The sequence below is a fragment of the Vicinamibacterales bacterium genome (assembly GCA_036496585.1).
In the GTDB taxonomy this organism is placed as follows: Bacteria; Acidobacteriota; Vicinamibacteria; order Vicinamibacterales; family 2-12-FULL-66-21; genus JAICSD01.
In genome coordinates this window covers 1-57,671 of record DASXLB010000029.1, presented here as the reverse complement: position 1 = coordinate 57,671, position 57,671 = coordinate 1, and the positions used below count along the sequence as shown (strand labels likewise).

General features: G+C 68.0%; 53 protein-coding genes and 1 tRNA gene (1 of these 54 running past the window's edge). 28 read left to right on the top strand and 26 right to left on the bottom strand.

Going from position 1 to position 57,671, the window contains the following annotated elements:
- The 4 genes in view from VGI12_09730 to murA are tightly spaced (at most 58 nt apart) and all read left to right on the top strand, a layout consistent with a single transcriptional unit that may run on beyond the window.
- Positions 1–923 carry the 3' portion of a biotin-dependent carboxyltransferase family protein gene (locus tag VGI12_09730; protein HEY2432938.1) on the top strand. The gene continues 4 nt to the left of window position 1, outside the view, so the window shows 923 of its 927 coding nt (coding positions 5–927); its start codon lies beyond the left edge, outside the window; the stop codon is at positions 921–923.
- Positions 920–3,316 carry an ABC transporter permease gene (locus tag VGI12_09725; protein ID HEY2432937.1) on the top strand — a complete coding sequence of 799 codons (2,397 nt, stop codon included), beginning with the start codon at positions 920–922 and terminating at the stop codon, positions 3,314–3,316. The genes VGI12_09730 and VGI12_09725 overlap by 4 nt, the downstream gene beginning before the upstream one ends.
- Positions 3,317–3,340: 24 nt before the next feature.
- Positions 3,341–4,279 (top strand): UDP-N-acetylmuramate dehydrogenase, encoded by a 939-nt coding sequence (gene murB, locus VGI12_09720; protein ID HEY2432936.1) that lies wholly within the window; start codon positions 3,341–3,343, stop codon positions 4,277–4,279.
- Positions 4,280–4,337: 58 nt separating this feature from the next.
- A complete protein-coding gene (gene murA, locus VGI12_09715) occupies positions 4,338–5,597 on the top strand; it encodes a UDP-N-acetylglucosamine 1-carboxyvinyltransferase (protein ID HEY2432935.1) in 1,260 nt (419 codons plus the stop codon).
- An 84-nt stretch (positions 5,598–5,681) separates the two neighbouring features.
- Here the strand turns inward: murA and VGI12_09710 are convergent, their stop codons facing one another.
- From VGI12_09710 to VGI12_09695, 4 genes are all read right to left on the bottom strand, one after another.
- The gene (locus VGI12_09710) at positions 5,682–7,592 is read right to left on the bottom strand and encodes a secretin N-terminal domain-containing protein (protein HEY2432934.1); all 1,911 of its coding nucleotides are present in this window, start codon (positions 7,590–7,592) and stop codon (positions 5,682–5,684) included.
- The gene (lolA, locus tag VGI12_09705; protein HEY2432933.1) at positions 7,567–8,214 is read right to left on the bottom strand and encodes an outer membrane lipoprotein chaperone LolA; all 648 of its coding nucleotides are present in this window, start codon (positions 8,212–8,214) and stop codon (positions 7,567–7,569) included. The genes VGI12_09710 and lolA overlap by 26 nt, the downstream gene beginning before the upstream one ends.
- Before the next feature lie 109 nt (positions 8,215–8,323).
- Positions 8,324–9,730, bottom strand: coding sequence for a PHP domain-containing protein (locus tag VGI12_09700; GenBank protein ID HEY2432932.1), 1,407 nt, complete (start codon positions 9,728–9,730; stop codon positions 8,324–8,326).
- Positions 9,731–9,755: 25 nt separating this feature from the next.
- Entirely contained in the window at positions 9,756–12,230 is a 2,475-nt protein-coding gene (locus VGI12_09695; protein ID HEY2432931.1) for a PEGA domain-containing protein, read from the bottom strand.
- Between the two features lie 24 nt (positions 12,231–12,254).
- Between VGI12_09695 and VGI12_09690 the strand changes: the two genes are divergently transcribed.
- Positions 12,255–12,758, top strand: a complete 504-nt coding sequence (locus VGI12_09690; GenBank protein ID HEY2432930.1) for a hypothetical protein — start codon at positions 12,255–12,257, stop codon at positions 12,756–12,758.
- A 66-nt stretch (positions 12,759–12,824) separates the two neighbouring features.
- Positions 12,825–13,097: a hypothetical protein gene (locus VGI12_09685; protein ID HEY2432929.1), complete on the top strand. Its 273-nt coding sequence runs from the start codon at positions 12,825–12,827 to the stop codon at positions 13,095–13,097.
- Between the two features lie 59 nt (positions 13,098–13,156).
- Here VGI12_09685 and VGI12_09680 read toward each other — a convergent pair whose 3' ends face one another.
- The 6 genes from VGI12_09680 to VGI12_09655 all read right to left on the bottom strand — a co-directional run bounded on the left by VGI12_09680 (position 13,157) and on the right by VGI12_09655 (position 16,494).
- A complete protein-coding gene (locus VGI12_09680) occupies positions 13,157–13,738 on the bottom strand; it encodes a DinB family protein (GenBank protein HEY2432928.1) in 582 nt (193 codons plus the stop codon).
- A 44-nt stretch (positions 13,739–13,782) separates the two neighbouring features.
- Positions 13,783–13,917, bottom strand: coding sequence for a hypothetical protein (locus VGI12_09675; GenBank protein ID HEY2432927.1), 135 nt, complete (start codon positions 13,915–13,917; stop codon positions 13,783–13,785).
- Positions 13,908–14,822: an LptF/LptG family permease gene (locus tag VGI12_09670; protein HEY2432926.1), complete on the bottom strand. Its 915-nt coding sequence runs from the start codon at positions 14,820–14,822 to the stop codon at positions 13,908–13,910. The genes VGI12_09675 and VGI12_09670 overlap by 10 nt, the downstream gene beginning before the upstream one ends.
- A 53-nt stretch (positions 14,823–14,875) precedes the next feature.
- Entirely contained in the window at positions 14,876–15,190 is a 315-nt protein-coding gene (locus VGI12_09665) for a PadR family transcriptional regulator (protein HEY2432925.1), read from the bottom strand.
- 266 nt (positions 15,191–15,456) lie between these two features.
- A tRNA-Ala gene (locus VGI12_09660) sits at positions 15,457–15,532 on the bottom strand.
- 92 nt (positions 15,533–15,624) lie between these two features.
- Positions 15,625–16,494 (bottom strand): TIM barrel protein, encoded by an 870-nt coding sequence (locus VGI12_09655; protein ID HEY2432924.1) that lies wholly within the window; start codon positions 16,492–16,494, stop codon positions 15,625–15,627.
- Between the two features lie 40 nt (positions 16,495–16,534).
- Here VGI12_09655 and VGI12_09650 point away from each other — a divergent pair, with 40 nt between their 5' ends.
- Together VGI12_09650 and VGI12_09645 are read left to right on the top strand one after the other, a co-directional pair.
- Positions 16,535–17,653, top strand: a complete 1,119-nt coding sequence (locus VGI12_09650; protein ID HEY2432923.1) for a hypothetical protein — start codon at positions 16,535–16,537, stop codon at positions 17,651–17,653.
- Positions 17,650–19,197, top strand: coding sequence for an acido-empty-quinoprotein group A (locus VGI12_09645; GenBank protein ID HEY2432922.1), 1,548 nt, complete (start codon positions 17,650–17,652; stop codon positions 19,195–19,197). Before VGI12_09650 ends, VGI12_09645 begins: the two co-directional genes overlap by 4 nt.
- A 31-nt stretch (positions 19,198–19,228) precedes the next feature.
- On the opposite strand, the gene VGI12_09640 is transcribed toward VGI12_09645, so the two are convergent.
- The 7 genes from VGI12_09640 to rplM form a co-directional block, all read right to left on the bottom strand.
- On the bottom strand, positions 19,229–20,404 hold the full coding sequence (locus VGI12_09640; GenBank protein ID HEY2432921.1) for a threonine synthase: 1,176 nt from the start codon (positions 20,402–20,404) through the stop codon (positions 19,229–19,231).
- A 33-nt stretch (positions 20,405–20,437) separates the two neighbouring features.
- Positions 20,438–21,007 (bottom strand): ribosome recycling factor, encoded by a 570-nt coding sequence (frr, locus tag VGI12_09635; protein ID HEY2432920.1) that lies wholly within the window; start codon positions 21,005–21,007, stop codon positions 20,438–20,440.
- 6 nt (positions 21,008–21,013) lie between these two features.
- Positions 21,014–21,730, bottom strand: a complete 717-nt coding sequence (gene pyrH / locus VGI12_09630; GenBank protein ID HEY2432919.1) for a UMP kinase — start codon at positions 21,728–21,730, stop codon at positions 21,014–21,016.
- 58 nt (positions 21,731–21,788) lie between these two features.
- On the bottom strand, positions 21,789–22,385 hold the full coding sequence (gene tsf, locus VGI12_09625; protein HEY2432918.1) for a translation elongation factor Ts: 597 nt from the start codon (positions 22,383–22,385) through the stop codon (positions 21,789–21,791).
- A gap of 107 nt (positions 22,386–22,492) precedes the next feature.
- Positions 22,493–23,287: a 30S ribosomal protein S2 gene (gene rpsB, locus VGI12_09620; protein HEY2432917.1), complete on the bottom strand. Its 795-nt coding sequence runs from the start codon at positions 23,285–23,287 to the stop codon at positions 22,493–22,495.
- 35 nt (positions 23,288–23,322) lie between these two features.
- The gene (rpsI, locus tag VGI12_09615; GenBank protein ID HEY2432916.1) at positions 23,323–23,706 is read right to left on the bottom strand and encodes a 30S ribosomal protein S9; all 384 of its coding nucleotides are present in this window, start codon (positions 23,704–23,706) and stop codon (positions 23,323–23,325) included.
- Between the two features lie 15 nt (positions 23,707–23,721).
- Entirely contained in the window at positions 23,722–24,183 is a 462-nt protein-coding gene (gene rplM, locus VGI12_09610) for a 50S ribosomal protein L13 (GenBank protein HEY2432915.1), read from the bottom strand.
- 255 nt (positions 24,184–24,438) lie between these two features.
- Here rplM and pilM point away from each other — a divergent pair, with 255 nt between their 5' ends.
- The 16 genes from pilM (at position 24,439) to coaE (ending at position 40,665) form a co-directional block, all read left to right on the top strand.
- A complete protein-coding gene (gene pilM, locus VGI12_09605) occupies positions 24,439–25,497 on the top strand; it encodes a type IV pilus assembly protein PilM (protein HEY2432914.1) in 1,059 nt (352 codons plus the stop codon).
- Complete coding sequence (locus VGI12_09600) at positions 25,494–26,123, top strand: PilN domain-containing protein (GenBank protein HEY2432913.1); 630 nt, start codon at positions 25,494–25,496, stop codon at positions 26,121–26,123. The genes pilM and VGI12_09600 overlap by 4 nt, the downstream gene beginning before the upstream one ends.
- 38 nt (positions 26,124–26,161) lie before the next feature.
- Complete coding sequence (pilO, locus tag VGI12_09595; GenBank protein HEY2432912.1) at positions 26,162–26,761, top strand: type 4a pilus biogenesis protein PilO; 600 nt, start codon at positions 26,162–26,164, stop codon at positions 26,759–26,761.
- A 5-nt stretch (positions 26,762–26,766) separates the two neighbouring features.
- Positions 26,767–27,408: a hypothetical protein gene (locus VGI12_09590; protein HEY2432911.1), complete on the top strand. Its 642-nt coding sequence runs from the start codon at positions 26,767–26,769 to the stop codon at positions 27,406–27,408.
- A gap of 17 nt (positions 27,409–27,425) precedes the next feature.
- Positions 27,426–29,894, top strand: a complete 2,469-nt coding sequence (pilQ, locus tag VGI12_09585; GenBank protein ID HEY2432910.1) for a type IV pilus secretin PilQ — start codon at positions 27,426–27,428, stop codon at positions 29,892–29,894.
- A 4-nt stretch (positions 29,895–29,898) separates the two neighbouring features.
- On the top strand, positions 29,899–30,546 hold the full coding sequence (locus VGI12_09580) for a hypothetical protein (GenBank protein HEY2432909.1): 648 nt from the start codon (positions 29,899–29,901) through the stop codon (positions 30,544–30,546).
- 13 nt (positions 30,547–30,559) lie between these two features.
- Positions 30,560–31,843: a PKD domain-containing protein gene (locus VGI12_09575; GenBank protein HEY2432908.1), complete on the top strand. Its 1,284-nt coding sequence runs from the start codon at positions 30,560–30,562 to the stop codon at positions 31,841–31,843.
- Positions 31,844–31,894: 51 nt separating this feature from the next.
- Entirely contained in the window at positions 31,895–32,617 is a 723-nt protein-coding gene (locus VGI12_09570; protein HEY2432907.1) for a tetratricopeptide repeat protein, read from the top strand.
- Entirely contained in the window at positions 32,614–33,741 is a 1,128-nt protein-coding gene (locus tag VGI12_09565) for a Xaa-Pro peptidase family protein (protein ID HEY2432906.1), read from the top strand. The genes VGI12_09570 and VGI12_09565 overlap by 4 nt, the downstream gene beginning before the upstream one ends.
- A gap of 74 nt (positions 33,742–33,815) precedes the next feature.
- Positions 33,816–34,328: an acetyl-CoA carboxylase biotin carboxyl carrier protein gene (accB, locus tag VGI12_09560; protein HEY2432905.1), complete on the top strand. Its 513-nt coding sequence runs from the start codon at positions 33,816–33,818 to the stop codon at positions 34,326–34,328.
- 28 nt (positions 34,329–34,356) lie between these two features.
- A complete protein-coding gene (gene accC / locus VGI12_09555) occupies positions 34,357–35,733 on the top strand; it encodes an acetyl-CoA carboxylase biotin carboxylase subunit (GenBank protein HEY2432904.1) in 1,377 nt (458 codons plus the stop codon).
- A 201-nt stretch (positions 35,734–35,934) separates the two neighbouring features.
- The gene (gene thiE, locus VGI12_09550) at positions 35,935–36,588 is read left to right on the top strand and encodes a thiamine phosphate synthase (GenBank protein ID HEY2432903.1); all 654 of its coding nucleotides are present in this window, start codon (positions 35,935–35,937) and stop codon (positions 36,586–36,588) included.
- A gap of 51 nt (positions 36,589–36,639) precedes the next feature.
- Positions 36,640–38,115: an amino acid permease gene (locus tag VGI12_09545; GenBank protein ID HEY2432902.1), complete on the top strand. Its 1,476-nt coding sequence runs from the start codon at positions 36,640–36,642 to the stop codon at positions 38,113–38,115.
- Between the two features lie 9 nt (positions 38,116–38,124).
- The gene (locus VGI12_09540; protein HEY2432901.1) at positions 38,125–39,168 is read left to right on the top strand and encodes an NAD-binding protein; all 1,044 of its coding nucleotides are present in this window, start codon (positions 38,125–38,127) and stop codon (positions 39,166–39,168) included.
- On the top strand, positions 39,149–40,084 hold the full coding sequence (locus VGI12_09535; protein HEY2432900.1) for a bifunctional 5,10-methylenetetrahydrofolate dehydrogenase/5,10-methenyltetrahydrofolate cyclohydrolase: 936 nt from the start codon (positions 39,149–39,151) through the stop codon (positions 40,082–40,084). Before VGI12_09540 ends, VGI12_09535 begins: the two co-directional genes overlap by 20 nt.
- A complete protein-coding gene (gene coaE / locus VGI12_09530; GenBank protein HEY2432899.1) occupies positions 40,066–40,665 on the top strand; it encodes a dephospho-CoA kinase in 600 nt (199 codons plus the stop codon). Before VGI12_09535 ends, coaE begins: the two co-directional genes overlap by 19 nt.
- Before the next feature lie 295 nt (positions 40,666–40,960).
- Here the strand turns inward: coaE and VGI12_09525 are convergent, their stop codons facing one another.
- Genes VGI12_09525 through kdsB form a run of 6 tightly spaced genes read right to left on the bottom strand, consistent with a single transcriptional unit; the run spans position 40,961 to position 46,980 of the window.
- Complete coding sequence (locus tag VGI12_09525; protein ID HEY2432898.1) at positions 40,961–42,193, bottom strand: tetratricopeptide repeat protein; 1,233 nt, start codon at positions 42,191–42,193, stop codon at positions 40,961–40,963.
- Positions 42,193–42,699 (bottom strand): HAD hydrolase family protein, encoded by a 507-nt coding sequence (locus VGI12_09520; GenBank protein ID HEY2432897.1) that lies wholly within the window; start codon positions 42,697–42,699, stop codon positions 42,193–42,195. The genes VGI12_09525 and VGI12_09520 overlap by 1 nt, the downstream gene beginning before the upstream one ends.
- Before the next feature lie 22 nt (positions 42,700–42,721).
- On the bottom strand, positions 42,722–43,732 hold the full coding sequence (locus tag VGI12_09515) for a KpsF/GutQ family sugar-phosphate isomerase (GenBank protein HEY2432896.1): 1,011 nt from the start codon (positions 43,730–43,732) through the stop codon (positions 42,722–42,724).
- Positions 43,729–44,565 carry a 3-deoxy-8-phosphooctulonate synthase gene (gene kdsA / locus VGI12_09510; protein ID HEY2432895.1) on the bottom strand — a complete coding sequence of 279 codons (837 nt, stop codon included), beginning with the start codon at positions 44,563–44,565 and terminating at the stop codon, positions 43,729–43,731. The genes VGI12_09515 and kdsA overlap by 4 nt, the downstream gene beginning before the upstream one ends.
- A gap of 4 nt (positions 44,566–44,569) precedes the next feature.
- Positions 44,570–46,222: a CTP synthase gene (locus VGI12_09505; protein ID HEY2432894.1), complete on the bottom strand. Its 1,653-nt coding sequence runs from the start codon at positions 46,220–46,222 to the stop codon at positions 44,570–44,572.
- Positions 46,223–46,236: 14 nt separating this feature from the next.
- Positions 46,237–46,980, bottom strand: a complete 744-nt coding sequence (kdsB, locus tag VGI12_09500) for a 3-deoxy-manno-octulosonate cytidylyltransferase (protein HEY2432893.1) — start codon at positions 46,978–46,980, stop codon at positions 46,237–46,239.
- A gap of 102 nt (positions 46,981–47,082) precedes the next feature.
- Between kdsB and VGI12_09495 the strand changes: the two genes are divergently transcribed.
- Positions 47,083–47,604 (top strand): hypothetical protein, encoded by a 522-nt coding sequence (locus tag VGI12_09495; GenBank protein ID HEY2432892.1) that lies wholly within the window; start codon positions 47,083–47,085, stop codon positions 47,602–47,604.
- Here the strand turns inward: VGI12_09495 and serA are convergent.
- Positions 47,601–49,172: a phosphoglycerate dehydrogenase gene (serA, locus tag VGI12_09490; protein HEY2432891.1), complete on the bottom strand. Its 1,572-nt coding sequence runs from the start codon at positions 49,170–49,172 to the stop codon at positions 47,601–47,603. The two genes, VGI12_09495 and serA, sit on opposite strands and share 4 nt — an antisense overlap.
- 167 nt (positions 49,173–49,339) lie before the next feature.
- Between serA and icd the strand changes: the two genes are divergently transcribed.
- From icd to VGI12_09475, 3 genes are all read left to right on the top strand, one after another.
- Positions 49,340–50,671, top strand: coding sequence for an isocitrate dehydrogenase (NADP(+)) (gene icd / locus VGI12_09485; GenBank protein HEY2432890.1), 1,332 nt, complete (start codon positions 49,340–49,342; stop codon positions 50,669–50,671).
- A gap of 50 nt (positions 50,672–50,721) precedes the next feature.
- Positions 50,722–51,666: a malate dehydrogenase gene (gene mdh, locus VGI12_09480; protein HEY2432889.1), complete on the top strand. Its 945-nt coding sequence runs from the start codon at positions 50,722–50,724 to the stop codon at positions 51,664–51,666.
- Positions 51,667–52,058: 392 nt separating this feature from the next.
- Positions 52,059–54,953, top strand: coding sequence for an Ig-like domain-containing protein (locus VGI12_09475; protein HEY2432888.1), 2,895 nt, complete (start codon positions 52,059–52,061; stop codon positions 54,951–54,953).
- A gap of 30 nt (positions 54,954–54,983) precedes the next feature.
- Here the strand turns inward: VGI12_09475 and VGI12_09470 are convergent, their stop codons facing one another.
- The gene (locus VGI12_09470; GenBank protein HEY2432887.1) at positions 54,984–55,733 is read right to left on the bottom strand and encodes a succinate dehydrogenase/fumarate reductase iron-sulfur subunit; all 750 of its coding nucleotides are present in this window, start codon (positions 55,731–55,733) and stop codon (positions 54,984–54,986) included.
- 3 nt (positions 55,734–55,736) lie between these two features.
- Positions 55,737–57,671, bottom strand: a 1,935-nt coding sequence (locus VGI12_09465) for a fumarate reductase/succinate dehydrogenase flavoprotein subunit (GenBank protein ID HEY2432886.1), incomplete at its 5' end; no start/stop codon positions are given.

Genomic DNA, 57,671 nt, shown 5'->3' with positions numbered 1-57,671 from the left:
ACCTCACGGTGATCAAGCCCGGGATGCTGACGAGCGTCCAGGACCTTGGACGCCGCGGCTACCAGAACGTCGGCGTGCCGGTGTCGGGGCCGATGGACGTCTGCTCACACCGTCTCGCCAATGCCGTTCTCGGCAACGATCCGATGGCGGCAGCGCTGGAGATTACGCTGCTCGGTCCGGAACTCGTCGCCGGCGGCAGCGTGACGTGCGCGGTCGCGGGGGCCGACATCGACGTGACCGTCGATGGTGTGCCGGTCGAAAGAAACCGCCCGTTCGACGTGCCGCAAGGCTCGCGCATCCGCTTCGGTGCCCGCCGCCGCGGCGCGCGCATGACCCTGGCCGTCCGCGGTGGCTTCGACGTCCCCCTGACTCTCGGCAGCCGCGCCACTCACCTGGCCAGCGGCATGGGCCCTTTCGGAGGCCGCGCGCTGAAGGCCGACGACATCCTCCCGGTCGCCGCTCCCTCGCGTCCTTCGCCACCTTCGCGTCCTTCGCCTCCTTCGTGCGCTTCCTTCAGCAATGTGATTCGGATCCTTCCTGCCGTGCATCGCGATCGCTTCGTCGGCGCCGCCTGGGATCTGCTGATCCAGTCTCGGTTCACCGTGACGCCGCAGTCCAACCGCATGGGCTACCGGCTCAAGGGGCCGCCATTGGTGCACGCCGGCGCCGGCGAAATCCTCTCAGAGGGGATGCCGGTCGGCGCGATTCAGGTACCCCCGTCGGGGCAGCCGATTCTGCTCATGGCCGAGTGCGCGACCACGGGCGGCTATCCGACCATCGCCAACGTCATCAGTGCCGATTTGCCGATCGCCGGCCAGCTCGCGCCTGGCGACTGGCTCCAGTTCGTCCCATGTAGCAGAGACGAGGCAATCGCGGCGCTTCGCGCCAGGGAGAAGTGGTTTCGCGATACGCTCGGCGCATGACGATCGAATCGCTCGGACAGGATCTGGGCTATGCCCTCCGGGTGCTGCGCAGGTCTCCGGCCTTCACTGCGGTCGTCCTGCTGACCGTGGCGCTCGGCGTCGGTGCCAACACGGCGGTGTTCGCGGTGGTCGACGCCGCTCTCCTGAAGCCGCTGCCGTATCCGTCGGCGGATCGCATCGTCACGGCCGCCGACCTCGCGCCGGGGACGTTTCTCGACTGGCGTAACCAGGCGGCGAGCTTCACTGCGCTCGCGACGCTCCGCGAAGCGGACTTCGATCTCAGTGGCGGCGATCGACCGGAGCGGCTGACCGGCGCGATCGTCACCGGCAGCTTCTTCGACGTGATGGGCGTGGCGCCGGCGCTCGGGCGGACGCTCGTGCCCGCCGACGACGACAGCGGGCAGCGGCCGGTCGTCTTGTCCAACGCGACCTGGCGCCGGCGGTTCGGCGCCGACGCGGGTATCGTTGGCCGCTCGATCGTGCTGAACGGCGCGGCGCACGTGGTCGTCGGCGTGATGCCGGCGGCGTTTCTGTTTCCGCCGGGCGCCGCCGAGCTCTGGGTTGCACCGCGGCACGTGGTTCCCGAGTACCCGCTGGCGCCGACCGTCGATCAGACACAGAACCGCGGCGGCCACTATCTTGGCGCCTACGGCCGACTCAAACCCGGCGTCACGCTGGGCGCGGCGCAGCGCGAACAGCGGGCGATCTTCACGCGTCTCCTGCAGCAATACCCGAACGACGTGACGCAGGACGACGTCGACCTCGTGCTGGTGCCGCTCCGCGAATGGCTGGTCGGCGACATCACGCCGGCCTTGATGGTGCTGCTTGCCGTCGCCGGTCTCGTGCTGCTGATTGCGTGTGCGAACATCGCGAATCTGATGCTCGCGAGGGCGAGCGGACGCGCGCAGGAAATCGGCATCCGGACGGCGCTCGGCGCCGGACGCGGCCGGATCGCGCGTCAGCTGCTGACCGAGAGCGTGGTGCTGGCCGTGCTGGGAGGCGGGCTCGGCGTGTTGACCGCCTGGTGGATCCTGCCGGTGCTGCTCGCGATGTCGCCCGAAGACGTGCAGGGGGTGAACACCGCGATGAACAGGACGGTCGTGCTGTTCGCGCTTGGCGTCTCGGTCGTGACGGGGACGATCTTCGGGTGCGTGCCGGCCCTCCAGGCTGCGCGCGGAGCGGTTGCGTCGACGCTGCGCTCGGTCGGCCGCACGACCGGCGGCTCGGGCGAACGCGTCCGCCAGGCGTTGATCGTCGCCGAATGCGCCGCCTCCGTGGTTCTGCTCGTCGGTGCCGGGCTGTTGCTGCGTAGTTTCGTGTCGCTTCGTCACGTCGACCCCGGGTTCACGTCGGCGGGCCTCGTCACGACACGCATCGCCCTCCCGGCCGAGCGCTACGGTACGCCGGCGCGGCAGGCGCAATTCTTCGACCGGCTGCTCGAACGGGTCGGGTCGGCGCCAGGCGTGTCGTCGGCGGCACTGGCCGGCCGCCTGCCGTTCGTCAGCGGCAACAGCACCCGCAGCTTTGATCTGGAGACGCCGGCCGGCAGCGACACCCCTGTTGCCGGCTTTCGCGTCGTCAGTCCGTCGTATTTCGACGTCCTGGGCCAGCCGCTCCGTAGCGGACGTGGCTTCAACGAACGCGATACCGCCGAGGCGCCGCTGGTCGCGGTGATCAACGAGATCATGGCGCGCAAGTACTGGCCGAACGCCGATCCGATCGGAAAGCGCTTCCGCATCGGCGGCGGGACGCGTTGGACGGAGATCGTCGGCATCGTCGGCAACGTCAAGCATGGCAGTCTTCGCGAACCGCTCGCGCCCGAGTTCTACGTGCCGTATCGACAGCTGCCGTGGTCGGCCATGTCGCTGGTGGTTCGAACGCCGCTGGCCGCACCGGCTGCCGCCGCCACGATCGAACACGAACTGGCGGCCGTCGATCCGGCGCTGCCGGCGATGCGGGTGCGTGCGATGAACTCGCTGATCTCGACGTCGTTCTCGATGGACCGCTTCGAGATGGTCGGCCTCGGCGTCTTTGCCGCGGTGGCGCTGGCCCTGGCCGTCGGCGGTCTCTACGGCGTAATGTCCTACGTCGTCAGCCGCCGGACCCGCGAGATCGGCGTCCGTATCGCGCTCGGCGCGACACCGGCGTCGATTCTGCGGCTGGTCATGCGCGACGGGCTGCGCCTGACGGCGGTCGGGATCGCGCTCGGCCTGGCGGGTTCGTTCGTTGCGGCGCGGGCCATCCGCAGCTGGCTCTACGGCATCGGCGCGGCCGATCCGCTGACGTTCGTCGCCGTGACAGCGGTGCTCGCTGCAGTCGCAGCGCTCGCCTGTTACCTGCCGGCTCGGCGGGCGATGGCGACTGAGCCGACGCAGGCCCTGCGCGCGGACTAGCGTGCCTGTGACACGATTGACGCCGTGAGCTTCGATGGCCGCCCGCCGGCGATCGCCGGGGTGCCGGCCGAACGCCTGCGGCAGAACGCACCGCTGGCGCCGTTCTCCACGTTCAAAGTCGGCGGTCCAGCCGACTGGCTGCTGCTGGCGCGCGATGCGCGTGAGGTGCGTGCTGGAATCGAGGCGGCGAGAGCCGCCGGCGCGCCGTTCACGATCCTCGGCGGTGGCTCGAACGTGCTCATCGCCGATGCCGGGGTCCGCGGCCTCGTCATTCGTGTGCACGGCGGGGAAGCCAACACGATCGGTGACGGGCTGGTCCGCGCGGATGCCGGGCTGACGATCAACGGGCTCGTGCGATGGACGATCAACCGGGGCGTGGCCGGACTGGAAGCCTGGGCCGGCACGCCGGGCACGGTCGGGGGCGCGATCTACGGCAACGCACACTTCAGGGGGCGCCTCATCGGCGATCTTGTCGACGGCGTCGAGCTGCTCGCGGCCGAGGGCCAGGTGATTCGGCTGTCGACTGCGGCGATGGAATTCGGCTACGACCGCAGCCGGCTGCAGCGGACCCGCGAGGTCGTGCTATCCGCCGATTTCCGCGTGGGCGCTGGCGATCCCGCCGCGCTACGGCTGGTGGCGCGGGAATCGCTTGCCTATCGCAAGCGAACGCAGCCGCTCGAGGCGGCGAGCGCAGGGTGCATTTTCCAGAACCCGGATCCCGCCGTGGACTGCGTGCCGGACGGCGTGCCGCCGTCAGCCGGAGCGCTCGTCGATCGGGCGGGACTGAAGGGGGCTCGCCACGATGGGGCGCAGGTCTCGCAGACGCATGCCAATTTCATCGTCAACGAAGGGAACGCGACCGCCGCCGCGATCCGGCGGCTCATCGAGCGCTGTCGCGACGGCGTTCGCGCGAGATTCGGTGTCGAACTCAGAGACGAGATCGTTTATCTGGGAGAATTCTGAGGAGGGTGGAGCGTGGAGGTCGAGGAGTTGAGCTTGGCGCTGGGGCGGAGGGTGGTGAATGGCTAGTCTGAAAGTCATCGGCGGGCGGGCGTTGTCGGGACGTGTCGCGGTCGAAGGCAACAAGAACTCGGCGCTGCCGCTGATCGCCGCCTGCATGCTGACCGAGCAGACGTGCGAGCTCTCGAACGTGCCGCGCATTCGTGATGTCGATGTCCTGCTCGACCTCATGGCGTCGCTCGGCGCGCAGGTCGAGGGACGCGGCACCAACACGCTGCGAATCACTTGCGCGCAGGTGACCGGCGACCGGCCCGACCCTACGCTGGTCGGGCGGCTGCGCGGCTCGGTGCTCCTCCTCGGGCCGCTACTCGCGCGGCGCGGGGCGGCGCGGCTCGCCCCTCCGGGCGGCGATTTTCCGACGCGCCGGACGATCTCCACCCACCTCGCCGCGCTGATCGCGCTGGGCGCCCGCCCGCTCGATGAGCCGGGCCACGCGATCGAGTGCCCCGATGGCCTGACCGGAGCGTCTTTTTATCTCGACGAAGCGTCGGTGACCGGCACAGAGACGGCGCTCCTGGCCGCGGTCGCCGCGAAAGGCCCCTCAGAGATCCGGCATGCCGCCATGGAGCCGCACGTCGTCGAGTTGTGCCGGTTCCTCGCGGCGATGGGTGCCGGGATCGAAGGGGGAGGGACGTCAACCATCCGCGTCGAGCCGCCGGCGCGCCTGCGCGGCGCCTCACAGCGGCTGTGGGGCGACTATATCGAAGCGGGAAGCTGGGGCGTCGTCGCCGCGATCACCAACGGCCACATCGAGGTCACCGGGGCGCGCTCGCAGGATCTCGAAGTCATCTCGGCGCCGCTGCTGCGGATGGGCCTCGACTGCTCGTATCGAGACGACACCCTGCGGGTCGCGCCGTCGTCGCTCGTCGCGGTTCGCCGCATCACGACCGGCGTGTGGCCGGGGTTTCCGAGCGACCTCGTCAGCCTGGTGACGGTGCTGGCGACCCAGGCGGAGGGCCGAACGCTCGTGCACGACTGGCTGTACGAACTGCGCCTGTTCGCGCTCGAGCAGATGAGCGCGATGCGCGCCGACCTTTTCCTGTGCGATCCCCACCGCATCATCGTGAGCGGGCCGGCGAAGCTCCGCGGGCGCGCGCTCGACAGCCGCGACCTGCGATCGGGAATGGCGCTCATCGCCGCGGCGCTCGCCGCCGAAGGAGAGAGCCAGATCACGCCGCTCGAGACGGTTGAACGGGGATACGCCTCGTTGATTGAGCGACTGCGGAGCCTCGGGGCGCAAGTGGAGAGAGTGGGCGGTTAGCAGTCAGCCAGTCAGCAACTGGCCTCGCGCAGGCGAGATCGACCGTTGGAATGCTGAGCGCGAACTGGCCCGGCCCGCTGCCGATTAATACGAGCTTCCGCCTCCCGGCTTTTTGGGCGCGGGGGGGGTCGACACCGGTTGCGGAATACCGGGGAGCGGCCCCTGCAGTGGCTGTGGGAACGGTGGCTGGGCCGGAGCCGTCTCGGGCGGCGCAGGGGGCGGTGCCGCGGCCGGTAGAGGTGTCCGCGGGCCGGGGATTGCCGGGGACTGCACCTCCAGGTCGTCGCGCGGCGCGCCGCCGCCGACCGCGTCGCCCGCCGTCATCTGCGACTCGTGCCCGAGGCGGAACGGGCGCAGATCCGTCTCCGAGAGGTCCAGGACCCGGACGATGTGAGGGGTCAGCGTCAGGATGATGTCGGTCTGCTGCGCTTCCTTGTGGTTGTTGGCGAAGAGATGCCCGATGAGCGGCAGGTCCGACAACCCGGGCACGCCGGCGAGCACCGTTCGCTCGTCGTCCCGGATCAGCCCCGCCAGCATGTTGGTTTCTCCGTCCTTCAGCCGGATCGTCGTCGAGATCTCGCGGTTGCCGAACGTCGGGAGTCCCGCGTAGCCGGTGCCGGAGATGTTCGAGACCGACACCTTCAGCGCCAGCGATACCTCGTCGTCATGGTGCATACGCGGGGTGATGTCGATGTTGACGCCGATGTTCTCGTAGGCGTACGACACGATCGGCTGGGTGTTGACGCCGCCGGCGGCGATTGGCGCGAACGTCGTGATCGGCACCGGCACGCGATCGCCGAACCGCGCCGTGGCCGCGACTCCCTCGATGGCTCGGAGCTGGGGGTTGGCCAGCGCGCGCGTATTGGTGTCGTTCTTGAGCAGGCGGTAGTAGAGGCCGGGAATGCCCGACAGGAACACGTCGGCGGCGGTCAGGTTCTGCAGGTCCGCCAGAGTGAAACCCGTGCGGTTGATGTCGGCGGATCCGCTGATGCCGTCGGATCCTGGCGACGCGACCTGGAGTCCGTACTCCTTGAGCTTCGTCCGATCGACTTCGAGCAGCTCGACGTCGATGATGACCTCCGGCCGCGCCTTGTCGATCGCCTCGATCAGCTTGACGGCCGCGGCGACCCGCTCGGGCGTGTCCTTGATGGAAATCGAGTTGGTGCCGCTGACCGGCGAGATCTGGCGGATGTCGACGACGACACGCAGCAGATCGATCGCCTCCTTGACGTCGGCGTTGCTCAGGTAGATCGTGCGGATCACCGACTCCTCGTACTCGCGCCGCTTGGCCGGCGTGTCGGGGATGATGGTGACGGTGCGCTGCGCGGTGACGCGGTAGAAGGTGTGCGTGCTGGTGGTCAGCGAGCCGAGCGCGTCGGAGAGCGTCGAGTTGCGCAGATCGATGCTGAGCGGCTGATCGCGGAACGTCGGGTCGAAGATGACGCTCATGTTGGCGAAGCGGCCGACGGCCAGGAACACCGCGCGCGCCGTCGCGCCGTTGCCGAACACGAGCGATCCTGGGAGCTTGACGTCCTGCGGCAGGTCGAGGCCGGGCGCCGGCAGGTCACGGGTGCGATCGATCAGGTTCTCGAGTTCGGTCTTGCCGCCGCGCGTCACGCTGACTTTGGCGCGCAGCTTCTGCCGCGCGTCGCGCAGCGCATCGTCGACGCGCGAATCGGTCGGGTTGAGCTCGGCGGCGAGCTGATACTCCACCACCGCCTCCTCCCAGCGCTCGAGGCCAGCCAGCCGTCGGGCGCGGTTGGCGTGCTCCTGGGCGGCCCGCTGCTTTACCCGTTCGAGCGAGGCGCGCGCTTCGCCGTTGTCCGGGCTCGCCCGCACCGCCTTGGTGTACTCGACGACCGCGCGGTCGTAGTCCTGCGTCTGCTCGGCCTGGCGCCCGAGGTGCAGATTATTGGCTGAGGCACATCCCGCCGCCAGTGGCAGCAGCAGGATCAGCGTCCGACACAGTTCAGCGGTCGCCTGCCGTGATGACATCGACACCCTTCGGAATCTTGAACGCGAACGCCGTGTCGGCCACGCCGGTGTTCTCGTGGTAGTTGGTGAACGCGAACGTGGACCGGCCGCCCTGCTTGTCGGCTGCGGTCAGCGACCGGATCTGCAGCGTCTGCCGATCGACGACGACGACCAGCCAATCGTAGTCGCGCTGCGGGCGCCGGGGGTCGAGCCGGAGCGCCCAGCTGTCGGACGCATCCGACGGCGCATAGGTGACGTCGAAATCGCGAGTCAGGTTGCCCTTGCCCGCCAGGAACAGCACCGCGGTCGTCGCCGTGTCATCCGACGGCATGTCTCCGACGATCACCTGCTTGTCGGCGGGAATGTACGAATAGATCTTGCGGCCGTCTGAGACGAACAGCTTCTTGTCGGGCGACGTGTAGTCCCACCGCATTCGACCGGGCTTTTTGATCGTCACCGTCCCCTGTTCGACCGACTTCTTCTTGAGTACGCCGCCTTCGTAGGTGTGCGTGAAATCCGCGGTGAAGTCGCGGACACGGTCATACTTCTGCTGCAGGGCGCGCGCGGTGTCCGTTGCGTCGGGACGCGCCTGCCGGGCCGGACCGGCCGCTAAGAGAAACGTCAGCAAAGCAAGAAGCAGCAAGCACGTTCGAGTGTAGCACCCGCCTTCCCCTTCGGCTATGGCGCGCCAGGCGCTTTGCTCTCGGCTGCGGCGGCGGACGGGGGGTTATTGCACGGAATTGCCCGGCCCGTCACCGGCCGCGCTTGCGCGCGACGAAGGCGACGACCTCGTCGACCGGCCGCGTATTCAGGACATGCCTCGATTCGACCCATCCCCGGCGGGCGGTCCCGACACCCATCCACATCTGGCGGTCGAGCGCGTGGGCCCGGTGACAGTCGCTGTCGACGACCAGCGTCACTCCGGCGCGGACCGCCTCGCGCGCCCGCGCCCCGTCGAGGTCGAGATGGGACGGCGCTCCGTCGATCTCGAGCGCCGTGCCGGTCTCGGCGGCGGCCGCGTAGATGGCGTCGTAGTCCATGTCGTAGGGCGGGCGGTGGCCGACGAGCTGATTGCCGGGATGCGTGATGACCGAGACGAGCGGATGCCGGATGGCCGCGAGACACCGCTCGGTGAGCCGCTGGCGCCCGTGGCCGGCGGCGTCGTGCAGCGAGGCCAGCACGATGTCGAGGCGCGCCAGCACCGCGTCGGGGCAGTCGAGTTCACCATCGGGCAGGATGTCGACCTCGAGCCCCTGCAGGATCGTCAGACCGTACGCGTCGTCTCGGAGCGCGTCGATTTCGTCGAGCTGACGCGCCAGGTCGGACGGAGTCACCGTCCGTGAGGCGCCGGCGTGCTCGGAATGATCGGTGATCGCGATGTACTCATAGCCGAGCGCGTGGGCCTCCATCACCATTCGCCGCAGCGAGTCGCGTCCGTCGCTGTAGCTCGTGTGCATATGCAGATCGCCGCGGATGTCCTCGCGCTGGACGAGCCGCGGGATCTGCCGAGTCGCCGCCGCCTCGATCGCGTCGGCGCTGTCGCGGACCTGCGGCGGCAGGTAGGCGAGGCCGGCGTGCGTGTAGACCTCGGTTTCGGAGGCGCTCAGCCGCATCCCGCGGCGCTTCTGCACGGCGGCGACGTGGGAGGGAGGACCGGTCGTCGTGAAGAGGAGCGTTCCGTAGTCGTCGGCCGTGGTGAAACGAATGTCGACTTCGTGCCTCTCGAACAGCACCAGCAGCCGGCGGCTGGCGCGATAAATCACGCCGCTCAGGATCGGCAGCCCCGCGACGGCATCGACGGCGTCCGACGGCTGCGATGTGCACCCGACGACCGTGAGCGTGGTGATCAGCGGCTCGGCCCGCCGCACGGCGCCGGTGGGTTCGAGCCCGCGCACATCGGGGTACGCCGCCGCGATGGCTGCCAGGAGCGGGTCAAGAATGTCGAGGGCGCGGCCCAGCGAAAAGGTGCGGAGCTCTTCGCGAAAGGGGACGGCGATGCGCCGCAGCGACGCCGATGCAGCTGCCGGACGATCCTCGGCGATCGCCATCTCGAGATCGGGCAGCGTGACGATGCCATCGCGGACGAGCGCCTGGGTCTGCGCCTCCTCGATGAGACGCAGTTCCTTGAGACGACGGAGCAGAAACGGCAGGGGGCTCACACGTTCGCGGAACCAACCGGAACGTCTATTGTACTTTGTCCTTCGTGAAGTCGACGACGGTGGTGGTCGGTGCATCGCCAGACTTGATCGTGACGACGACCTTGCGCTCAGGAAACTGCGGGTTCTTGAAGACGATTTCGCGCACGCCGAGGCGGATCGGCACGTTGGCGAGCGGCGTCTGGCCGGCCGACTCGCCGTCGATGTAGACCTCGGCCCACGGAATCGCGTTGATGTTGGCGCGCCCCTTCGGATCGACGGTAATCCGCGTGGTCTCTCCCGGCTCCACGTCGACGCCGTGGGTGCCGGAGTAGTTCAGGTCCTTGTTCTCGAGGTGCAGATCGTGATGGCCTGGGCCGAGCATGATCTGCTCTTCGCTGGTGCCGAGCGACCGGCCGCCTTCGGCGACCTCGACCACGAACGGCGCCACGATCAGCGCGAACCCCGAGAACACCGGCACGTCGAGCGTCGTCGTCTTGCCGGGTTCGATGCGCACCGTTCTCTTGATCGCGCCGCCGCTGCCCTGCAGCGTCACCACGTGGCGTCCCGCCGAGATCTCGTCGATGGTCATCGGCGTGGCACCGACGAACTTGCCGTCGAGCAGGATGCGGGCCCCGACCGGCTCGCTGGAGATCGCGAGATGGGTGTCGGAGCCGCTGCCGGCGTGGGCCGCGGGAGGCGGCGGTTTCTTGATGATTTCGAGGGGCTTCTGGAGCGCGACGAGCGACGGCGCCGGGATGTCGGACGGCATATATCCGCGTGTCAACGCGAACGTGGCGGCGATCAGGACTACGCCGGCCGCGATCAGCTTCCACGGAATGACTTGCGGCTCCTCCGGGATGCTGAACGGGTTGTAGGCATCGGCCGCCGTCATGTCCTCGGTCGGCTCGTGCCGGCTGTCCGCGCGTGAGGCGAAGGCGGACGCCGCGCCCTTCTCGTGCTTCAGGCGAATGCCGGCGGCGGCCAGCGGCGGCGTGAACGCGTTGGGTGTGGGGCCGGATCCGATTTCGATCGCAGGAGGCGGCTCGGCCTCCGGCGTCCACGACTGCGTCTCGGCTGGCGGCTGGTAGATCGGGTAGGCGCGATCGGCCGCCGGCGTCCCGGTCGGTTCGACAGCCGGATTGAACGCAGTGGCGTTGTGGGGCGCTACCAGCCAGGCCCCCTTTGCCTGGTCGGCAGGCGGAAGGGCTGAGGCCAGCGCTGCCTCGGCCTGCGACTTGCGCTCGGCCTCTTCACGGGTTTTGCGCTCGGCCTCTTCGCGGGCTTTGCGCTCGGCCTCTTCGCGGGCTTTGCGTTCGGCTTCCTCGCGGGCTTTGCGTTCGGCTTCCTCGCGGGCTTTGCGTTCGGCTTCCTCGCGGGCTTTGCGCTCGGCCTCTTCGCGGGCTTTGCGCTCGGCCTCTTCGCGGGTTTTGCGCTCGGCCTCTTTGCGAGCCTTGCGCTCGGCCTCTTCGCGGGCCTTGCGCTCGGCCTCTTCACGGGCTTTGAGCTCGGCTGCTTGGCGGGCTTTGCGCTCGGCCTCTTCGCGAGCTTTGAGCTCGGCTGCTTGGCGGGCTTTGAGTTCGGCTGCTTCGCGGGCTTTGAGCTCGGCTGCTTGGCGGGCCTTGAGTTCGGCCTCTTCACGGGCCTTGCGCTCGGCCTCTTCGCGGGCTTTGAGCTCGGCTGCTTGGCGGGCCTTGAGTTCGGCTTCTTCGCGAGCCTTGCGCTCGGCCTCTTCGCGGGCCTTGAGCTCGGCTGCTTGGCGGGCCTTGAGTTCGGCCTCTTCGCGGGCCTTGAGTTCGGCTTCTTCGCGCGCTTTGTGCTCCGCTTCTTCGCGGACCTTGAGCTCGGCGGCTTCCCGGGCTTGGCGCTCGGCCTCTTCGCGGGCTTGGCGCTCCGCTTGTTCGCGGGCTTGGCGTTCGGCTTCTTCGCGGGCCTTGAGTTCGGCTTCTTCGCGAGCTTTGCGCTCGGCTTCGTCGCGAGCGGCGCGGTCGGCACCGCGCCCGCGGCGGTGTTCCGGCTCGTGTGCGGCGTCGGGTTCATTCGCCGCGGGCCGCCCCTTGTCGATGGTCTCGACCTGCTGTACGAATTCGACCAGCGCCGTGCGGCACGTCGCAATCCCGACTTCCTTCCGCAGCAGCTTGCGCAGATCGATGGCCGCCTCGTCGGCGGACGTCAGCGATGTCTTTCGAGCGGGCAGCGGCAGCGCGGCTGAAAAGAACGCGTCGATGCCGTCGGCGAAACCCTTCGACGCCCGGATGCTGGCGATCTCGACGATCTCCTGCTGCAGCGCCGCCAGTCCGTCTGGCCACTCGTCGTCGCGCAGCAGTCGCCCGACAATCAGCGTCGCCGCGGCGAGCGCCACCTGCGTGAGATCCGCGCCCTTGTCGAAGGACGGCGCGCCTGGCCCGTCCGGAAACGCGAGGCGCAGCTCGGTCCACAGCCGGCGCCGCGTCAGCTGCAGCCGCTCGAGGGCTTCCGCGAAAATGGCGTCGAGCAGGACGATTTGCCCAGCCGCCGTGACCATGATTCGCCCAGGCGCGATCGCGCCATGGGTGATGCCGGCGTCGTGGAGGCGGGAGAGCGCCGGCAGCAGTTCGAGCAGCAGGCCGAGGCCGGCGTCGAGGCCCGCGACGATCCCCTGGTCGGCCGCCGCGTCGAGCAGGTCCGACAGCCGGCGTCCCGGACCGTAGCCGGAGACGACCGCCAGTCGGCCATCCGACTCCATTTCGATGCTGCGCGGCCGGGCGAAGCGCTCGTCTTCGAGGCCGGCGACGATCGGCAGCCGCTCCTGCAGCGGCCTGGCAAAGACTCTCAGTTCGGGCCGCAGGCGCAGCCGTTCGCGTACCTCGCCGCTCTCGCGATCGAACACGAGCACACGCCGGCCGAGACCGTCTTCATAGCCGGACGAAGACTCGGACGAGGCGGTGTCGGGCGCGGACATGTGCAACGGAGCCCACCAGGATTGCAACCCGCGCACCATCGTGCGATTTGTGTGTCGGCGCCGATAAGGCTTGCCGGTGTTGCAGTTACGGCGGGGATGTCTTGTGGCTGAACACTATCCGATCACAATTCTGGCGGCAACTGTTCAGAAGCTGTAACTGCAGTACAGTCACCAGCCATGGCGGATCTGACGGAAATCGACGCCTTGCGAGCCTCCCTGCGCGGCGCCCACACCGCCGCGGCGGCGTTGGGCGAGGTGGCCGCACGGATCGACGCGCCGGCGTCGCACGCAGATGTCGCCGACGCGGATCTCGATGACCTGCAGCGGCTGTCGCTGGCCAACGCGGTCGCCGCTCAGGCGCTCCGCGGCCTCGTGGAGGGGATGCTCAAGCGACGCGGGAAGACGGCCGCCGCGTCAGTCGACTTGGGGAACGCCGGCGTCGAGGAGTAGCGCTGAGGGCCGAGGGGCGAGGGCGAGACGCGGGGTGTGGGGTGCGAGGCGCGCCCGCCTCACTTGGGCGATTGCGTGCGGGCGGTCGACGGCGGCACGTGTCCCTTCAAGCGCATGTAGACGACGATATTCCCGTAGTGCTCGTTGTCGTGCGTGGTGTTGAAGATGAGAATCGCGCCGCGGACGGTTCGGGCCGGACCCATTCCCACGCCTGCCTGCATCTGGACCGGATCGTTGAAGTTTGCGTCCGTCGTTTCCTCGTAGGCGCGGTCGCAGTACGCCAGCGCGTCGTCCAAGGCTTTCACCAACGTCGCTTTGTCGGTCCCCTGCTCGAAGCTGATCGTGTTGGGCGAAGACGCTCCTCGTGCCTGCGCGCAGAAGAACCACTCGGCGTTGATGACGTGGCCGATGACCTGCGCGAACGTGCGCACGTCGGGCGTCGGCCGGAACGAATACTCGTTGGCCGGCATGCTCGCGGCGGCCTCCGCGAGATCACGGCGGATCGTCGCGTGCATTTTCTGAGCGACGCTCGCCAGCGAGGGACTGAGCGCGTCCGCGTATCCGGCCCCAGTGGTCTGCGCGGACACCATCGCCGGGACGGTCACGAGAAGTACGGACAGGAGTCGAAGGATTCTCGACATGGTGAGCGGCTCCATCGTGTGAACGATCGATCGTTGCCTCGCGCTCAGCGCCGCCGCCGGCCGGCCAATGGGAGTGCCTTGCCGACGAGGAAGAGCACGGCGTACGAGATGACGTAGCAGATGCTAAGTGCGGCGCCGAGCATCGCGACAAGGCCGATGAAGCCGACGACTAACTGCATGCGGCAAGCGACTGTACCGATGCGCGTCGCTGGATCGCGAGCGCGAGCAGTGCGATGACAATCGTCGGGCTCCACGCGAGCAACGCAGGCGGAGCAGTCGTTTGCCTCAATAACACCTGCGCGACACTATCAAGAGGGAAGAGGATGAAGAGATAGCCGGCGAGCCCCGTACATGCAGCGACCCACGGCCATCGGCGGCCGACGCGCGTCGTGGTCAACGCGAGCGCGAGCAGTCCGAGCGGCAGCGGCGCGCAGCTCAGGGCGAGGCGCTGGTGCAGGGTATATTCGACGCCGCGCCGGATTGTCTCGCCGCCGTGAAACGTCTTCAGCGTGGCGAGCTCCCGACGAAGTCCGGCAAACGCCGTCTCGTTCGGGCCCGGCGGCAGCGGCCGGCCGCTCACAAGTACCCGGAACGCCTGGTTGGTGCGCGGTACGACGCGGTCGATGACGAAACCGGTCAGCGCTGCGAATAGGAAGACGAGTGCTATCGCGCGGCGCCGAATGCGTCGGGTCACCGTCAGTCCTCGGAGAGCGACGGGGAAGGCCAGCAGGATCGCCGCTGGCAGCGTCAGCGCCATCGCCTGGGGCACGAGCAACAAAAACATCGCGGGCGTGTGCGCGGTCTTCAGCCGCAGCCCCCAGAGCGGGCCAAGCAATCCGCTACGCAGCGCTCCGAGCAATGGGACCAGCACGAACGGGAGTGCAGTGACGAGCGCTCCGCCCAGCGAAATCGCCGCCGCCCGCGGGATCGCCCCGTCGTCGTCGGCACAGACGCGGACGAGGGCAGCGGGTATGGAGACGATCGTGTGCACAGTGAGCGCGCGCGCCAGCACGAGATAGCCGCGCCACGCGGGGCCGCCTTCAAACCGCATGTCCGCCAGTACAGGATCGACGATGCGCGCCATCGTCTCGTCAGGGCAGATGCGGGCCAGGAACCGGCGGACGGGATGGTCGCCCGTCATCGCGCATGCTCCGGCGACAGGTGCTGCAGCATCACCGTCCACGCCTTCAGCACGCGGAGGCCGTACGGCGTCGCCGCGTAGAGACGGCGGGGCAGGCCGCCGGCGCCGACGGGCGCCTCCTCGGCGCGCGAAGTGACGAAGCCCTTGTCTTCCATGCGCCCAAGCGTGACGTAGACCGTGCCCCGCTTGAGGCGTCCTTTCGAGGTGGCGACGAGTTGCAGGCCGTATAACTCCTCGCCGTGAGCGAGTCGATCGAGAATCTCTGATTCCTTCGCCGAGAGCTGGGGCGCGCGGGCGCGCGGGCTTGGCACGCAGCAGTCTTACGCATAGTAAGACTGCTGTCAAGAACTTGGCGCAGAAGTGTCGTCAACAATCCGGATGTGGTGCGCAGGCAGTGGGGCCATGACGCAGTGGAAATGCGCGCCGACTACGCATAAGCGATCGATTCGGAACTGAGCGGAAGCCGGATGCCCGGCGTCGAACGTTCACGCCGCCGGCGCGGCACACTCCCGCCACAAACGACAACGGCCTCCGAGGTGGAGGCCGCTGAAATCGCGAAATTGCTTTCGGAAACGGTTGGTGGACGCGGAGAGGATCGAACTCTCGGCCTCTGCATTGCGAACGCAGCGCTCTCCCAGCTGAGCTACGCGCCCCCACTCACGATCCGCGCAGTGATGCGAACGCGTAAGTCTACCATTGCCTGCATTTGAGAGCAACGAAGCCCCACGCAATCTTCCTCCCGGCGCTAGACGTCACACAGCGCGACCGCTTCCCGCAGCGACGTCAACGGATCCCGCGTCGGGACGAATTCGTGCGCCATGTAGCCCGGGAACCCGACGTCGACCAGCGCCTGCGCGATGGCGCGCCAGTTCACTTCCTGGGTGCCGTCGATCTCGTGCCGTCCGGGCACGCCGCCGGTGTGGACGTGCGCGATCCAGTCCTTGGTGTCGCGGATCGTCCTGATCAGATCGCCCTCCATGATCTGCATGTGATACGCGTCGTAGAGCAGCTTGACGCGCGGCGAGTTGACCGCCTTGACGATCTCGAGGCCGAACGCGGTGTGATCGCCCTGATAGTCCTTGTGATCGACCTTGCTGTTGAGCAGCTCCACGCAGATCGTCACCCCGTTGTCCTCGCCGAGCTTCTTCACCTTGTTCAAGCCGTCGATGCAGTTGGCCTTGGCCTCCGGGTCGCCGAGCCCCATGCGGTTGCCGAAAAAGGTGATGACGTTGGGAATCCGCATCTTCGCCGCCTTCGGGATCTTCTCGGTGAAGCCCTTGACGATGGCGTCGTGGTTGCGGGTGTAGTTGAGGCCGTCCTTGATCGATCCGCCGCCCGCATAGGCCATCGAGCAGACGAGGCCATGGTCGGCGACCACCTGCCACTCCGGCTCCTCGAGCAGGTCGATCGCCGTCAGTCCCATCGCCTTCACGGCGTCGCAGAACTCCGGCATCGGAATCTTGCCGTAGCACCAGCGCGACACCGACTGTTTCAAGCGGCCGCTCTTGACGACGCGTCCGTCGGGCGGCGTGGTGCCCTGCGCAAACGAGTGTGCCGTGAATGCCGTCAGTCCCAGCGTGGCGCCGAGCGCCTCGCGCCTGGTCAAGGTAGCCATGAATCCTCCTTCAACATCGCGGCAAGTATAATCGGCGCGCATGTTTTCTTTCCCGAGGCGAGTGCTGACCCCGGTTGCGGCGGGCATGTGGGTGGTGGCGCTGACGGCGTCGGCCGGCGCGCAGCGTGGAGCGGCTCCTCAGCGGCCCGCCGCGGCGGGGCAGGTAGCCCGTCCCCCGGCGACCGGCGGCGGGTCGGACGCGCGGGAGGCGACCGCGCGCCGCCTGTGCACGCAGTGTCACCCCTTCGAGAACGTCGTCGCCATCCGCCGTACCCGCGCGCAGTGGGAAGCGACGATCGAGAACATGGTCGGCCGCGGCGCCCGCGGCACACCGGACGACTTCGCGGCCGTCGTCGACTTCCTGTCGGAGAAGTACGGGCTGACGGCTCCCAGTACCGGTGGCTGGTCGCCGGGCGCCGACGACAAGCCGATCGTCGATGCGAAGGCCGTCGAGAGCGCCGAGCCGCTGTGGACGGAAGACTGCGCGGTCTGTCACGGTAAGGATGCGCGCGGGACGCCGAAAGGACCGAACCTGGTGCGCTCGCTGCTCGTGCTGAGCGATCGCTACGGCAGCCAGATCGGCCCCTACCTGCGGTCGCAACATCCGAAGCTGCCGTCGGGGAAGATTCTCGAGCCGACCGACACGCAGGTGCTGCTCTTCGCGCATCTCCTGCGCTCGCGCCTGAACGATACCCTGCGCGGCGCGCCGATGTTCAAGCCGGGGAACATCCTCGTCGGCGACGCGAAGGCGGGCGCCACGTATTTCAGCGGCGAGGGCGGCTGCGCGCACTGCCACTCGGCGACTGGCGACCTTGCCGGCATCGGCGGCCGTTTCACGGAGCCGGTCAATCTGCAGCAGCGTTTCCTGTTCCCCGCGGGGGTCGTGAGCGCGCGCCGCGCCGCCGGCAGCCGGCCCGCACCGGTCGTGCGCGTCACGGTGACGCCGCCGTCTGGCCAGGCAGTGACCGGTGAGCTCGTCCAGATGGACGACTTCAACGTCACGCTCCGCGCCGAAGACGGGCAGCCCCGCACCTTCCGCCGCGCGCCCGGCGTCGAGGTCGTCAAGGACGATCCATTTGCGGCGCACGTTGCGCTGCTCGAGCACATCACCGACACCCAGATCCACGACGTCGTCGCGTATCTCTGGACACTGAAATGAAGCGATTCATGCTCCTCGCCGTCCTGCTGTCCTCGGCGGCGCTCGCCGCGCAGCAGCCGATGCCGACCGACGCGTGGCCCAGCTACAACGGCGACTACACCGGCCGCCGCTTCAGCACGCTGACCAAGGTCACCGACAAGAACGTGCAGCACCTGAGCCTGGCGTGGACCTACCGCCTGAGCGCACCTGGCGCCGGCCCGATCAAGGGCACGCCGCTGATGATCAACGGCGTCATCTATCTCACCGCGCCGGACCACGTCTGGGCGATCGACGCGCGTAGCAGCCGCGAGATCTGGCACTGGGAGAACAAGTCGCTCGGCGGCATTCCGATCGGCAATCGCGGCGCCGCCGTCAAGGGCGACTACCTCTACGTCGAGACGCGCGACTGCAACCTCGTGTCGCTGACGATCAAGGACGGCAAGGAGCGCTGGCGCAAGAATCTCTGCAACCTCGATCAGTACTATTACGCCTCGGTCGCGCCGATCATCGTCGGCACCCACGTGATCGCCGGCGTCAGCGGCGACGATCTCGACGTGCCGGGCTATCTCGAATCGCACGACGCCGAGACGGGCGAGCGCGAATGGCGCTGGTACGTCGTGCCGCAGAAGGCCGGCGACGCCGGGATCGAGTCGTGGCCGAACCTCGAGGCGGCGCAGCATGGCGGCGGCATGACCTGGCAGCCAGTCACCTACGATCAAGAACTGAACCTGATCTATGTCACCACCGGCAACCCGCAGCCGGTCGTCGCGTTCAAGAACCGGATGGGCGACAACCTGTTCACCGCCAGCATCGTGGCGCTGAATCCGGATGACGGGACGATGAAGTGGTACTTCCAGTCGTCGCCGCACGACACGCACGACTGGGACGCGACGCAGACGCCGGTCCTCTTCGACGGCGAGTTCGACGGGCAGCCGCGCAAGCTGCTGGCGCAGGCGTCGCGCAACGGCAAGTTCTACGTCCTCGATCGCGCCACCGGCAAGGCGCTCGTCTCGTCGGAGTTCGTGCACACCAACTGGTCCACCGGTTTCAACGAGAGGGGACAGCCGATCCCGAACCCCGACAAGAACCCGCAGATCGCCGGCGCGCTGGTGACGCCGAACCAGGGGGGCGCCGCGAATTGGCCGCCGCCGTCGTTCAATCCGCAGACGGGGCTGTTCTACGTCAGCGCGGCGCAGGCCTACAGCGTCTGGTACATCTACGATCCGGGCGACAACCCGCAGGGATGGGGCGGCACCGACCGCGGCGGGTGGTCCCAGTACAAGGTGCAGGCCGTCGACTACAAGACCGGCAAGGTGCGCTGGAGCCATGCGTGGGAAGGGGGCGGCATGTCGGGCATCCTGACCACGGCGGGCAACCTGCTCTTCACGGGCGACGGATCGAGCGGCAATTTCGTCGCGCTGAACGCGGCGACCGGCGATCCGCTGTGGCACGCGAGCCTCCGCGCGCCGGTCAGCAACGGAGCGATCACCTACGAGATGGACGGGCTGCAGTACGTGGTGGTGGGCGCCGGCGACACGCTGTGGGCGTTCGTGATGAACGACTGACGCGCAGACGCGTCAACTGCGGAGCGAATCGTTACCGCTCGAGCACATCGAGGTACTTGAGCGCGCCGCCGGTGTTGAAGAGCACCACGGTGTCGGAGGAGGCGACGAGGCCGCGGGCCAGCAAGTGCTTGAGCGCTGAGAGCGCCGCGCCGCCCTCGGGTGCCGCGCTGATCCCCTCCATCGCGCCCAGCTCTTTCATGTCGCGCACCATCTCGGCGTCGGAGACGGCGAGCGCGGTGCCACCGCTCTCGCGCACCGCGCGCAGGACGAGGAAGTCGCCGATCGCCTTCGGCACGCGCAGGCCGTCGGCCACCGTGCGCGCGTTGGGGTAGAGCTCCGAGCGTTCCCTGCCTTCGTCGAAGGCCTTGACGATCGGCGCGCAGTGCTCGGCCTGCACCGAGACCATTTTCGGCCGGCGTCCCGGCTGCTTCCAGCCGATCGCTTCCATTTCCTCGAACGCCTTCCACATCCCGACCATGCCGGTGCCGCCGCCGGTCGGATAGACGATCCAGTCGGGGAACTGCCAGTCGAGCTGTTCCCCCAGCTCGTAGGCCATCGTCTTTTTTCCTTCGATGCGGTAAGGCTCTTTCAGCGTCGAGACGTCGTACCAGCCGAGCGGCTTGCCTTGCTCGGCGGCGACGCGGCCGGCGTCGGTGATCAGGCCGTCGACGAGCGTGACGTCGGCGCCGTAGAGCTCGCACTCGCGGATGAAGGGGACCTTGACGTCCTTCGGCATGAAGACCCGGGCTGGAATGCCCGCCGCCGCCGCATAGGCGGCCATCGCGTTCGCGGCGTTGCCAGCCGACGGCACGGACAGCGTCCTGGCGCCGAGGTACTTCGCCCTGGTCACCGCGGCCGACAGTCCGCGCGCCTTGAACGAGTTGGTCGGATTGAGCGATTCGTCCTTGACGAAGAGGCGGGGGAGTCCGAGCGCCGCGCCGAGTCTCGCCGAGTGAATGAGCGGCGTCCAGCCTTCGCCAAGCGATACCGGCTGCTCGCCGTCGAAGAGCGGCATCATCTCGCGATAGCGCCACATCGACGCCTCGCGGCCGGCGAGCGAGTCCCGCCTCCAGGCGCGCGCGGCGGCCAGGTCGTAGCGGGCGAGCAGCGGCATGCCGCATGTGGGGCAGAGGTGTTGTTCCACCCGCCCGTCGTAGCGCTCAGCGCTGCAGGGGACGCTGCATTGGAGGTCGGTGAAGAAGCTCATTGGCGGAGGCCGACGGGCGATGGCGCCGATCGGCTACTTTCCGAGCAGCTCCGCGTCCTTCTTCTTCTGGATGTCGTCGATCAGGGCAACGTGCTGGTCGGTGATCTTCTGGACCTCGTCGAGGCTCTTGCGCTCGTCGTCTTCGGAGATCGTGTGGTCCTTGAGGAGCTTCTTCAGCTTGTCGTTCGCGTCGCGGCGCACCTGGCGGACGCCGTTGCGCCCGTCCTCGGCGAATTTGTGCACCAGTTTCGACATCTCCTTGCGGCGCTCCTCGGTGAGCGCCGGCAGCGGGATGCGGACGACCTTGCCGTCGTTGGCGGGGTTGAGGCCGAGGTTGGCGCCTCGGATCGCCTTTTCGATCGCGCCGAGCAGCGACGGATCGAACGGCTGCGCGACGATCAACGTTGGCTCCGGCACCGACAGCGATGCGACCTGGTTCAGCGGCAAGGCCGAGCCGTACGCGTCGACGTGCACGGCGTCGAGGATGTTGACCGAGGCGCGGCCCGTGCGCACGCCGCCAAGCTCGCGGCGCACGTGGTCGAGCTGACCGTCCATGCGCGTCTTGACTTCGCCAAACAGCCCCTTCAGATCACTGACGTCCATATGTCCTCATTCAGCGGTGACGGTGGTGCCGACGGTCTCGCCCGTGATCACGCGGCGGATGTTGCCCGCCGTGCGCAGGTTGAACACCACGATCGGCAGCTTGTTGTCCATGCACAGGGAAATGGCGGTCGCGTCCATGACCTTCAAGCCGCGTCCGAGGACCTGGATGTACGAGATGCGCTCGTACTTGGTCGCCGTCGGATCGAGCATCGGATCGGCGGTATAGATGCCGTCGACCTTGGTGCCCTTGAGGATCACGTCGGCCTTGATCTCCATCGCACGCAAGGCCGCCGCGGTGTCGGTCGTGAAATAGGGATTGCCGGTACCGGCGGCGAAAACGACGACGCGGCCTTTTTCGAGGTGGCGGACGGCGCGGCGGCGGATGAAGGGTTCGGCGACCGCGCGCATCTCGATGGCGCTCAGCACGCGGGTGGTGACGCCGTTCTTCTCGAGAGAATCCTGCAGGGCCAGGCCGTTGATCACGGTGGCCAGCATGCCCATGTAGTCGGCGGTCGCCCGGTCCATTCCCTTGGCGCTCGCCGCCAGGCCCCGGAACAGATTGCCGCCGCCGATGACCACGCCGACCTGGACGCCGAGCCCCTGGATCTCGGCGATGTCCTTGGCGATCTGGGTCGTCACGGCGGGGTCAATGCCGAACTGGTGTTCCCCCATCAGGGCTTCACCGGAGAGCTTCAGCAGGACCCGCTCGTAACGCGCTGTCATATCCCGCAATTATATCGGGTGATCGGGTAATCGGGTGATCACCCGATCACCCGATGTTTCAGGCCGTTTGTTCGCCCACCTTCATGCGGACGAAGCGCGCGACCGTGATGTTCTCGCCCAGGATGCGGATGGCGTCCTGCACGAGCTGCCCGATCGTGACATTGGGGTCGCGCACCGAAGCCTGATCCAGCAGGCAGAACTGCTGGTAGTAGCTGTTGAGTTTGCCCTCGACGATCTTGTCGATCACCTGCGCCGGCTTGTCCTTCACCTGGTCGCGGTAGATGTCCTTCTCGCGAGCGATCACGTCGGCGGGCACTTCCTCGCGGCGGACGTAGGTCGGGCTGGCGGCGGCGACGTGCATCGCGATCTCCCTGGTCAGCTCCTGGAACTTGTCGGTGCGCGCCACGAAATCGGACTCGCAGTTGATCTCGACGAGCACGCCGATCTTGCCGCCCATGTGGATGTAGTGGCCGATCAGCCCCTCGGAGGTGGCGCGGCCGGCCTTCTTCGCCGCCGTCGCCAGGCCTCGCTTGCGGAGCAGCGTCATCGCGCCCTCGAAGTCGCCGTTGGCCTCGGTCAGCGCCGACTTGCACTCCATCATCCCCGCGCCGGTCGCGTCGCGGAGCTTCTTCACCTGGTCTGCGGTAATTGCCATAGTCGCCATTCTCTTATCACTCCACTGGGTTGCTGCTGCGGCGGCGCTGTACATACAAACGCCGGCCAGGGATTCGGCCGGCGTTCATCGAACGGCTGCTGCCGTTCCTAGACCGATGCCGGTGTCGTGGCTGCTTCGGCGCGCGGCGCCGGGCGGTTCGGACGCGAACGGCGGCCGCGATCGTCGCCGTCGCCGGCGTCGTCGCCGCGATTCGCGTCGGCGATGCCGCGGCCGGCGATGGCCGCGTCGGCGACCTTGCTGGCGAAGAGGCGGATGGCGCGCAGCGCGTCGTCGTTGCCGGGGATGACGTAGTCGACTTCGTCCGGATCACAGTTGGTGTCGACCACGCCGATCACCGGAATCTTGAGCTTGCGCGCCTCGTCGACCGCGATCTTCTCCTTGCGGGTGTCGACCACGAAGATGGCGTCGGGCAGGCGGCTCATCGTGCGGATGCCTTCCAGGTTCTTCTGGAGCTTCTTCTTTTCCTTCTCGAACTGGGCGATTTCCTTCTTGGTCGCGGTTTCGTAGCGGCCGTCGGTTTCCATCGCCTCGAGATCGCGGAGCCGGGCCAGACTGCGCTGAATGGTGGTGAAGTTGGTGAGCAGGCCACCGAGCCAGCGCTGGTTCACGAAGTACATGCCGGAGCGCTGGGCTTCTTCCGCGATCGCATCCTGGGCCTGCCGCTTGGTGCCGACGAACAGAATCGTGCGCCCCTCGGCGGCCAGGTCGTGGATGAACCGTTCGGCGTCCTTGAACAGCTTGGCCGTCTTGGCGAGGTCGATGATGTAGATCCCGTTGCGCTCGCCGAAGATGTACTGCTTCATCTTCGGGTTCCAGCGCTTCGTCTGATGTCCGAAGTGGACGCCGGCCTCGAGTAGATCCTTCAGCGCGATCCCGTTCAAAGTCCCTCCATCATTCACTGCCACTGAGCCCATGACTAGCGCTTGCTGAACTGGAAGCGCTTGCGCGCGCCCTTCTGTCCGTACTTCTTGCGCTCCTTGATGCGCGCGTCGCGCGTCAGGAAGCCTTCCTTCTTCAACTGCGGCCGCAGCTCGAGGTTGTATTCGACGAGCGCGCGGGCGATGCCGAGCCGCAGCGCGCCAGCCTGGCCGGACAGGCCGCCGCCGGCGATCGTGGCCAGGATGTCGAACTTGTCGGTCGTTTCGGTGATGGCCAGCGGTCGTCTGATCTGGGTGCGGAGCGCTTCGGTGGGGAAGGCCTGATCGAGGGGCCTCCGGTTGATCGTGACGACGCCGCTACCGGGTCTGAGGAATACTCGGGCCGTCGATGTCTTGCGCCGGCCGGTGCCGTAATACTGGATTGCTGCTGCCACGACTTATACGACCTCGCTCCTGCTGGTAAGCTTCTTTTCCTTCGGCTGCTGCGGCGCGTGCGGGTGCGTGCCGCCGGCGTAGACCTTCAGCTTGCGCCACATGGCCTCGCCCATCCGTGTCTTCGGCAGCATGCCGCGCACCGCTTCCTCGACAATCCGCGCCGGCTGCTTGACGCGTACGTCCTTGGCGCGCTCTTCACGCACGCCCCCCTCGTAGCCCGAGTGGTAGCGATAGAGCTTCTGTTCTTCCTTGCGGCCGGTCAACCGCACCTTCGCAGCGTTCACGATCACCACGTGATCGCCGGTGTCGATGTGCGGGGTATAGATCGCCTTGTGCTTGCCCTGCAGCAGCCGGGCCGCCTCGGTCGCCACGCGGCCGAGCACCTGGCCCTCCGCGTCGATGACATGCCACTGCCGCTCCACGTGGACCCCGTTGGGGCCGGCCGTGGGTACAAACGAACGCATGGAATCCCTCTCTCTACCTTTCAAAGGACGGCAAACCAAGAGGATACCGCCAATTAGGCATGTTGTCAAGATTACACAATTGTGACCGACCCGACAAAGACGTAACCGTGCCACGGCCGCCACGCCGCCGTCGATACCAGATCTGCGTGAATCTACCGGAATTGAACGTGGACCGGCAGTGGCACCTCGCTTGCCCTCCCCTATCTCGCAACCTCGACCAGCCGATAAACCACGCGATGGACTCTGGGGTGAACTGTGTTTCGTAGAGCGAAGGCGCTTGTCGGGCTCGACATCGGATCGGCGGCCGTCAAGGCCGTCGAACTGAAGGCGGTCGGCAAGTCGTACCGCGTCACCGGCTTCGGCACCGAGCCGCTGCCGCCCGACAGCATTGTCGACGGAGCCATCATTGACGCGACCGCCGTCGCCGACTCGATCCGCCGGCTGTTCGACGGGCGCGGGATCAAGACCCGCGACGTTGCCGCCTCGCTCTCCGGCAACGCCGTCATCGTCAAGAAGATCTCGCTGCCGGTCATGTCGGAAGCGGAGCTCTCGGAATCGATTTACTGGGAGGCGGAGCAGTACATCCCGTTCGACATCCAGGACGTCAACCTCGACTACCAGATTCTCGACAAGGGCGACGCCGCCGCCGGCAAGGGCACGATGGATGTGCTGCTGGTGGCCGCCAAGAAGGAGAAGATCGCCGACTACACCGGCGTCATCGCGCAGGCGGGGCGCAGCGCGGTGGTCGTCGACGTCGACGCCTTCGCCCTGCAGAACGCCTACGAGGTCAACTACGGGATCGAGGGGAACGCGGTCATCGTGCTCCTCAACGCCGGCGCCAGCGCCACCAACATCAACATCCTGCACGGCGACCAGTCGGTCTTCACCCGCGACATCTCGATCGGCGGCAACGCCTACACCGAGGCGCTGCAGCGCGAACTGAGCCTGCCGTTCGACACCGCCGACGCGCTCAAGCGCGGCCAGCCGGCCGACGGCGTCAGCTACGACGATGCCCGGCCCGTGCTGCGCGCCGTGACCGAGAACGTCATGCTGGAAATCCAGAAGACCTTCGATTTTTTCAAGGCGACCGCGGCGTCGGAAAAGATCGACCGCATCGTGCTGAGCGGCGGCGCGTCGCGCGCCGAGAGCTTCACCGAGATGCTCACCGAGCGGTTCGAGGCGCCGGTCGAAACGTTCGATCCGTTCAGGAAGGTGGCGTTCGACGCCAAGAAGTTCAAGATCGATCCGTCGGAGATCGCGCCGACGGTGGCGGTCGCGGTGGGGCTGGCGCTCCGCCGGGTGGGTGACCGATGATCCGCATCAACCTGCTGGCCAGCGAGCGCGGCGCCCCGGCGAAGAAGAAGGTCGCGGCCGGCGGCAGCATCGTCACCGCGGCGCAGCGCGTGACGATCGGCGCGGCGCTGATCCTGCTCTCGACGGTCGTCGGCGTCGGCTGGTGGTTCTGGGCGCTGCGCCAGGAGAACCTGCGGCTCGACACCGACATCGCCCGCGCCGAGGTGGAAGCCAACCAGCTCCGCACCGTCCTCTCGTCGGTGCAGAAGTTCGAGACGCGCAAGGCGCAGCTGCAGCAGCGCGTCACGCTCATCGAGCAGCTCCGCCACGGCCAGCAGGGACCGGTGCACCTCCTCGACGAGGTCAGCAAGGCGCTGCCCGATCGGCTCTGGCTGATCGCGATGCAGCAGCACGGCGCCGAGTTCTCGATCGCCGGCCAGACGACGTCGCTGACCGCGCTCTCGGATTTCGTCGCCAATCTCGAAGCCAGCCGATGGTTCAAGCGCCCGGTCGAGATCGTGGACAGCACCGTGGAGCCGACGCCGGGCGGCGATCTGGTGCGCTTCACGGTGCGGGCGACGTCGGACAACCCGGACGCACCGCCGGCGCCGGCGCCGGTCGCGCGCGGAGCCGCGCCGGCGAAATGAGTTGGCCGTTGTCGGAAGTGAACAGGGAACGCTTCTAGATGGATATCTCGCTCAGCAAGCTGCCGTGGTACGCCCAGATCGGGGCCTTCGTCGTGATGGCCGTGCTGTCGGTCTACGGCTTCTACACCTACTACGTGACCGAGGTCAGCGCCGAAATCGCGATGAAGCACAGCCGCCTCACCAATCTGCGCGCCGACATCAACAAGGGCGTCGCGACGGCGCGCCGGCTCGGCGAATTCCAGAGCCAGGTGACCGATCTCGAGCGGCGCCTCGATGCCCTGAAGAACGTGCTGCCCGAGCAGAAGGACGTCGCCGACACGCTGCGCCGCATCCAGGCGCTGGCGACGCAGTCGAACCTGACCCTGCTGCGCTTCACCCCCGCGCCGACGAAGCAGCAGCCGCTCTACCTCGAGGTGCCGTACCAGCTGATCGCCGACGGCTCGTTCCACAACCTCGCGCTCTTCTTCGATCGGGTCGCCAAGTTCCAGCGCATCATCAACGTCGGCGACATCTCGATCTCCGCCAAGCCCGTGCAGGCGAGCAACTCCACGATCACCGCGACACTCACCGCCACCACGTTCGTCCTCCAGGAGAGCGCCGGCCGTGGCGGCCGCGGCGGCCCGCCGCCGGCGAGGTGATGGCGATGAGACTGACGATGAATCGCGCCAACAGAATGGGAATCTGGCAGGGGAGCCTCGGTGTTGTCGCGGCAGCGCTCGCGGCGTTCGCGTGGTCGTCCGTCGTGGCGGCGCAGATCCCCAATGCCGCGGCCGCCATCAACGCCGCGAAGGACGCGAGAGCCAAGACTGAAGCGGCCCAGCAGAAGAACGCGGAAGCGCTGACCCCGTCAGGGCAGAAGCCTGCGGAACAGGTCCCGCCGGCACCGCCGGCCGCCCCGGCCCCGCCAGTTAGGTCAGGCGCGCAACCGGGCTCCGCCTCCGGCTACACCTACGATCCGGCGGGACGCCGCGATCCGTTCGTGTCGCTGCTCGGCCGTGGCAACGACGGGGTAGCGACTGGCGCGCGGCCGCAGGGCCTGCCGGGGCTCATGATCAACGAGCTGACATTGAAGGGCGTGATGAAGACGCCGAAAGGGGAGTTCGTGGCGCTGCTGCAGGCACCCGACAGCAAGTCCTACATCGGGCACGCCGGCGAGAAGGTGCTCGACGGCGCGATCAAGGCCGTCACCGCCGTCGAGGTGGTGTTCACCCAGGACGTCAACGATCCGCTGTCGCTGGTGAAGCAGCGCGAAGTGCGGAAAGCCATCCGGGCGGAGGCACGGTGAAGGGCGCGGAGACAAAGATGACACTGATCAAGAAGCTCGCCGCTGCGACGCTGGCGGCGGCGCTGTGCGGAGGCCTGACGGCCGCGGCGGCATCGCCCGGCGTCCGCCTCCTCGGTGTGTCGTCGCAGGGGACCGGCCGCACGGCCGCGGTGCTGATCGAGGCGACCGAACCGGTCGCGTACGCGGTGAGCCGCCCCGATCCGATGACGGTGCTCGTCGATCTGCGAAACGTGCGCGTCGCCGACGCGGCCGCCCAGGTCGCCCGCATCGGACCGCTGGCCGGGGTCACCCTCGAGCAGGCAACCGCTGTCGACGGACAGGACCTCGCCCGCGTGCGCGTCGCGCTGGCCTCGCCGGCCGCCTATACGGTGCGGAGCGCGCGTAACGTGATCCGCCTGGACCTCGAGCCCGAGGCGCCGCACGCCGCCGCCGCGCGTGAAGGCGGAACGCCGACGGACGTCCGCCACGCCGCTGGTTCCGACGATACGACCGTCGCGACCGCCACGACGATTCAGAAGGTCCATGCCAGCCATACCCGCACGTCGACCACCGTCACGCTCTCCGGCAACGGGCGTCTCGTGCCGTCGTCGCTGACCGAGTCGGACGAGGCGCCGCGCCGGCTGGTCCTCGATTTCCCGAACGTGTCCCCCGGCTCGATCAGCAAGACGAGCGTCGACGGCGCTTTCGTCAAGCAGGTGCGGGTCGCGCTGAACAGCCGGGATCCGCTGCTGACGCGGGTCGTCATGGAGATTTCGCCGACCGCCACGTATCACGTCGAGCGCACGGGCGCCGACGGGCGCGATCTCGCGGTCGTGTTCGAAGGCCCGAAGGCCGGCGGAGCGATCATGGTCGCGCCGCCGGTCGGATCGAGCGCGGCGGAGAGAACGGAAAAGAACGACGGCGACGTGCTGACGATGGCGCAGGCGATGGCGAACGCGGCGCCGCTCGTGCCACAGGATCCGGTGGACGCACTGGTGGCGGCCCCGGCGGATTCCGGCAAACGAATCGACGGCGCCGTCCCGGTCGTCCCGGCGGCGCGTCCGCAGCCGCGATCACCTGCGGCGGTGGCGGCGCCGGCATCGTCGTCTCCCGGTCGTCAGCTCCCGCCGCCCGTGACCACGACGCAGGCGCCGCAGACGCAGGCCCCGCAGACCCCGGCGCCGGGGGCGCAGCCGACCCTGACCCAGGAGGTGCCCGGCACCGCGCCGAAGCAGTACACCGGTCCGCCGGTCAGTTTCGACTTCGAGGATTCCGACCTGCGCGTCGTGCTGCGGCTCTTCTCGCAGATCAGCGGCCTCAACATGATCATCGACCCGGCGGTGCAGGGGCGTGTCAACGTCGTGCTCACCGACGTGCCGTGGGACCAGGCGCTCGAGCAGATCCTCCGCTCCAACAAGTTGAGCTACACCGTCGACGGCAACATCATGCGGATCGCGCCGATCGCGGTGCTCAGCGCAGAGAAGAAGGAGCAGGCGGATTACCAGGCCCAGCAGGCGCTCGCCGGCGAGCTGCAGGTTCGCACCTTCAACCTGAGCTACGCCAAGGCGAACGATCTCGGCCCGGTGATCCTGAAATCGGCGATGTCGGCGCGCGGCCAGATCCAGACCGACACCCGGACGAACACGCTCATCCTGATGGATCTGCCCGATCACCTGCAGACCGCGCAGTCGCTCATCGGCACGCTCGACAAACCGCAGCCGCAGGTCGAAGTGGAAGCGCGCATCGTGCAGACCTCGCGTGACTTCGCGCGCGCGCTCGGCATCCAGTGGGGCTTCAACGGCCGCGCCAACGCGCAGATCGGCAACACGACCGGGCTGGCTTTCCCGAACAACGGATCGGTCGGCGGCCGCGTCGGCGGGACCCAGGGGCCGACCGATCCGCGTCCGTCGACGACGCCGACCTCAGACACGGCGACGGCGGTCAACCTGCCGGCGGCGGCGCCGACCTCCGCGATCGGGCTGGCTCTCGGATCGATCAACGGCGCGTTCAACCTCGACGTGGCCCTGACCGCGCTCGAGAACACCGGCAAGGGGCGCATCCTCTCGACGCCGCGGCTGACGACACAGAACAACCAGCAGGCCGAGGTCGCGCAGGGCGTCCAGATCCCGATTCAGACCGTCGCCAACAACACTGTGGCGGTCAGCTTCCGCGACGCGACGCTGAAGCTGAGCGTGACGCCGCAGATCACCGCCGCCAATACCGTGATCATGAACGTCGCGCTGACCAACGAGACCCCCGACTTCAGCCGGCAGGTCAACGGCATTCCGCCGATCGACACACAGCGTGCGACGACGACCGTACAGGTGAACGACGGCGCCACGACCGTGATCGGCGGCATCTTCGTCAGCACCGAGACGGACTCGAACGACCGCACGCCGTACCTCTATCGCGTTCCGATCCTGAAATGGCTGTTCCAGCGCAACTCGGTCACCGATTCGAGCCGCGAGCTGTTGATCTTCATCACGCCGCGCATCCTCCGAGGGTAGTTGCATGTCGAATCTCGAACACACGAAGGCCGCGGGCCGCGGCAAGGCTGTCTGGGGCGGACGGATCCGGTTGCTCGGCGTCGTGATCGCCGCGCTCGCGGCGACCTCGTGCAGCGACGCGGTGCGCACCGGCAACTCGCCGGCCTACCTGGTGTTGACCAGCCTGCAGGGTGCCAAGGGCGGCGGCGCGAACTCCGGCACGTTCAGCGGCAACCTGGCGTCGGACGTGGTCACGATGGTCAACGGCGTGTCGACGGTCTTCGCCGACAACGGCCAGGCCTCGCTCGAACTGCAGATGAAGGACGTGCTCGCGACGCCGTCAGCAGCCAACGCGGTGACGATGACGCAGTATCACGTCAAGTACATCCGCTCCGACGGTCACAACGTGCAGGGCGTCGATGTCCCGTATGAATTCGACGGCGGCCTCGGCGCGACCATCGGCAGCCCGGCCGGCACCAACACCGGCAGCGTCGGCTTCACGCTGGTGCGCGTTCAGGCCAAGCAGGAGGCGCCGCTCGCGGCGCTGGCGGGCGGCAACGGTCAGGTGATCTCGACGGTCGCCGAAGTGACCCTCTACGGGCGCGACCAGAACGGCAATGCCGTCACGGTCGTCGGCCGCATCAACGTCGATTTTGGCAACTGGGGCGACTAGGGCGGATATGGCTATGGCACGATCACTTCGCATTCTTCCGTTCGTCTGCGCGCTCACCGCGCTGTCCTCCTGCACGGTGCACGATCAGCAGGCGGCGCCGGCGTTGAGCGGTCCCTCGGGCAACGGCACGTCACTCCAGGTGACGGTGACGCCCGACATTCTCACGCAGGACGGGCAATCGCAATCGCTGGTACTGATCAGCGCCTTCGGGCCGAACGGGCAGCCGTACGCCAGCCTGCCGCTTCGCGCGCAGATCAGCGTCGGCGGCGCCGTCACCGACTTCGGCTCCTTGTCGGCGCGCAACCTGGTGACCGACGCGGCCGGCCGCGCCACGGTCACCTACACGGCGCCACCGGCACCGGTCCTCAACCAGGACAGCGGCACGATCGTGGCAATCAGCATCGCGCCGCTCAGCACCGACTTCGCCAACAACAATCCGGTGCAGGCCTCGATCCGCCTGATGCCGCCCGGCGCCGTCGGCGCGCCGCCGAGTACCCTGAAGCCCGACTTCGTCGTGCCGACCGTGACGGTGGGCAACCCGACGCAGTTCCAGGCGACGGTCGTCGATGCCTCAGGTGCGGACGCCACCGCGCAGGTGTCGTCGTACCAGTGGACGTTCGGCGACGGCGGCAGCGGAAGCGGCCGCAACGTCACCCACACCTACACCAAGTCTGGCTCGTTCCCCGTGTCGCTGACGATCACGGACAGTCTCGGCCGCACCCAGAACGTGACGCACTCGCTGACGATCGGCCAGGGACAGATCCCGACGGCCACGTTCGTGACTTCGCCGTCGTCCCCGATCATCGATCAACAGATCAACTTCAACGCGTCGGGCTCGCAGGCCGAGCCGGGCCACACCATCACGTCGTGGGCGTGGAATTTCGGCGACGGCACGCTCGCCGACGGTCCGCTCGTGACCCACTCGTACCCGCTGGCCGGCAGCTATACCGTGACCCTCAAGACGACCGACGATGCCGGCCGCAAGTCGGACCTGACGTCGCAGGCGATCACCGTGACGAACGGCAACCCGGCGCCCGACTTCACCTTCAACCCGTCGGCCCCGCGCGCCGGCCAGAATGTCACCTTCGACGGCTCGCCGTCGCAGCCGTTCGGTGGACGCACGATCGTGTCCTACTCGTGGTCGTTCGGCGACGGAGGCTCGGGCACGGGCCAGGTCGTCAACCACTCGTTCCCGGTCGTGGGCGGCGTGGCGACGACCTACAACGTCCTGCTAACGGTCACCGACAGCGCCGGTAAGACAGGCAGCATCACCAAGGCCATCACGATCAATCCGTGACGGCCTGGTGGTAAAGTCGTACTCGTGCCGGAGAACCCTCGGATAGAGGAATTGCGACGCCGGGTCCAGGCGGACCCGGCGTCGATCGCCTTCGCGGCGCTCGCCGAGGAGTATCGCCGCACCGGCCGGTTCGACGAGGCGATCGAAACCTGCCGCACCGGGCTTCAGCGGCATCCCGCCTACCTCTCGGCGCGCGTCACGCTTGGCCGCGCGCTCATCGAGATGGGCGCGCTCGAGGCCGCGCGCGAAGAGCTCGAGACGGTCCTTCGCTCGGCACCCGAGAATCTGGCCGCGATCCGCGGCCTCGCCCAAATCCACGATCGGCTCGGTCAATCGGCTGAGATGCATCCGGATCTCCACGCGCTGGCGCAGGAGCCGATTCGGCTCGCCGCCGAAAGCCGGGCCCGGCAGGCCGAAGCGCCGCCGCCGGTGCCGGCCCCGGCCCCTGCCGCCGAACCGATCGACATGTTGTCCGCCGCGCTCAAACTGCCGGCGCCGCCGCCGATCGCGTTCGAAGCCGCAACCATCGCATTCGAGGCTCCCGTCGTTGTCCGGACCGACCCGGCGGCGGCCGACTCCGCCCCAGAGCAGGAGCCCGAGCCCGGGCCGCTGCCGGGCGCGCGTGCGGCTGCCGATCCGCCATCGGTCCCGCTCGAGGCGGCGGTCTTCGCGGACCGGGATGTCGCGCCCGACGGCCCCGATCCCTACGTCGCGGCCATGCTGGTGCGTCTCGAACGCTTTCTTGGCGCGATCGAGTCGGCGCGCCACGCGTGACCCCGAACCCAGCTCACATCGCGGATCGGCTGGCCCGGGTTCGCGGCAGCATGGCTGCGGCCGGGCTCGACGCGCTGGTGATCACGCACCTGCCCAATCTGCGCTACCTGACCGGCTTCGTCGGCACCGCCGGCACCGCCATCGTGCTGCCGGAGCGCCGGTGTCTCCTCGTGGTCGACTTCCGCTACGTGACCGCCGCGTCGGCGCTGGTCGCCTCACTCGGCGATCTGCTCAGCATCGGCACGGTCGAGCGCTCGTACGACGAGGCGATCGTCGAGCTGTTGGGCCGCGAACGCGTCGCACGGGTCGGCATCGAGGCTGCCTACCTGCCGGTCGGCCGCTTCAATGCGATCTCGGCCGGCCTGGCGTCCCGCGCGCCGCTGCCGTTGCGATCGCATGCGCCAACGCCGGTGCTGGTACCGACCGAGCGGCTGGTCGAGCAGGCGCGAGTGATCAAGGATGCGGAGGAGATCGCGGCGCTCCGCGAAGCCGGCCGGCGGCTGTCGCGGGTCGCTTCCGGGTTGACCGCGCTGATCCTGGAGGGGCGCACGGAACGGGCGATCGCCGAAGACATCGAGCAGGCGCTCCGCGCCGCCGGGTTCTCCCGGCCGGCGTTCGAGACGATCGTCGCGTCCGGGCCCAACAGCGCGTTGCCGCACGCCCGCCCGACGCTGCGGACGGTCCAGACTGGGGACGCGACGGTGCTGGACTTTGGGGGGGTCTACGCAGGATACTGCGTGGATCTTACGCGTACGGTTCAGCTTGGCGCCCCTTCCGAGGCGCTGCGAGGCTTGTACGCGGCGGTGTCGGAGGCGCAGCAGGCCGCGTTGGCGACGGTCCGGCCAGGGGTCGCGGCGAGCGCGATCGACGCCGCTGCGCGCGGCGTGCTGGAACGACACGGTCTTGGAGAGGCCTTCGGCCATGGCACGGGCCACGGTCTGGGCCTCGAGGTGCACGAGGAGCCGCGCATCGGCAAGCCGTCTCCGCGGCTTCCGGATGTGCGCGTCGAGGCCGGGATGGTGTTCACGATCGAGCCCGGCGCCTACGTTCCCGGGGTCGGCGGGGTACGCATCGAAGACGACGTGCTGGTGACCGAGAGTGGGTGCGAGGTACTGACTAGGTAGGGGTTGGCGGCCGGGTGTTGGCGAGTGTTTTGGAAGGCCACTACCCGGAGGCCCAACCTCCGCAGCGGAGCGGAATGGACTTTTCTGAGATCGAAAAGATTCTGGCGCTGGTGCGCGAGCACGAACTCGCCGAGTTCGAGCTCGAGCGAGACGGCCTGAAGCTGCGCGTTCGTAAGGCGGGCGTGGTGCCGACCTACCATCCGGCGCCGCTGCCGCCGGGGGGACCGATGTCGATGACGCCGGCGAGTCCGTTCGCCATCGTGTCGGCGCCGGCCCAGGCCGGTGCGGCCAGCGCGGCTGCGGCGGCAGCCGACCTCGACGAGGCGACGGTCGAACTCGCGGTCGTGAAGTCGCCGATCGTCGGCACGTTCTACCGCTCGCCCGAGCCGGGCGCGGCGTCGTTCGTGGAGATCGGCCAGCACGTCAAGAAGGACCAGGTGGTCTGTATCATCGAGGCGATGAAGCTGATGAACGAGATCACGTCGGAGTACGACGGCGAGATTGCGAACGTATACGTGGAGAACGGCAAGCCGGTCCAGTATGGCGAGCGCTTGTTCGCCATCAGGACCACCGATGGACACAGATAGCCACGGATCCACGGCTGCGGCCTGACGCATGTTCAAAAAAATTCTGATCGCCAACCGCGGGGAAATCGCGCTCCGGGTCATCTACGCCTGCCGGGAGCTCGGCATCCGCACCGTCGCCGTCTATTCAGAGGCCGACGAGAACTCGCTGCACGTCCGCTTCGCCGACGAGGACGTCTGCATCGGGCCGGCGCGCAGCGCCGAAAGCTACCTGAGCGTACCGGCGATCATCAGCGCCGCGGAAATCACCGGCGCCGACGCGATCCATCCGGGCTACGGCTTCCTGTCGGAGAGCGCCTATCTCGCGGAAGTCTGCGAGGCGTGCCACATCAAGTTCATCGGTCCCTCGCCGAACGTCATCCGGCTGCTCGGCGACAAGGCTCGCGCGCGCCGCGCGATGAAGAAGGCTGGCGTGCCGATCCTGCCGGGGAGCGACGGTCCGATCGAGAGCGAGGAGAAGGCGCTCAAGGTTGCGAAGGATTTGGGGCTGCCGGTCATCATCAAGGCTGTGGCGGGCGGCGGCGGCCGCGGCATGCGCGTCATCCGCGATTTCAAGGAGCTGCCCAAAGCGCTCAAGACCGCGCAGCGGGAGGCCGAGGCCGCGTTTGGCGTGGGCGACGTCTACATCGAGAAGTACGTCGAGCATCCGCGCCACATCGAGTTCCAGGTGCTCGGCGATCACCACGGCGCCGTCGTCCATCTCGGCGAGCGCGAGTGCTCGATTCAGCGCCGCCACCAGAAGCTGCTCGAAGAGGGCCCGTCGGTCGCGGTCACCGACAAGATGCGGCGCAAGCTGGGCAGCGCCGTGGTCGACGCCGCGCGCGCCGTCCAGTACACCAATGCCGGCACGTTCGAGTTCCTGCTCGACGACAAGCAGAACTTCTTTTTCCTCGAAGTCAACACCCGCGTGCAGGTCGAGCACCCAGTGACCGAATTCATCACCGGCGTCGACATCGTGAAGGAGCAGATCCGGGTGGCGGCGGGGGAGCGCCTGTCGTTCAAGCAGGGGGACGTGACCTTCAGCGGCCATGCGATCGAGTGCCGGGTCAACGCCGAGGATCCGGAGACGTTCGCGCCCTCGCCGGGCGTGATCCACGCGTTCAGCGTCCCGGGCGGCCCCGGGGTGCGCATCGACACGTTCGCGCACTCGGAGTGCACCGTGTCGCCGTACTACGATTCGATGATCGCCAAGATCATCTGCCACGGCCGCGATCGGCAGGAAGCGATCGCGCGCATGCGGCGCACGCTCGAGATGACGGTGATCGAAGGGATCAAAACGTCGATTCCGCTGCATCTGAAGATCCTCGCCGAGCCCGATTTCATCGCCGGGCGCCTCTCGACCTCGTTCATGGAGCGCTACCTGGTCGAGAAGAAGCCCTCCAGCGCATCGTTGGCCGAGACCGCGTGACAACGGCAGGCCTGAAGGCCTGCGCTACACCAACGCAGTGGAGGCAGGCCTGAGGGCCTGCGCTACACCAACGCTGTGGAGGCAGGCCTGAGGGCCTGCGCTACAGGGAGCGCGACAAGGAGCGCTACAGGGAGTGCTACAGGGGCCGCTCGCGGTCAGCCGCCGTAGCGCAGGGCTTCAGCCCTGCCTCCACACACGAGCATGCTGCCTCCCCTCTATCCGATCGTCGACGTCGATCTGTGCCGCGCCCGCGGCGTCGACCCGCTCGCCGTGCTCGCGGCGTGTCTCGAGGGGGGCGCCCGTTTCCTGCAGCTTCGCGACAAGGATCCGTCGAGCGGCGCGCGGCTGGCGCGGGCCGAGGCGGCGGTGGCGCTGGCACGGCCGGCCGGAGCGCGGATCATCGTCAACGACCGCGCCGACCTCGCCCGCCTCAGTGGCGCGGCGGGCGTCCACGTCGGCCAGGACGACCTGCCGGTCGAGGAGGTGCGGCGCATCGCCGGGCGGGAGGCGATCGTCGGCGTGTCGACGCATGACGAGGCGCAGGTGCGCGCCGCGGCAGCGACGAGCGCCGACTACATCGCCGTCGGGCCTGTCTACGGCACCGCCACCAAGGACACCGGCTACACGGCCCGCGGGCTCGATTTCGTACGCGCCGCGGTGCGCCATCTCGGCGGCGAGCCGGCCGCCCGCCGGCGGCCGATCGTGGCGATCGGCGGCATCACCCTCGAGCGGGCTCCTGCGGTGATCGCCGCCGGCGCGGCGTCGGTCGCGGTGATCTCCGATCTGCTGGCCGGCGACGACCCTGCCGCACGCGTCCGCGCCTTCCTCGAGAGCCTGTCCGGACGTCGCGTATAATCGCTCCGGTTCCGCCAGACCTGCAGCGTCAACCATCAACAAGGGGGAGTAGTGGCTGGTTCACTGTTCAGGGTCAAATCCATCGACCGCCTGATGAGCGAGGCCGCCGCGACCGGTGAAGGCACGCTCAAGCGGACGCTCGGACCGTTGTCGCTAGTGGCGCTCGGCATTGGAGCGATCATCGGCGCCGGCCTGTTCGTCCGCACCGCGGCCGCGATTGCGGACCGCGCCGGCCCGTCGGTGGTCCTGGCGTTCATGGTGGCGGGAGTCGGCTGCGCGTTCGCAGGGCTCTGCTACGCCGAGTTCGCCTCGATGATTCCGGTCGCCGGCAGCGCCTACACCTATTCGTACGCGACGATGGGGGAGCTGGTGGCGTGGATCATCGGCTGGGACCTGGTCCTCGAATACGCGGTCGGCGCCGCGACGGTGGCGATCGCCTGGAGTGAGTACGCCAATCGCGTGATCGCCTGGTTCGGGCCGCGCATTCCCTACGAATGGACGCATTCCCCCTTCGAGCGTGCCGCCGACACCGGCGTGCACGGCATCATGAACCTCCCGGCCGTGTTCATTCTCGCGGCGCTCACGGCGCTGCTGATCCGTGGCACCAAGGAATCGGCGTTCGTCAACGGGGTGATCGTCGTCGTCAAGGTGTCGATCGTCCTGCTGGTGATCGGGATCGGCTGGGGCTTCATCAACCCGGCGAACCACACGCCGCTCGTGCCCGCGGCCGCGCTCTACACCACGCCGGAAGGGGTCACGCACAACTACGGCGGCATCATGGGGATTCTCGGCGCAGCCGGGGTCGTCTTCTTCGCCTACATCGGGTTCGACGCGGTGTCGACCGCGGCGCAGGAAGCCAAGAACCCGAAGCGCGACATGCCGATCGGAATTCTCGGGTCGCTGGTGGTCTGCACGATTCTCTACGTGCTGTTCTCCTACGTGCTGAGCGGAGTCGCGACGGTGGAAGACTTCCGCTCGACCGGCCGCGAGGCCTCGGTGGCGTTCGCCATCTCCAAGTACATGATCGGCTACGAGTGGCTGTCGAAGTCGGTGACGGTGGCGATCCTCTTCGGCTTCTCGTCGGTCATCCTGGTGATGCTGCTCGGCCAGTCGCGCGTGTTCTATTCGATGAGCCACGACGGCCTGGTGCCGGCGATCTTCTCCGACGTGCACCCGAAGTACCGCACCCCCTACAAGTCGAACCTGGTGTTCTTCGTGTTCACGGGGCTGTTCGCCGCGTTCATTCCCGGCGACATCGTCGGCGAAATGACGAGCATCGGTACGTTGTTCGCGTTCATCCTGGTGTGCATCGGCGTATGGATCATGCGCAACCGCCGGCCCGACATACCGCGCGGGTTCACGGTGCCGGCGCTGCCGGTCGTCTCGACGCTGGGCGTGATCGTCTGTGGCGCGATGATCTACGGCCTGGGCTGGACGAACTGGGCCCGGCTCCTCGTGTGGCTGATCATCGGGATGGTCTTCTACTTCGGGTACGGCCGCAGCCACAGCCGCCTCAAGGACGCCTGAGGCGCGGGGGTGGCGCGTCCGCAGCCATGGTGGGGAGTGGGCTGGCGCCTGCTGGCGTTGCTCATCCTCGCATTGATGGCGGTGGGGACGGCCGGCTATACGCTCATCGAGGGCTGGCCGCTGTGGGACTCGTTCTACATGACCGTGATCACCATCACCACGGTCGGCTACGAGGAAGTCCACCCGCTCACGCGCGCGGGACAGGCCTTCACGGTGGTGATCCTTCTGACCGGCGTGGGCACGTTCTTCTACGCGTTCACGCTGTTCCTGACGCTGCTCTCGGCGGAAGACTGGACCGAACGGCGTGAACGCAAGCGGCTGACGCGCATGCTTGACGAACTGCAGGACCATTTCATCATCTGCGGCTTCGGCCGCATGGGCGAGATCATCGCCCGTGAATTCGCCCGCCACAACGTGCCGTTCGTGATCATCGAACGCAATCCCGACCGGATGCACCTGGCGATGGAGCAGGGCTTCGTCGCGGTCGAGGCCGACGCCTCGAGCGAGGACGTGCTGCGGCGGGTCCACATCGGCCGCGCCCGCGGCCTCGTCGCCGCGGTCAGCACCGACGCCGAAAACGTCTATGCGGTGCTGAGCGCGCGGCTGCTTCGTCCCGACCTCTTCATCGTCGGACGCGCCGAAACCGACGATGCCCGCACCAAGCTGAAGCGCGCCGGCGCGGATCGCGTCATTTCGCCGTACCATCTGGGCGGCGTGCAGCTGGCGCAGACCGCGCTGCGGCCGGCGGTGGTCGATTTCGTACAGCTGGCCACATCGTCCGACAACATGGACCTGAACCTGGAGCAGGTGCACATCGGCAGCGGCTCGTCGCTCGACGGGTCCAACCTGATCGAAGCCGGGGTGCGCCAGCGCTTCGGCGTCGTCGTTGTCGGCATCCGCCACGCGGATGGCCGCATGGACTTCAACCCCGAGCCCGAGATGGTGATGCGGGCCGGCGACGACCTGGTCGTGCTCGGCCGCGGGAGCAACCTCAGGGAGCTCGAAGCGGCGGCGGCGGCGAAGAATGGTGCCCGTGAGCGCGCGATTACTTGACGGCACGGGCGTCGGCGCGGCGATCCGCGCGGCGGCGCTGCCGCGGGTGCGGGCGTTCGCCGAGCGCACCGGCCGCCCGCCCGGATTGGGCATCGTCCTCGTCGGCGACGATCCGGCATCCGACGTGTACGTCCGGAACAAGGTGAAGGCGGGAGCCGAGGCCGGGCTATGGGTCGATCTGCAGCGCCTGCCTGCGTCGGCGTCGCTCGCCGACCTGCTGGCGCTGGTCGGGCGGCTGAACGCCAGCGAGACCCACGACGGCATTCTCGTGCAGTCGCCGCTACCCGGAGCGATGGGCAAGGGCGCATCGCAGCAGGTGTTCGACGCCATCGACCCGGCTAAGGACGTCGACGGCTTCCATCCCGTCAATGTCGGTAAGCTGGTGCAGGGGCGCGCGCACCTGAAGCCGTGCACGCCTTCCGGGGTGATCGAGATCCTGGATCGCTCGGGGATCGCGATCGGCGGCCAGCACGCCGTGGTCATCGGGCGGAGCGAGATCGTCGGCAAGCCGATGGCGATGCTGCTGCTGCAGCGCGACGCGACCGTGACGATCTGCCACTCGAAGACGCCGGACCTGCCGGCGGTCGCGGCGCGGGCCGACATCCTCGTGGCGGCGCTCGGCCGTCCGGCGTTCGTGACGCGCGAGTTCGTCAAGCCCGGCGCGACGGTGATCGACGTCGGGACGACGCCGGTGTCCGACCGCGCGCTGGCCGACAAGATCTTCGGCGCCGGTTCGAAGCGGCTGGAGAGCTTCGACCGCCGCGGCTCGATCGTCGTCGGCGACGTGCATCCGAACGCCGCGGAACGGGCCGGGGCGATGACGCCGGTGCCGGGCGGGGTCGGGCCGCTGACGATTGCGATGCTTCTGATGAATACGCTCGCAGCCGCGGAGGCGCGTTGCTCCGTGTTGCGCTGACCGGCGGGATCGCGACGGGGAAGTCCTACTGCCTCGCGCGCTTTGCCGCGCTGGGGGCCTCGACGATCGATGCCGACGTGCTGGCCCGCGAAGCGGTCGCGCCCGGATCGCCAGGGTTGCAGGCAGTCGCCGACCGTTTCGGCAGCGGCGTGGTGGCCGCTGACGGTGCGCTCGATCGCGCCGCGCTCGGCCGGATCGTGTTCGCCGATTCGAAGGCCCGGGCGGCGCTCGAGGCGATCGTCCATCCCGAGGTCTACCGCCGCATCCGCGAGTGGTACGCCAACCTGCCGTCGGCCCACGTCGTTGCCGTCGCGGATATTCCGCTCGTCTTCGAGACGGGGCATCAGCACGACTTCGACCAGGTCATCGTCGCGGCGTGCGGACCCGAGGAACAGGTCCGCCGCGTCATGGCGCGCGACCGGCTGACCGACGGCGACGCCCGCGCGCGTCTTGCCGCGCAGTGGCCGATCACCGAGAAGGTGAATCGCGCCACGCACGTCATCTGGACCGATCGCGGCCACGACCAGACGAGCCATCAGGTGCGTGATGTATACACAGCGCTCGAGGCAGCGACCGCCTGATCGGGCAGCGGACCCGGATCGTTGTGCCATGCCCGACGGTGCGCCGGTGAACGGCAGTTTCACTCGCGTGTGCGCGCGGCGGGAGGCCCTTGGGCGGACGTGTATTCGAACCTGGCTACCGCGGCGCGGTGACGCGTCTGCTCACCGCCTGCGTGACCTGCTGCGAGATCGGGCTATATGAACACTCCGGCTGCGATGACGATCATTACAGCGAGGGACAAGACCCACAGCGGCGGGGGAAAAATCGTCGCGTGCCAGTTTCCCCACAGGCGTATGTTCACTGGTTTCATGGCCGTCAGGCCTCGGCGTTGTCCTTTGCCGGCGCGATCCGCTCCTCCACAAACGTGTTCCACTCGTGGCAGTGCGGACACTGCCAGAGCAGCTCCGTCGAGCGGTAGCGGCAGCGCACGCAGACGTGGGGATCGAGATAGAACACGGCGTCGCGTGTCAGCTCCACGTAGCGCGTGACGAGTGCCGGCGGCAGGTGCAGCGCCGACAGCGTTTCCCAGATGGTCTGGTGGAGCGCCAGCGAGTGCGGGTTGACGACGAGCGCGTCGAACAGGAGCGTCAGGGCTTCGTCGTGCTGCCCACGGGCGCCCACGTGGCGGGCCAGGGCGAGGCCGGCGCGCCAGTTCGGGCCGCCGCCGTCGATCAGCTTCTGGCACAGCGCCGGAAACCGTTCCGGCGCGCCGAGCGACGCGTAACCGTGCTCGAGCCGTGCGAAGGCGAGATAGCCGCGCTCGGGAGACGCGTCGAACAGCCGCTCCCATACGCCGACCGCGTCGGCGGTGCGTCCTTCCTTGAACCGCACGTCGCCGAGGCTCAGACGCGCCGGCACGTTGCGGGTATCGCGGTCGATCGCGGCCTCGAAGCGGCGCGCCGCCTCGGCGAGATCGCCGCCGCGTAGCGCCGCCTGCCCGAACTCGTTCTCGAGAAACGCCAGCACCTCGTTGTGGCGCGGGGATTCGAGCCCCCCGTCGCCCGCGGTCGCCAGCGCGGCCAGCTTCTGACGCGCCGCATAGGCTTCGTCCCACTGGTGCTGATCTTCATAGAGCTTCTCGAGATTCGAGAGCGCATAGCGGTTCTCGGGGTCGAGCCGCAGCACCTCGCTGAAGGCCTCGATCGCGCGGTCGACGAAGCCGCCGCTGCGGTAGTCGAGCCCGAGACAGAGCAACACGTTGGCGTGCTCGAGCCTGCGCAGCTTCGGCCGCTGCAGCAGCCCTTGATGCTCCTGGATCGCGCGGCCGACCTGCCCCTTCTCCCGATAGAGGTTGCCGAGAATGAGATGGATCTCGAGCGGGTCGCCGGCCGCCTTGGCCGCCTTGGTCAGCTCGTCGATTGCCTGATCGACCTGGCTGGCGACGAGAAAGTTGAGGCCGAGCATGTAGTGGGGCGACTCGCGGGCGCGGCGGCGATCGACCCAGACGCCGTCCTGCAGCTTGTAGCGCTCCCATGCCTTGCCGACGGCAAGACCGAGGAGAAGCATCACCAGCCCGGTGAGCAGGAGTAGGGGAGCGGCGGCGGACATCAGCGGGGCAGGAACTCAGCGACCGCGGCGGCCCAGAGGCCCTGCGCCCGCATGACGTGCTCGATGCATTCGCGAGCGGCGCCGCGGCCGCCGGCCGAGGCGCTGACCCAGTGGACGGCGGCGCGTACCTCGGCCGCCGCGTCGGCCGGCGCCGCCGAGAAGCCGGCGCGGCGGAGCACCGGCAGATCCTGCAGGTCGTCGCCCATGTATCCGATCTCATCGTCGGTGAGCCCATGCTCTGCGCGGATCCGTTCGTAGCCCGCCAGCTTGTCGGTCGAGCCCTGGACGACCACGCTGAGGCCGAGCTGCGCGGCGCGCACCGCGGTCGCATCGGCAGTACGCGCCGAGAGCAGCCCGACGCGAAGCCCTCCGCGCTGCGCCCACACCATCGCGGCGCCATCCTTGATGTTGAACGACTTCGATTCGCTGCCGTCGGCGTGCACCAGGATCGTGCCGTCGGTCAGCACGCCATCCACGTCGAACAACAACAGCTTCAGACGGGTCATCAATCCGTATCTATTCGGCGGCTCAAATCATCTGGGTGCGCCACAGGTCGTGCAGGTGCACGACCCCTTCGACGACGCGGTCGGCGTCGACGACGATCACCGAAGTGACCTTGTGGGCTTCCATGATCCGGAGCGCCTCGACGGCGAGCAGGCTGCGACCGATGGTCAGCGGGTTGGGGGTCAGCACCTCGTGCGCGGTCATCGCCATGACCGCATTGGGCGGACGGGTCATCATCAGGCGGCGGAGATCGCCGTCGGTGAAGACGCCGATCAGGCGACCGCTCTCGTCGACGACCGCGGTCATGCCGAGGCGCTTGCTCGACATCTCGTGGATGATGTCGGGCATCGCGGCCGACGGACGCACTCGCGGCGCCGCGTCCCCCGCCACCATCGCGTTCTCGACGGTCATCAGCCGCCGCCCGATCTTGCCGCCTGGATGGAGCGACGCGAACTGCTCCTCGCGGAACCCCTTGCGCACCAGCAGCGTCATCGCCAGCGCGTCGCCGAGCGCCAGCGACGCGGTGGTGCTGGCGGTCGGCACCAGATTCATCGGGCAGGCTTCCTCGGCGATGCTGCAGTCGAGCGCGACGTCGGCGGCGCGTCCGAGCGTCGAGCGCGGCGCGCCGGTAATCGCGATCAGCTTGGCGCCGATGCGGCGGAGCGACTCGAGCAGCCGCAGCAGCTCCTCGGTCTCGCCGCTGTGCGACAGCGCGACGACCACGTCGTCTTCGCGGATGGCGCCGAGATCGCCGTGGATCGCCTCTGCCGGATGCAGGAAGAACGCCGAGGTGCCGGTGCTCGAGAACGTCGCGGCGATCTTGCGGCTGATGATCCCGGACTTGCCCATGCCGGTGACGATGACGCGGCCGCGGCACCGGTAGAGGATGTCGAGCGCCCGCTCGAAGTCGCCGTCGAGGCGATCGACGAGGCCCAGGATGGCGGCCGCCTCGATGCGCAGCACCTTCCTCGCCAGATCGAGGGCCGCGCGGGTGCCGTCCTCCGCGACGGTCGCTCGCGGCGCGCGCTCGCTCATTGGACCGCCACCGTGCGATGCGCGATGTCGTGAATCTGCACGAGCTTGTCGAGGAGGGCCGGCAGCAGATCCAGCCTCAGCGCGTTCTGGGCGTCGCTCTTCGCCCGCGCCGGCTCTTCGTGCACTTCCATGAACACGCCGTCGACGCCGGCGGCGACGCCGGCGCAGGCCATCGGCTCGATGAACTCGGCCTGTCCCGCGGTCACGCCGTTGCCGGCGCCCGGCAGCTGCAGGCTGTGGGTCACGTCGTAGACGACCGGGCAGCCGAGCCCGCGCATGATCGGAAATGCGCGCATGTCGACGACGAGGTTGTGATAGCCGAAGCTGACGCCGCGTTCGGTGAGGATCACCTTGTGGTTGCCCTCAGCCGCCGCCTTGTCGACGGCGTGGCGCATGTCGAGCGGCGCGAGGAACTGTCCCTTCTTGATGTTGACCGCGCGCTGGGTGCGGGCCGCCGCCTGGATCAAGTCGGTCTGTCGCGACAGGAAGGCCGGGATCTGGAGCACGTCGGCGACCTCGGCGGCCGGCGCGGCGTGCGACGCCTCGTGGATGTCGGTCAGGATCGGCACCCGGGCCGTTTCGCGTACGCGCGCCAGCACCCGAAGGCCGTCGGCAAGGCCTGGCCCGCGGAAGGAGGTCGTCGAGGTGCGGTTCGCCTTGTCGTACGACGCCTTGAACACGAACGGCACGCCGGCGCGCCGGGTAATCTCAACGAGCGCGAGCGCCGTGTCGACGGCGTGCGCCTCGCTTTCGATGACGCACGGACCCGCGATGAGCACCAGCGGGCCGCCGCCAATGCTGACGCCACCGGCGTCGACGGTGCGGGGTGTCACGCGCCTAACCTACCACGGACGCCGCCGCCTGATGCGGGTGGGCGGACTTGTGGCGGTAGCTCGCCTCGACGAAGCCGGCGAAGAGCGGATGCGGCTTGAGCGGCTTCGACTTGAACTCCGGATGGAACTGCACCGCGACGTACCACGGGTGCGAGGGCAGCTCGATGATCTCGACGAACTTGCCGTCGAGCGAACGGCCGACGATCTCGAGGCCGTTGTCGGTCAGCGTCCTCTCGAAGAGGCAGTTGAACTCGTAGCGGTGGCGGTGCCGCTCGTGGATGACGTCGCTGCCGTACATCGCGTGCGACTTCGAGCCGGCGCGCAGCTGGCAGGCATAGGAGCCGAGGCGCATCGTGCCGCCGAGATCGTCGACTCCGAGCAGGTCGCGCAGCTTGTAGATGACGTTGGTCTTGGTGTCGGGGGCGCACTCGGTGGAATCGGCGTCGGCGAGGCCGCAGACGTGGCGCGCGTACTCGACGGCCGCCCATTGGAAGCCGTAGCAGATGCCGAAGTAGGGAATGCGGCGGGCGCGGGCGGTCTCGGCGGCGCGCATCATCCCGCGCGTGCCCCGGTCGCCGAATCCGCCTGGCACCAGGATGCCGTCGGCGCCGTCGAGCAGCTGCTCGCCCCCCTCCTGCTCCAGCGCTTCCGCCTCGACCCAGCGGATGTTCACCCGCAGCCGGTGCTTGAAGCCGCCGTGATAGAGCGCCTCGTTCAGGCTCTTGTACGAGTCCTCGTAGCCGACGTACTTGCCGACCACGTGGATGGTGACTTCGTCGCCGGGGTTGCGGATGCGATCGGCGAGATCGACCCACTCGTCCATCCTGGCCTCGGTGGCCGGCAGGTGCAGCCGCTCGATCACGATGCGGTCGAGCCCCTCCTGCGCCAGCACGGTCGGCACCTCGTAGATGCTCGACACGTCCTTCGCGGTGATCACCGCTTCCTCGTCGACGTCGCAGAAGAGCGCGATCTTGCGCTTGATGTCCTCGTCGAGAAACCGGTCGGTGCGGCAGAGCAGGATGTCGGGCTGGATGCCGATCGCCCGCAGGTCGCGCACGCTGTGCTGGGTCGGCTTGGTCTTCAGTTCGCCGGCGGCGCCGATGAACGGCACCAGCGTCAAGTGGATGTAGAGCGTGTTGTCGCGGCCGACGTCCTGCCGCAGCTGGCGGATCGCCTCGACGAAGGGCAGGCTCTCGATGTCGCCGACGGTGCCGCCGATCTCGACCAGCACGACGTCGACTCCCTGCGCCACCGTCTTGATCGCGTCTTTGATCTCGTTGGTGATATGCGGAATCACCTGGACGGTGCGCCCGAGATAGTCGCCGCGCCGCTCCTTCTGGATGACCTGCAGGTAGATCTTGCCGGTGGTCCAGTTGTTGTTGCGCGTCGTCAGCTGGTTGGTGAATCGCTCGTAGTGTCCGAGATCGAGGTCCGTTTCGGCGCCGTCGTCGGTGACGTAGACCTCGCCGTGCTGGTACGGGCTCATCGTGCCGGGATCGACGTTGATATAGGGGTCGAATTTCTGGAGGGCCACCTTGTAGCCGTGTCCCTCGAGCAGCGCGCCGATCGAGGCGGCGGCCAGCCCCTTGCCGAGCGACGAGACCACTCCGCCGGTGATCAGGATGTACTTGACTGGCCGCGAACTGGTCTGCTGCATCGTGGTGCGATCCCTCAGGTCGTGAGCGTGGTTGCGAGAAGCGCGCGGACGCGCGCGAGATCGTCAGGAGTGTCGACGCCGATGCTGGCGTCGGCGGTCTTGACCACTTTGATCCGGATGCCGTATTCGAGCGCGCGCAGCTGTTCGAGCGCCTCGGCGCGCTCCATCGCCGTCGCCGGCAGCGCCGCCAGGCGGAGCAGGGTCTCGCGCCGGTAGACGTAGAGGCCCACGTGCGCCCACGCCGGCGCCGGCGGCTGTCCGGGACGGGTGAAGGGAATGGCCGCGCGCGAGAAGAAGAGCGCGTAGCCGTCCTGGTCGACCACCACCTTGGTGACGTTGGGATTGGAATGCTCGGCGGGGTCGGCGATCCGACGGCGCAGCGTGCTCATGTCGATGTGCGGATCGGCGATCAGCGGCTCGACCGCGGCGTCGATGGTCTCCGGCGCGAGCATCGGCTCGTCCCCCTGGACGTTGACGATCAGGTCACAATCCAGCGACGCCGCCACCTCGGCGAGGCGATCGGTGCCGCTTTGATGCGACGCCGACGTCATCACCGCGACGCCGCCAAAAGCGGCGACGGCGTCTGCGATCCGGCGGTCGTCGGTCGCGACGATGACCCGCGACACGCGCCGCGCCGACGCCGCGCGCCGGTAGACGTGCTCGATCATGGGACGTCCGGCGATGTCGGCGAGGGCTTTTCCGGGAAGGCGACTCGACTGGTACCGCGCTGGAACGATCGCGATTACCGAGGGGGGCACGGCAAATCCTACCATAGCCGTCGCACGATGCCGCCGATCGCGCCGCGCCGCGCGCCGCGCCCACGCTTCGGTGCTACGATGTAGTTACCGGAACAGCCCACCATGAAGACGCGCCGTGCGCTCTACAGTGTCGGCGGTGTGCTCCTCGTCGCGTATGCCGCCGCGGCGAACCTGCCGCAGGACGCGACGACAGCCGATGTCCCCGTGCGCGTATCACACCGCGATGCCCCCGAGGCGATTGCCACCGAAGTCGGCGTGCAGGCCTCGCGCCTCCACGACGCCCTCGAGCACGCGCCGGTGCCAGGCTCGCACGCGCGCAACCCTTTCATGTTCCAGGAACGCCGCGATCTGCGCGACGCGCCCGTCTCCGCTCCGGCTGTCGCCGCCGCCGTCCCGCTCCTCTCGCCGCCGACCCCGACCCTCACACTGATGGGCATCGCGGAAGAGCAGACGGCGGCCGGCTCGAAGCGCACCGCGATCGTCGGCGGCGACGGCGACACCATCTATATGGTGGCGGAAGGGGACGCCGTCGGCGACCGCTACCGGGTCACCAAGATCGGCGCCGACGCCGTCGAACTCGAAGACCAGCTGACGAAAGGCTATCGCCGACTGGCGCTTCGCTAGACCCGGGCGATAGTGGCTTCGCGAATCGCCTTCAGCTTGCGGATTTCGCTCACCGCCGTTTCCAGCCCGACGCCTTCGTCCACCGTGATGACGCCGACCGCGGTGTGGCCGGCCCGCCCGAGCGCGAAGCTCGCGATGTTCACCCCGTGGCGGCCGAACATCGTCCCGATGTCGCCGATCACGCCGGGACGGTCGTCGTTGGCGGTGACGACGATGGTGCCGGCGAGGTTCGCCTCCACCGGCACGCCGTCGAGGCTGCACAGCCGCGGATGGCCCGGCTCGACCACCACCCCTTCGACCCAGCGTTCCTGCGTCTCGCCGCCCAGCTTGACGGAAATCACGTGCGTGAAATCGCGGGAGCGCGAGCTCCGCGATTCGACCAGCTCGATGCCGCGCTCGACCGCGACCGCGCGGCTGTTGACCGCGGTCACGCTGTCGGCCGAACGCCCGAGCACGCCGGTCAGCACCGCGCTGCCGATCACGTTCTCGTAGGCCGTGACCAACGGACCGTAGTAGCGGACGCCGACCGAGGTCGGACGTTCCGTCAGGAGCTGCGCCACGATCGATCCGAGCTTCTGCGCGAGCTGCAGATACGGCCGCAACGTCGGGACGTCGTCCTGCGGGACCGACGGGAAGTTGACGGCGTTGCGGATGATCCCTTCCTGCAGATAGTCACGCACCTGCACGGCAATCTCGGTGCCGACGGCCTCCTGCGCTTCGTGCGTCGAGGCCGCGATGTGCGGCGTCGCCACCACCTGCGGCAGCATCTGCAGCCGCTTGTCGGGAGGCGGCTCCTGCTCGAACACGTCGAGACCCGCACCGGCGACGTGGCCCGACTCGATGGCGTCGGCCAGCGCCTTTTCGTCGATCAGCTCGCCGCGCGCGGTGTTGATGATCCGGACCCCCTTCTTCATCTTCTGCAGCCGCTCCGCGTTGATCAGGTGCCGGGTCTCCGGCAGCGCCGGGACGTGCAGCGAGATCCAGTCGGCCTGGGCGACGATCTCGTCGAGATCGACGAGCGATACGCCCGCCGCGTCGGCGGCGCGCGCGGTGAAGAACGGGTCGTACGCCAGAATGTCCATGCCGAGCGCCCTGGCGCGCGCGGCGACTTCGCGGCCGATGCGGCCAAAGCCGATGACGCCGAGCTTGTGGCCGCGGACCTCTGTGCCCATGAAGCGCTTCTTGTCCCAGATGCCGGCCTTCATCGAGGCGTCGGCGGCGGGCAGCATGCGCGCCAGCGCGAGGATCATCCCGACTGCCAGCTCGGCCACGCTGATGCTGTTGGCGCCGGCGGCATTCATCACGAGGACGCCGCGCGCGGTCGCTGCCGGCACGTCGACGTTGTCGACGCCGGTGCCGGCGCGCGCGACGACGCGCAGGTTGGGAGCGGCTGCGATCAGCGCCGCGGTCACCTGCGTCGCGCTGCGGACGATCAACGCATCCGCATTGGCAAGGTCGCGGGCGAGTTCATCGGGTTTGCGCCCGGAGCGGGCATCGACGGTGTATCCGGCGGCACGAAGCGAATCGGCGGCGGAAGCGGGGAGAGAATCTGCAATGACGATGTGCACGCCAGATTATAATGTCGCGTTTGCATGCGCGGCACGCACCATGATGGTGCAAACCGCTGAAACCCTCGATTTGACGCGGCGAGAGCCGCGAACTGGACGAGGTTTTCCACAAACTTTTCCACAGTTTCTGTGAACAACCGGTAACGCCGGGACGGGGACGTGACCTAATGCCGAATTTCTCGATCTTGAAGCCGCCGACCACCGGCACTGCCATCACCCGGAAGAACGGACGCCTCGTCGTACCCGACGATCCGATCATTCCTTATATCGAAGGTGACGGCACGGGTCCCGACATCTGGCGCGCCAGCGTGCGGGTGCTGGACGCGGCGATCGCCAAGGCGTATGGCGGGACGCGCAAGATCGCGTGGTTCGAGGTGTTCGCCGGCGAGAAGAGCGCCAAGCAGTTCAACGACTGGCTGCCGGCCGACACCGTCGAGGCGTTTCGCGAGTACTACGTTGGCATCAAAGGGCCGTTGACGACGCCGGTGGGCGGCGGCATTCGCTCGTTGAACGTCGCGCTCCGGCAGCTGCTCGATCTCTATGTCTGCCTGCGGCCGGTCCGCTGGTATCGGGGCGTGCCGTCGCCCGTGAAGCACCCCGAAAAGATCGACATGGTGATCTTCCGGGAGAATACGGAGGATATCTACGCCGGCATCGAGTACGCCAGCGGCACGCCGGAAGCGCAGAAGGTCCTCGACTTCTTCGCGCGCGAATTCCCGAAGGACTTCAAGAAAGTGCGGTTCGGCACCGCCGAGGCCTCGCAGGGATGGCAGCGTGGGCTCGAGGAGATCGGCGCGCCGCACCGCGAGGTGGCGGTGCAGGTGGGCGTCGGCCTCAAACCGATCAGCTATCTGGGCTCGGAGCGGCTGATTCACAGCGCCATCACCTACGCCATCCAGAACCGGCGCAAGAGCGTGACCCTTGTCCACAAGGGCAACATCATGAAGTTCACCGAAGGCGCCTTCCGCGACTGGGGCTATCAGGTCGCGAAGCAGTTCTTCGGCGCCGTGGAGGTGGACGGCGGCCCGTGGTGCCGAATCGCGGACGGGAAGCCGGGCGCCGGCCTCCTGATCAAGGATGCCATCGCCGACATCACGCTGCAGCAGGTGCTGACCCGCCCCGACGAATTCGACGTCATCGCCACGCCCAACCTGAATGGCGACTATCTCTCCGACGCGCTGGCGGCGCAGGTCGGCGGCATCGGCATCGCGCCGGGCGGCAACATCAACTACGTGACCGGCCACGCCATTTTCGAAGCGACGCACGGCACCGCGCCGAAGTACGCGAACCTCGACAAGGTCAATCCCGGCTCGGTGGTGCTCTCCGGCGAAATGATGCTGCGGCACATGGGCTGGCCGGAAGCTGCGGACCTGGTGGTGAAGGGTATGGACGGAGCCATTTCAGCCAGGACGGTCACCTACGACTTCGCCCGGCTGATGGACGGGGCGACCGAGGTGAAGTGCTCTGAGTTCGGCGACCGCCTCATAGCGCACATGTAGACGCCGCCGCGGCGGCGGATCTTCCATAGCACGAGACAGCCAGAGGACCCATGAACAGAAAAGTCACCGTCGTAGGAGGCGCCGGCAACGTCGGCGCGACCGTCGCGCGGGCGATCGCCGACAAGGAGCTCGCCGACGTCGTCATCATCGACATCGCCGAGCAGAAGGCGCAGGGGATCGCGCTCGACATGTACGAGGCGTGCCCGATCGAGGGCTCCGATTCGCGGATCATCGGCGCCGGCGCCAACGAGGCCGGCTGGCAGGAGACCGCGAACTCCGACGTCGTCGTCATCACCTCCGGCGTGCCGCGCAAGCCTGGCATGAGCCGCGACGATCTGCTCAACGTCAACTTCGGGATCATGCAGTCGGTCACCGAGCAGATCGTCAGGTATTCGCCCAATACCATCATCGTCCCGGTGGCCAACCCGCTCGACGCGATGTGCCAGGCGGTGTACCGGCTGAGCAAGTTTCCGCGTGAGCGGGTGATCGGCATGGCGGGCGTGCTCGATTCGGCCCGCATGCGCGCGTTCATCGCGATGGAGACCGGCGTGTCGGTGGAGAACATCCACGCGTTCGTGCTCGGCGGCCACGGCGACACGATGGTGCCGCTGCCGCGCTACTCGACGATCTCCGGGATTCCGCTGCCCGAGTACCCGGGGCTGACCAAGGAGGTCATCGACGCGATCTGCGTACGGACCGCCAGCGGCGGCGCCGAGATCACCAAGCTGGTGGGGACGAGCGCCTGGTACGCGCCGGGCTCGGCGGCGGCCGAAATGGTCGAGATCATCCTGAAGGACAAGAAGAAGATCGTGCCGTGCTCGGTGTTCCTCCAGGGCGAGTACGGGATCCGCGATCTGTTCGTCGGGGTTCCGGTCAAGCTCGGCGCGCGCGGCGTCGAGCAGATCATCGAAATCAAGTTGACGTCCGAGGAAGACGCGGCGCTGAAGAAATCGGCCGCGGCGGTCAAGGAATTGACCGACGTCATCAAGGTCTAGTCCAAAAGATAGGGTCTCGCCCGGTAGAGCTGGCGGCCGCGCCTGCGGCCGTCAGTCAGTCATTCATTACTTCCCACATTCAGTCCCGAATTACCCTCTTCAACCAGCCACCGCACGGATGGTTCGGCGCCGCGCGCCAGCGCATCGGTTCGATCGGCGGCCCGCCGAAAAGCAAGTCGCATCGCAATAGTTACACCCGCCGCACGCATAGTTACACAGCGATCTGCCGCGCATCCGCGCGACGCCGCTCATCCGTAAACGAGGCGCGCATCGCTCTCCCGTTTTTTCTCCGTGATTTGCGGCAGAGCTCGTCGGCATCGAGCGGGCAGCATTCTTGCCTTGCCGATGGATCGCGTGCGTGGCGCTGCGGACACGCATGGGGGAGAGTGCGCATGCGTGTGCGAGTTGGTCGATGGGCTCTTATCGCGGCGGCGATCGTGGCGATTGGCAGTGGTGCGCACGTGCGCGCGCAGCAGGCGGATCAAGTCACGTGGGCCGATCAGGACATCGGGTCGCCCGCGATCGCCGGCAGCGCCTCGAGTACGGCCACCGGGTTCACCATCACCGCCGGCGGCACCGACATCTGGGGCACGTCCGATCAATTTCATTTCGTCTATCAGCAGGTGAGCGGCGACGTCGATGTCCGCGCGCGAGTCGACAGCGTGACCAACGCCTCGTCGTGGTCGAAAGCGGGCGTCATGATTCGCGGCTCGCTCGCCGCCAATGCCGCGCAGGGGTTTGCGCTGGTGTCGGCGGCGAACGGCACCGCCTTCCAGCGCCGCACGGTTACGGGCGCCTCCAGCTCGCACACGGCAGGTCCCGCCAAGTCGGCTCCTCAGTGGGTGCGCCTGGTTCGTCAGGGCAGCACCGTATCCGCCTACACCTCTGCCGATGGCAGCGCCTGGACGCTGATTTCGAGCGACACCATTCAGCTCTCGGCGTCGGCCTACGTCGGACTCGCGGTGACGAGCCATAACGCGTCTGGCGCGACGACTGCGGCGCTCTCGCAGATCTCGGTGACCCCGCTCGGGCTGCCGGCCGGCCAGCAGCATGCCGACATCGGCGCACCCGCCGTCGCCGGCGCGGCGAGCTTCGCCAACGGCGTCTATCAGGTTCACGCCGGCGGCACCGACATCTGGGGCACTTCCGATCAATTTCATTTCGTCTATCAGCCGGTGACCGGCGACGTCGACGTGTCAACGCGCGTCGATTCCGTCAGCGCCGCCTCGGCGTGGTCGAAGGCGGGCGTCATGATTCGTGAGACGCTCAACGCGAACTCGCCGCAAGCCTTTGCGCTGCTCTCGGCGGGCCACGGCTACGCGTTCCAGCGGCGCCCGCAAGCCGGCGGCGACAGCGTGAGTACGTCCGGATCGTCCGGCGTCGCGCCCGGCTGGGTGCGTCTGACCCGCGCCGGCTCCCTGCTGACGGCCTATCAGTCCACCGACGGGAAGAACTGGACGCTGATCGGGTCCGACTCGATCGCGATGGCAGACACGGTCTACGTCGGCATCGCGGCGACGAGCCACAATCCAAAGGCCGCCACCGACGTGACCGCCGATTCGCTGGTCATTACCTCCGCGCAGGCGACGAACCAGCCGCCGACGGTCTCGCTGACATCACCCGCGGCCGGTGCGACCTACAGCGCGCCGGCGTCGATCACGATGACCGCCAGCGCGTCGGACCCGGAGAACCAACTGAGCAAGGTCGAGTTCTACAACGGCACGACCCTGCTCGGCACCGACACCTCATCTCCGTATTCGTTCACGTGGTCGTCGGTCGCGGCCGGCACGTATTCGCTGACGGCAATTGCGTATGACAGCGGCGGGCTCCATACCACCTCCTCACTCGTAAGCGTGACGGTGAGCGGGGCTGGGAACCAGCCGCCGACGGTCTCGATGACGTCACCAACAAATGGCGCGACGTACGCGGCGCCCGCCTCCATCCCGTTGTCGGCGACCGCGTCCGATCCGGAAGGGCAACTCACGAAGGTAGAGTTCTACAGCGGCACCGCCTTGCTGTGGACGGAATTCACCGCACCATACGCCGATACCTGGGCGTCGGTCCCGGCCGGCACCTACTCCATCACGGCGCTGGCCTACGACGGAGCGGGCGCGACCACCCGCTCGGCACCGGTCACGGTCACCGTCACCGGGGCCAATCAGCCGCCGACGGTGTCGATTTCGTCGCCGGCGTCCGGGGCGTCCTTCACCGCTCCCGCGTCGATCACCATCGCGGCGAATGCGTCCGATCCGGAGAACAAGCTGAGCAAAGTCGAGTTCTACAACGGCACGACCCTGCTCGGCACCGACACCTCGTCTCCCTATTCGTTCAGGTGGTCGTCGGTCGCGGCCGGGACGTATTCGCTGACCGCCGTAGCCTATGACACGAGCGGGCTGAACACGCGTTCGTCGGCTGTCAGCGTCACCGTCAACGCCGCCGCGAACCAGCCACCGACCGCGTCGATCTCGTCGCCGGCGGCCGGAGCGTCTTTCACGGCGCCCGCGTCGATCACCATTGCGGCGAATGCGTCGGATCCGGAGAATCAGCTGAGCAAGGTCGAGTTCTACAACGGCACGACCCTGCTCGGCACCGACACCTCGTCTCCCTATTCGTTCACGTGGTCGTCGGTCGCGGCCGGGACGTATTCGCTGACCGCGGTTGCGTATGACACGAGCGGGCTGAACACGCGTTCGTCGGCTGTCAGCGTCACGGTGAACGCCGCCGCGAACCAGCCGCCGACGGTGTCGATTTCGTCGCCGGCGTCCGGGGCGTCCTTCACTGCTCCCGCGTTGATCACCATCGCGGCGAATGCGTCGGATCCAGAGAACAAGATGAGCAAAGTCGAGTTCTACAACGGCACGACCCTGCTCGGCACCGACACCTCGTCTCCCTACTCGTTCACGTGGTCGTCGATCGCGGCCGGCACCTACTCCCTGACGGTCGTCGCCTATGACGCCGGTGGCCTCAGCACCCGCTCGGCGGCGGTATCGGTGACGGTCACTGCCGCCGTGGCACCGCCGACCGGCATCGCGTTCACGGCGTCGCCCGACAACGCCACGGTTACGTCGTATCGCATCGACGTCTTCGCGGCGGGCGCCGATCCCAACACCGCGACGCCGGTGGCAACCATGGACGCCGGCAAGCCAACTCCCGACGGCACCAATACCATCACGGTGTCGGTGCCCACGTTCTTCAGCGCGCTGGCGCTGGGCAACTACCAGTTGACGGTGTCGGCGGTGAACGCGTCGGGGAGCGGCCGTTCCGCGCCGATCGCCTTTACGCGATAGGGGACCGTGGCGGCGGCGCCGGGGGCTTCCTCAGCCTCGGCGCAGCACCCTCGCCTTGAAGTAGTCGCGGTGCATGCGGGCGATGCCGGTGATCGAGATGTCTTTGGGACACACCGCTTCGCACTCGCCCTCGTTGGAGCAGCTGCCGAACCCCTCGGCGTCGTGACGGTCGATCATCGCCACGACGCGCGAATAGCGCTCCGGCTGACCCTGGGGCAGGAGGCCGAGGTGCGAGATCTTGGCGGACGCGAAGAGCGCCGCCGAGGCGTTCTTGCACTGCGCCACGCAGGCGCCGCAGCCGATGCACTGCGCCGCATCCATCGCGAGATCCGACACTGGCTTGGGCACGAGGATCGCGTTGGCGTCCTGCGGGCCGCCGACGTTGATCGACGTGTAGCCGCCGGCCTGGATGATCCGGTCGAAGGCCGAGCGGTCGACAACGAGATCCTTGACGAGCGGGAAGGCGCGGGCGCGCCACGGCTCCAGGGTCAGCGTGTCGCCGTCCTTGAACGACCGCATGTGCAGCTGGCAAACCGTGGTGCCGCGCATCGGTCCATGCGCGACGCCGTCGATCAGGAATCCGCAGGCACCGCAGATGCCCTCGCGGCAGTCCGAATCGAAGGCGATCGGGTCGGTTCCGCTGGCGATCAGCCCCTCGTTGACCACGTCGAGCATTTCGAGGAACGACATGTCGGGGGACACGTCGGCCGCGACGTACGTCTCCAGCCGGCCCTGCGTGTTGGGCCCGTTCTGCCGCCACACTCTCAATGTGATCCGCATGAGTTACTTGTAGCTGCGCTGTGACGGTTTCACGTACTCGAAGGTGAGCGGCTCCTTGTGGAGCTCGGGCGGCGCGCCGACGCCCTTGAATTCCCACGCGGCCACGTACGAGAAGCGCTCGTCGTCGCGCAGCGCTTCGCCGTCGGGCGTCTGACTCTCCTCGCGGAAGTGGCCGCCGCACGATTCCGTGCGCTGCAGCGCGTCGAGCGCCAGGACTTCGGCGAATTCGAGGTAGTCGGCGACGCGGCCGGCGTACTCGAGGTTCTTGTTCAGGTTGCCGGGTTCGCCCGGAACCGAGAGGTTCTGCCAGAACTCGTCGCGCAGCCGCGGGATCTCGGCGAGGGCGTGTCTGAGCCCCTCGGCGTTGCGGGCCATGCCGACGTAGTCCCACAGGAGCTGGCCCAGCCGGCGATGGAGCTGGCGCGGCGTTTCGCGCCCCTTCACGGCCAGGAGCCTGTCGATCCGTGCCTGGACGTTGTGCTCGGCCTCGCCGAAGGCCTCGTGGTCGGTCGACACGGCTGGAAACTGGGCGCCGCCGAGATAGTGGGCGAGCGTATAGGGGATCACGAAGTAGCCGTCGGCCAGTCCCTGCATCAAGGCGCTCGCGCCGAGGCGGTTGGCGCCGTGATCGGAGAAGTTGGCTTCGCCGAGGACGTGCAGCCCCGGCACGTTGCTCATCAGGTTGTAGTCGACCCAGAGGCCGCCCATGGTGTAGTGGATCGCCGGGTAGATCCGCATCGGCACCTGATACGGATCCGCGTCGGTGATCTTCCTGTACATGTCGAAGAGATTGCCGTAGCGCGCCTTGATCACCTCGGGGCCGAGCCGCTTGATCGCGTCGGCGAAGTCGAGGTACACGGCGAGGCCGCTCTCACCGACGCCGCGGCCTTCGTCGCAGACGGTCTTGGCGTTGCGCGACGCGACGTCGCGCGGCACGAGGTTGCCGAAGCTCGGATACTTCCGCTCGAGGTAGTAGTCGCGTTCGGCTTCCGGAATCTGCTGCGGCGGCCGCTCGTCGTCCTTGCGCTGCGGCACCCACACCCGCCCGTCGTTGCGGAGCGACTCCGACATCAGCGTCAGCTTCGACTGATGGGTACCGGAGACCGGGATGCAGGTCGGGTGAATCTGGGTGTAGCAGGGGTTGGCGAAGAAGGCGCCGCGCTTGTGAGCCCGCCACGCGGCGGTCACGTTCGAGTTGACGGCATTGGTCGAGAGGTAATAGGCCGTGCCATAGCCGCCGGTGCAGAGCAGCACGGCGTCGCCGGCATGCCGCTCGAGCGCGCCGGTGATCAGGTGGCGGGTGATGATGCCGCGCGCCTGGCCGCCGACGATCACCAGGTCGAGCATCTCGCGATTGGCGAAGAGCTGGACGGATCCCTTCTCGACCTGCCGCATCATCGACTGGTAGGCGCCGAGCAGCAGCTGCTGGCCGGTCTGGCCGCGCGCGTAGAAGGTGCGCGACACCTGCGCGCCTCCGAACGAGCGGTTGTCGAGGAGCCCGCCGTACTCGCGCGCGAACGGGACCCCCTGAGCCACGCACTGATCGATGATGTTGACGCTCAGCTGGGAGAGGCGGAAGACGTTGGCCTCGCGCGCGCGATAATCGCCACCCTTGATCGTGTCGTAGAACAGCCGCTGGACGCTGTCGCCGTCGTTCTGGTAATTCTTCGCGGCGTTGATGCCCCCCTGGGCGGCGATGCTGTGGGCGCGGCGGGGACTGTCGTGAATGCAGAAGCTCTTCACCTGGTAGCCCAGCTCGCCCAGCGAACTCGCCGCCGAGGCGCCCGCCAGTCCGGTGCCGACGACGATCACTGTGTACTTGCGGCGGTTGGCCGGGTTCACCAGCTTCGATTCGAAGCGGTGACGGTCCCACTTTTCCGCCAGCGCGCCGCCTGGAACGTGCGAGTCGAGAGTCATGATCTTCCGAGGGGCCTCGCC

Bases quoted from the DNA above. Each gene is read 5' to 3' on its own strand.
- VGI12_09645 (HEY2432922.1), top strand. From the start codon at position 17,650: ATGAAGCGATTCATGCTCCTCGCCGTCCTGCTGTCCTCGGCGGCGCTC.
- murA (HEY2432935.1), top strand. From the start codon at position 4,338: ATGGCTAGTCTGAAAGTCATCGGCGGGCGGGCGTTGTCGGGACGTGTC.
- VGI12_09725 (HEY2432937.1), top strand. From the start codon at position 920: ATGACGATCGAATCGCTCGGACAGGATCTGGGCTATGCCCTCCGGGTG.
- VGI12_09670 (HEY2432926.1), bottom strand. From the start codon at position 14,822: ATGGCGCGCATCGTCGATCCTGTACTGGCGGACATGCGGTTTGAAGGC.
- VGI12_09710 (HEY2432934.1), bottom strand. From the start codon at position 7,592: ATGTCATCACGGCAGGCGACCGCTGAACTGTGTCGGACGCTGATCCTG.
- VGI12_09520 (HEY2432897.1), bottom strand. From the start codon at position 42,699: ATGACCCGTCTGAAGCTGTTGTTGTTCGACGTGGATGGCGTGCTGACC.
- VGI12_09680 (HEY2432928.1), bottom strand. From the start codon at position 13,738: ATGTCGAGAATCCTTCGACTCCTGTCCGTACTTCTCGTGACCGTCCCG.
- VGI12_09505 (HEY2432894.1), bottom strand. From the start codon at position 46,222: ATGCAGCAGACCAGTTCGCGGCCAGTCAAGTACATCCTGATCACCGGC.
- tsf (HEY2432918.1), bottom strand. From the start codon at position 22,385: ATGGCAATTACCGCAGACCAGGTGAAGAAGCTCCGCGACGCGACCGGC.
- thiE (HEY2432903.1), top strand. From the start codon at position 35,935: ATGCTGCCTCCCCTCTATCCGATCGTCGACGTCGATCTGTGCCGCGCC.
- VGI12_09640 (HEY2432921.1), bottom strand. From the start codon at position 20,404: ATGAGCTTCTTCACCGACCTCCAATGCAGCGTCCCCTGCAGCGCTGAG.
- pilO (HEY2432912.1), top strand. From the start codon at position 26,162: ATGGATATCTCGCTCAGCAAGCTGCCGTGGTACGCCCAGATCGGGGCC.
- VGI12_09515 (HEY2432896.1), bottom strand. From the start codon at position 43,732: ATGAGCGAGCGCGCGCCGCGAGCGACCGTCGCGGAGGACGGCACCCGC.
- VGI12_09470 (HEY2432887.1), bottom strand. From the start codon at position 55,733: ATGCGGATCACATTGAGAGTGTGGCGGCAGAACGGGCCCAACACGCAG.
- VGI12_09600 (HEY2432913.1), top strand. From the start codon at position 25,494: ATGATCCGCATCAACCTGCTGGCCAGCGAGCGCGGCGCCCCGGCGAAG.
- VGI12_09655 (HEY2432924.1), bottom strand. From the start codon at position 16,494: ATGGCTACCTTGACCAGGCGCGAGGCGCTCGGCGCCACGCTGGGACTG.
- VGI12_09575 (HEY2432908.1), top strand. From the start codon at position 30,560: ATGGCACGATCACTTCGCATTCTTCCGTTCGTCTGCGCGCTCACCGCG.
- pyrH (HEY2432919.1), bottom strand. From the start codon at position 21,730: ATGACAGCGCGTTACGAGCGGGTCCTGCTGAAGCTCTCCGGTGAAGCC.
- VGI12_09675 (HEY2432927.1), bottom strand. From the start codon at position 13,917: ATGCAGTTAGTCGTCGGCTTCATCGGCCTTGTCGCGATGCTCGGCGCC.
- accB (HEY2432905.1), top strand. From the start codon at position 33,816: ATGGACTTTTCTGAGATCGAAAAGATTCTGGCGCTGGTGCGCGAGCAC.
- icd (HEY2432890.1), top strand. From the start codon at position 49,340: ATGCCGAATTTCTCGATCTTGAAGCCGCCGACCACCGGCACTGCCATC.
- VGI12_09495 (HEY2432892.1), top strand. From the start codon at position 47,083: ATGAAGACGCGCCGTGCGCTCTACAGTGTCGGCGGTGTGCTCCTCGTC.
- pilQ (HEY2432910.1), top strand. From the start codon at position 27,426: ATGACACTGATCAAGAAGCTCGCCGCTGCGACGCTGGCGGCGGCGCTG.
- VGI12_09685 (HEY2432929.1), top strand. From the start codon at position 12,825: ATGGCGGATCTGACGGAAATCGACGCCTTGCGAGCCTCCCTGCGCGGC.
- mdh (HEY2432889.1), top strand. From the start codon at position 50,722: ATGAACAGAAAAGTCACCGTCGTAGGAGGCGCCGGCAACGTCGGCGCG.
- VGI12_09590 (HEY2432911.1), top strand. From the start codon at position 26,767: ATGAGACTGACGATGAATCGCGCCAACAGAATGGGAATCTGGCAGGGG.
- rplM (HEY2432915.1), bottom strand. From the start codon at position 24,183: ATGCGTTCGTTTGTACCCACGGCCGGCCCCAACGGGGTCCACGTGGAG.
- frr (HEY2432920.1), bottom strand. From the start codon at position 21,007: ATGGACGTCAGTGATCTGAAGGGGCTGTTTGGCGAAGTCAAGACGCGC.
- VGI12_09650 (HEY2432923.1), top strand. From the start codon at position 16,535: ATGTTTTCTTTCCCGAGGCGAGTGCTGACCCCGGTTGCGGCGGGCATG.
- accC (HEY2432904.1), top strand. From the start codon at position 34,357: ATGTTCAAAAAAATTCTGATCGCCAACCGCGGGGAAATCGCGCTCCGG.
- VGI12_09475 (HEY2432888.1), top strand. From the start codon at position 52,059: ATGCGTGTGCGAGTTGGTCGATGGGCTCTTATCGCGGCGGCGATCGTG.
- VGI12_09525 (HEY2432898.1), bottom strand. From the start codon at position 42,193: ATGTCCGCCGCCGCTCCCCTACTCCTGCTCACCGGGCTGGTGATGCTT.
- VGI12_09690 (HEY2432930.1), top strand. From the start codon at position 12,255: ATGGGTGATGCCGGCGTCGTGGAGGCGGGAGAGCGCCGGCAGCAGTTC.
- VGI12_09580 (HEY2432909.1), top strand. From the start codon at position 29,899: ATGTCGAATCTCGAACACACGAAGGCCGCGGGCCGCGGCAAGGCTGTC.
- VGI12_09695 (HEY2432931.1), bottom strand. From the start codon at position 12,230: ATGGTCACGGCGGCTGGGCAAATCGTCCTGCTCGACGCCATTTTCGCG.